Below are 53644 nucleotides of genomic sequence, written 5' to 3' on the forward strand. Positions count from 1 at the left end.
GTCAATGTCGGCGGCACCCTCACGGACCGCCGCCACGACGCGCCGTTCGCGGTCGAGCCGGTGGGCGATCAGCCGTCGGCAGGTGGCCTGCGGGTCGTCGATGATCGGGCCGTGACCCGGGAGCAGTCGCGAGGGGGTCCGGGCGTGGAGACGGCGCAACCCGATCAAGTATCCCCGGAGGTCGCCTTCGGGTGCCGCGACCGCGACACTGCCCGCTGCGACCGCCACGTCGCCGCAGACCGTCCCACCCTCGGCCTCGAATGCGACGTGATCGGGGGCGTGCCCTTGGGTATCGATCACACGGATCCCGCCGTCGACCGGGATCTCCGTTCCCTCGCTGAAGATTCGGTCCGGTTCGATGCCCGCCGCGGCCGCAAAGCGGGACTCGAACCCGCGGCGACACCAGACGGTCGCATCCGTCTCGGCCGCGTACGCGTCAACCGCTCCGACGTGGTCCGGGTGGGCGTGCGTGACCGCGACGTGTTCGATTCCGGCGGCGTCAACCGCGGCGTCGAGATCGTCGGTACGGCCGGCCGGATCGATCAGAAGTTCATCAGCGAGGAGATACGCGTTGGTTGCACCGGTCGGCACGCGTTCTGTGACCGGGACGGGAACACGGATGATTCCCCGTGCGACGTTCGACAGTTCACTCGAAGCGTTCGACGATCCGCTCACGAGCGTAACTACCACTGATCCGCCAAAAACGGTGTCGGCGTCGGACCGAGGCGGTGCCCCGGGTCCGATAGCGAGGGCCGCAGCTACGTGTTGAGGTAGTAGACCCGCTTTCGGGCGTCCTGGAAGCTGTACCGGGAGCCGACGAGTCCGGCTTCCTCCAGCCGGTTGAGTGCGTATCTGACGGTGCGGTCCGGGAGCAGCGACTCCTCGGCGAGTTGCCCCTGCGAGAGCGGGGCGTCGCCTTCGAGGACTTTGGCGACGAGTTTCGCGCTCGGCGGCAGTTCACGGAGTCTGTCGCGGAACTCCGGCTCCGGAAGCGGATTTTCGCCTTCGAGGTCTGCGGTACTGGTGCTCATACCACGTGCCAGGCGTCTGTCTCGGGTAAAGGTTGCCTACAAGTGTGACGGTACAATACTTACACCTTATATTCGTATTACGGTGGCGACCACGGGAGAGCCGGATCGATTCCCCCGACGGAGGGCAATACAGCCGCTCTACACCAGCGTTTGCAACTGATTGCTCAGCAGATCGCACGGCTGCGTGCGATCAAGTGATACTGCCGGCTATAGTCGCGTGACGTATTTCGACACCCCGGGGTGTCGAAAATCTTCACGTAATTATAGCCGACAGTATGAGTACACACTTGCAGACCCTCCTATAGCCGACTTCGGAGTCGACAGCCGCCCCGCTGACGCACGCCCGACAGTATCCAGTACGGTTTTAATCCGCGAGTGAGGACGAACTGGTAGCGTGAAAGGAAAAGAGTGGTACCAGGCCGACGACGTCGCCCAGGAGTACGACTCGAAGCGGTTCTCGCGAGGCGGGAGACTCATCGACAGCCGGGAGAAGCGTGCGGTCGTCGACGCCATCGGGCCCGTTGAAGGTGAGAACATCCTCGAGATCGCCTGCGGAACCGGCCGGTTCACCGTCATGCTGGCCGAGCGGGGAGCGGACATCGTCGGGATCGACATCTCCGATGCGATGCTGTCACAAGGGCGTGCGAAGGCCCGCAGCGCCGGCGTCGCCGACCATATCGAGTTTCTCCGTGGCGACGCGGCCCGGCTGCCGTTCCCCGACGACCATTTCGACGCGGTCTTCGCGATGCGGTTTTTCCACCTCGCGGACACCCCGACCAAGTTCCTGACCGAGATGGCACGCGTTTCGAAGGATCTGGTCTTTTTCGACACGTTCAACCGCCGGAGCACCCGGGTCGCGTACAACTGGCTCCTCCCGATGGGGTCGCACCTCTACTCGCGGTCACAGGTCGACCGGCTGCTCGACGCTGCCGGTGTGCGGTTGGTGGGTGCCGAACACGACTTCGGCCTCCCGTATGGGTTCTACCGGAAGCTCCCCAACGGGCTGGCACAGCAGTTCCGCGACGTCGACACCGCTGTCGGCGAGACGGCCGTCGGCGACGCGCTGGCGTCGGTTTCCTACTGGACGACGTCCGTCGCGTGACCCGGACGCCGTGGCGCCGGCCCGGGGCCGAGGTGTAGTGTTTAAGTTCGCGGGTCGCCTCCGGGCGGTATGCAGCTTTCGGTCGTGGTTCCGACGCTCAACGCGCGGGACCGCCTCGCGGCCACCCTCGACGACCTGGCGTCGCACGCACCCGACGCCGAAGTGGTGGTGGTCAACGGGCCGTCGGCCGACGGCACCACCGGGATGGTGCGTAACCGAGAGGATGTCGACGTGCTGGTGGAAGTCTCCGACCGGACCCTGAATATCTCCCGGAACGCCGGGGTGCGAGCGGCGTCCGGGGACACTGTCGCGTTCCTTCGACAGGATCTCGGGGTCGAGAAATCGTGGGTGTCCGCGGTCGAATCGGGGGTCGAACGCGCGCCGGTTGTCACGGGGCCGGTTCACGAAACTCTCCCCGCCGGGATGACCACCACTGCCCCCGAGCGCCGCGAGATCCACGGCCGGGAGGTGGCCTACTTCAACGGCGGGAATGTCGCGTTCCGCGCGGCGACGCTCGACGAGTTGGATGGCTTCGACGAGTATTTACAGACCGGCGGGGCTCGCGACGCCGCCCACCGGCTCGCGGGGCTCGATTGTGACGTTGAGTGGCGCTCAGACATGTGTGTCCGAACCGAGTACGAGGCCGACGGGGGCGTCACCGACCGGGACTACGGGTGGAAATACCGCGCGCTCGCCTACCGGCTGGCCAAGAACTACGGGATCAGACCAACCGTGCTCCGCCGGGTCGTCTCCCACGCCGGGGCCGACGCGCTGTCGGCCGCCCGTGACGTCGTCGCCGGCGGTACCACCCCGACGAACTGGTTTGGGACCGGTCGCGACGTCGTCACGGGGATGGCCACCGGCTACTCCGACGGGTTGGTGGCGCGCGCTCGGGACCGGAGTCCAGCGCGGAACCCCCACGGCTGCTCGAAGCGGGCGGACCGAGCGGTCGCGACGTACGACCGGCGGTAGCGGGCGCCGAACCCGGAAGCGGTCCGGACGACGACCGAGGAGACTGTTTCGTTGGGAGTGAAACCGGTGGAGTAGTGTCGAAACGGCCGTGGAAGCCCCCGCGGTCTCGACTCGACGGCTTCGCTTCGGTCCTCGTCGCTCACAGGTTCGCCCCTGCGGTCGCTGCTCACGGGCGCTTCGCGCTCGTTCGCACGGCCTGCGGCGGCTTCGGCTTTGCCGCCGGGAGAGCCGGGTGCTCCGAGCTCACGGTGGCGAGCCGCGGTGAACGACCCGCTGCGTGCGTCGCCCGTTACCACCAGAACGCGTCGCGTTCTGGGTGGCTGACGAGGGCTGGAGTTGTGCTCTCGTCACCGTCGTCGAAACCGCGGCCCCGTCCGGTCCCACCCAGCGGCGGGTTTCCGGTCGGTCGTCGCGTAACGAAACACCACCCGACCGAGGGCCCTGAGGTTTATTATAGTTCACGGAACCACCACCGGCGTGCGGTGAGAACTGCCCCGCGCCGGATTGCGGGTGTCCGGCACCACGGTGCGGGAACGACGGTGTGCCGGCTGTTCGCTATTTTTGCTGCGTCTCTTGGCGCCCTACGGTCACGACTCGCCAGGGCTCAACCCGGGCACGACCCGCGAGGGGTTCGCCGAAAACGCCCGTCGCATCGCGTCCTCGGAGACGTCGAGCGTCAGGATCTCACTCACGCCGACGTTGGGGTGGACCTCCGGGGCGCCGCTTCCGAAGAGCACCCGGTCGGGGTGTTCCAAGAGGGCGCGTTCGAGCGCGCTCCGGAACCGAACTCCCGCGGTGTCGAGGTAGAGCCGGTCGTACCGGTCAAGAAGGTCGATCGCGTCGGCCATAAGGTCGCGGTCGAGCGGGTGGCCGCCGAACCCCGCCAGGATCACGGGGATCTCACGGTTGAGGAGGGTCTCCGCCACCGTGTCCGGCGGGAACGACCGGCCGCCGTGTACCACCAGTGGCAACCCAACGTCTTCCAACACGGCGACGGTCTCACTGTCCGGCATTCCGTCGGCCCCGGGTGCGAGTGTGAAGCCGTGGAACCGGTCGTCGTAGGCGTACTGCTCAATGTCTTCGGGGCTTGTGTGTGACCTCTCGCGGGAGGACGCCAGGTTCCGCAGTCGGCTCAACACCGCCGACGCCGGCTCCCACGGCCCGTTGATCCGGGCGAACGCGAGAAACGGCCGGTCAACGCTCAGTCGGGCTACGGCGTTATTGGCCTGGAGGTACCCTTCCCCTGCGGGGCGTTCTCCCGGAGAAACGACCGCCCGGACGACCCCGGCCTGCCGGAGTTCGCGTTCGAGCACCTCCGGAGTCGTCTCGCGCCCGCGACTCGCAACCTCCGCCTCGTCGGTTGGGTCGAGCCGGGCGTGGACGTCGACCACCCTGAACCCGTGGTTCAACTCCAGCATCGTGAGACATTGTCGAACCGACGTAGATATAGGTTGGCGGAACGGCGTCGGGTCACTCGGCCGCCAACCGAACGTCGTCACCGGGCGCTAGCCCGAACGCGTCGTCCCCACGACCACGGTTGACATCACACTCCACGAACCCGTGGCTCCCCACTGTCACCAGGCGCTCGCCCGCGTCAACGTCGGCGAATGCGGTCACGACGGTCGCCGGCGTCCCGTCGACCGAGAGCGTCTCGCCGACCCGTCCGTCGAGAAACGACCCCGGAATGTTCGTGATCGCGTTCCCGAAGTCGTCAACGACCAGAACCTCACCGCGGGCGGACTCGGCGCTCACCTCGGGATCGGGAAACCGGCAGTCGACGACGATATCCGCGGGTGAGTCGGGGACGAACGACTCGATGGGTGCTGTGGCGTCGAGTGATTCGATCGCGTCAACGCCGGCCGCGTGGACCGCGGCGGCCGCGGGCGCGAACACGTCGCGGCCGTGAAACGTCGACGACGCGGGGTCGGCGTACTCGTACCGGAAGCAGTCGAGTTCGACCCCGCGTGCTCCGGCGATCCGACGGGCGGACGGGAGCAACACCCCGTTGTCGGGGCCCACGAGCGCGTGGTCGCCAGCGCGGACGATGAGCGCGTTCCGATCGGTACCCACGCCGGGGTCGACTACCACCAGGTGGACCGACGGAGGGAAGTACGGCACCGTCTCACGGCACCAAAACCCTGACGCGCGCACGTCCTGGCGGGGGAGGTCATGGGAGATGTCGACGAGTTTGGCGTCGGTCCGTTGGAGAATAACGCCCTTCATCGCGGCGGGATACGGCGACCCGAAGTCGGAAGCAAGGGTGAGCATCGTCGTCACGCGGGGTCGTCAGCCCCGTCGCCGGTGGCGTCGGTGTCGCTGACCCGCTCGATCCGCTCGATACCACCGACTTCCTCGATCACATCAACGACAGCCGTCGGCACGAGGCTCCGCCAGTCGCCACCCGCAATCATCCGCGCGCGGAGTTCCGCGCCTTCCAGAACGTCGCGGTTGAACATTGGTGACTGGCGTACCTCAACGGCTGCCTCGGAGAACAGCTGGATCACCAGGGGGTTGTTGGAGTAGGCGACATCGAAGGCTGGAGACATACTCTGGACGTGGCTCACCCACACCGAGTTCCGTTCGAGGTCCTCGATCGGGACCACGTAGGTCGTGAGATCGAGCTCCGCCACCGATTTGGTTACCATCATCACGCGCTCACCCGCGGTGAAGGGGTTCCGCGGCGTGTGGGAGTCGCCCGCGGATCCGATCCCGAGCACGAGTTCGTCGACGTCGTCTGCGATCTCCGTCACCATCCGGTGGTGGCCGTTGTGGTACGGCTGGAACCGACCGATGTAGAACCCCCGCATACCTCGCGTGAGGCCCGCGTCTCTTATAAATACCCCGAGATAGCACAATCCGGATACATACGGCGAAAAGCCGGTAAACGTCGGGTATAGCGGTTCACCCCGACACACACGGGGAGAAAGTATATGAGTCGTCCGACCGTCCATACAAATAGCGAATAATTCTATGAGTAACGACACGGAAGCCGACGAACACGCCCCCGAAGAGGGGGGTGGCGTCGCAGAAGACGCCCCCGAGTCGCCGCCGCCGGAGCGCGAAGACCGGCTCCCCGACGGGATCACCGACGAACCGGACGACGGCAGCCTCGGACCGGACCCCGGCGACCACCCGGGCAGCCGGAACGGCCACTCCGACGGCGAGACCGGCGGGACGATCGACGACCTCGGAAGCGACGTCGAGGTTGACGCCGAAGTCGCAGACGACATCGGCGAAGACGACCTGCTGGGCGGGCTGAAGATCGACTCCACCGAAGAGATCGACGTCCCCGACCGGCTCGTGGATCAAGTGATCGGACAGGAACACGCCCGCGACGTGGTTATGAAGGCCGCGAAGCAGCGGCGCCACGTGATGATGATCGGCTCGCCCGGAACGGGCAAGTCGATGCTGGCGAAGGCGATGTCCGAACTGTTGCCGCCGGAAGAGCTCCAAGACGTCCTCGTCTACCACAACCCCGACGACGGGAACAACCCCAAGGTACGGACCGTTCCCGCCGGGAAGGGCGACCAGATTGTCGAGGCACACAAAGAAGAGGCCCGGAAACGCAACCAGATGCGGTCGTTCCTGATGTGGATCATCATCGCGATCGTCATCGGGTACTCGTTCATCATCGCGGGCCAGATCCTGCTCGGGATCCTCGCTGCGGGCGTGATCTATCTCGCGTTCCGCTACGGCTCCCGCGGAAGCGACGCGATGGTGCCGAACCTCATCGTCAACAACGCCGACACGACGACCGCACCGTTCGAGGACGCGACGGGCGCCCACGCCGGTGCGCTGCTCGGCGACGTCCGCCACGACCCGTTCCAGTCCGGTGGGATGGAAACGCCGAGCCACGACCGCGTTGAGCCCGGGGCCATCCACAAGGGCAACAAGGGCGTGCTGTACGTCGACGAGATCAACACACTCGACATCCGCAGCCAGCAGCACCTCATGACCGCGATCCAAGAGGGCGAGTTCCACATCACGGGCCAGTCCGAGCGCTCCTCGGGCGCGATGGTCCAGACCGAGCCCGTTCCGACGGACTTCATCATGATCGCGGCGGGGAACCTCGACGCGATGGAGAACATGCACCCCGCGCTGCGCTCGCGGATCAAGGGGTACGGGTACGAGGTGTACATGGACGACACCATCGAGGACACGCCGGACATGCGCCGGAAGTACGCCCGGTTCGTGGCCCAAGAGGTCAGCAAGGACGGTCGGCTCCCGGAGTACTCCGCGGAGGCGATCGAGGAGGTCATCCTCGAAGCCCGCCGCCGTGCGGGCCGGAAGGGTCACCTGACGCTGAAGCTCCGGAACCTCGGCGGGTTAGTCCGTGTTTCGGGCGACATCGCCCGCTCGGAGGACGCCGATCGCGTCACCCGAGACCACGTGCTCCAAGCGAAGGGTCGGAGCCGCTCGATCGAACAACAGCTCGCCGACGACTACATCGAGCGCCGGAAAGACTACGAACTGCAGGTCTCGGCCGGCTACGAGGCCGGCCGGGTCAACGGCCTCGCCGTGATGGGCGAAGACTCGGGGATTATGCTCCCCGTGATGGCCGAGGTCACGCCGACCCAGGGCGGCGGCCAGGTGATCGCCACCGGGCAACTCAAAGAGATGGCAGAGGAGTCGGTCCAGAACGTCTCGGCGATCATCAAGAAGTTCTCCGATGAGAACATCTCCGAGAAGGATATCCACATCCAGTTCATCCAGACCGGCCAGCAGGGCGTTGACGGCGATTCCGCGTCGATCACGGTCGCGACCGCGGTGATCTCCGCGCTGGAGAACATGGGCGTCGATCAGTCACTCGCCATGACGGGCAGCCTCTCGGTCCGCGGGGACGTGCTCCCCGTCGGCGGGGTCACGCACAAGATCGAGGCCGCCGCGAAATCCGGGTGTGACCGGGTCATCATCCCTGCGGCGAATATGCAGGACGTGATGATCGAAGAAGAGTACGAGGAGATGGTCGAGATCATCCCGGTCAGCCACATCAGCGAGGTCCTCGACATCGCCCTTGAGGGCGAGCCCGAGAAGGACTCGCTTGTCGCCCGGCTGAAGAGCATCACCGGCTCGGCGCTCCCGAAGAGCGAGACGGTTTCGGGGCCCTCCAGCCCGAGCCCGCAGTAGCCGCCCGATGCCCGAGTGGGCGACGTTCGTCGGCTTCGCGTTCGTCGCCACCGCGGGGTTGCTGATTCTATCACACGCCTCACGCGGCGCCGTCGCCGACGGCAGTGGGGCTGTCAGCGGAACGGATCCGTCCCGAGAGCCCGGCAGTTCGACCGAAGCACCCGCTGCCGACGGGGTCGGATCCACCGGTGCCGACGAGTCCGACCCGGATCGGCAGAGGTCCCGCGCTGTCGACGACGGCTCGACTGCGCCCAGTGCCGCGCGGTCCGTTGATTCCGGCAGCGTGGACGCGTCGGCGTCGACGACCGTCGCCACCGACGCCGACGTCGGGGCCGACTCGGAGGGGTTCGTCCTCCCGAAGTCGGGCGTCGCCTACCGGCCGACGGAGCCGCGTTCTCGGCCGCACCGCCCTGGCGACGGCGCGGCGTCGCCGTCGACGACCTCGCTGCTTGCGAACGTGGCGGTCTCTCAGGGGGTGTTCGGCGCGCTGGTGCTCGTCGGTGCGTGGTACGCCGCGATCCCGGCGCGGGCGTTCGGCGTGGGCCCGGGAACAACCGGGGTTACGGCCGTCGCGGCCGGGGTCGGCCTGGGCGTGGGTCTCTACATCGCGAACGAGGCCGGCGCGGTCGTCGCCGCGCGGTTCGGGCTCAACGTCGGCGACGGACAGCGGCTCAGGAGCGCACTCGCGCCCGACACCCCGCTCGGGTGGGCGCTCTTGCTCCTGGTCGTGCTCCCGGTCATCGCGGGGTTCGAGGAGCTGCTCTTCCGCGGTGCCCTGGTGGGCGTCGTCGCGGCGGGGTACGACGTGTCGCCGTGGGTGCTGGCGGTCGTGGCCTCCGGGGCGTTCGCGCTCGGCCACGGCGCGCAGGGCCGGCTCGGGGTGGTCGTGACCGGCGCGTTGGGGTTCGTGCTCGCGGCGGCGTTCGTGGTCACCGGAAGCCTGCTTACAGTGATCGTCGCCCACTACCTGGTGAACGCCCTGGAGTTCGTCATCCACGAAGGAGTCGGCGTTGAGTGGTCACCCGACTCGGCGTGACCCGATCGAGTCCACACAACTACTTTGCCTGCCGGACCCACAGGGAGGTATGGACACCCGCTCGCAGACCGTCCTCCGGTCAGTACTCATCGGGTATATCGCGCTGATCGCCGCCTCGCTCCTGATCGACAGCCCGATCGTGGCGACGGCGGCCGACCTCGGGTTCGCCGCCGTCGCGGGGTTTTTTGCGTACGCGATCTACGCAGGCGCGTCGCCGTCCGACGACCGGCGGGTCGTCCTCGGGTCGGTCGGCGCCTTGGTCGGTGCGGCCGTCGCGCAGGTGATCGCGCTGTTCCCCGGGTTCGCGAGCTTTGAGGCCGTCTCGACGGTGCTTTTTGTCGGCGGGTTTCTCGGGTATTTCGTCATTCGACGCGGGTAGCGCCCACCCCGCGGTCGCCGGGCAGGGACACCGCACACGACCGTCCCCCGTTCGGTCTTATGCGGACTCGATCGCTCGAAGCCGTTCGGCGACCCCCGCGGGGGCTCCGCCGGGCGCGTCGCGGACGCGGTGATCCGGCACAAACAGGGGGGTCGGATTCCCCGCCAGCGCGGTTCGGGCGGTCTCGCGGGCGGCGTCGTCGTCGGGGTCCAGCCCCGCCATCCGAATCACGCGGTCGAGCGACACCGTCTTTCCGTGCGGTATGTTCCGCGTCGCCTCCAGAACCTGCCGGTGGTCGGTTGGGACCGTGAGCGCGACCTCCACATCGTCAAGGTGGTCGGAACGTCCGCCCAGATACGCGCCGATCCGGTCGAAAAGCGGGTGTTGACCGTCGGCAGCGTCGTCGAGGTCTGCGGGGAACGACACGCTGATCACGCTGTCGCTCGCGATCCCGATCTCGACTGCCCGTTCCAGCGATTCGAACTCGCGCGCGAAGACGCCGTCCATACCCGGCGGTCCGTCCGCGACGTGTCTAACGGTGACGGTAGCCGGATGGTCCCGGTGCGCACACCCGCCCGACACCGGCTGCAACGCGCAAGCCTTATGTGCAAAAGAGTCCGTTAATGAACATAGATGAACGCTAGTGGTGAGGAACTCGCTCCGGAAGTGCGGTCAATCCTCGACGCCGCGCGGGGGCGCTCCGGTGGTGAGAACCGGGTCGCGGTCGACCCCCAGTCGTTCCCCGACGCTGTCGATGCGGCGGCCGCAGACGGCCGTGTCCCGGTTGTCGCGGAGGTCAAACCCACCAGTCCGACCACCGACGGCGAGCGGGACGGCGACCCGGTTGAACTGGCCGAGGGGATGGTTGCGGGCGGCGCAACGGCGCTGTCGGTGCTGACCGAACCGGATTTCTTCGGCGGGTCGACCGCGCGGCTCGAACGGATCCGCGCGGCGGTCGACGTCCCGGTGCTCCGGAAGGACTTCGTCGTGCGAGAGGCCCAACTCGACGCGGTCGCCGCCGACCTGGTTCTTCTCATCGCACGGTTTCTCGACGCCGAGGATACCGACTCGTTAGCGGATCTCCACGACGCCGCCATCGGAAGGGGATTCCAGCCGCTCGTGGAGGTCCACACCCGCGCGGAACTGGAGCGGGCGCTCGACGTCGGAGCGGGGATCATCGGGATCAACAACCGTGATCTCGCGAAACTCGAGGTCGACCTCGGGACGTTCGAGCGGCTCGCGTCCGACGTTCCGGACGACGTGACGCTCGTGGCTGAGAGCGGCATCGCGACCGAAGCGAATGTCCGGCGGATGCGCGAGGCGGGTGCGGACGCGCTGTTGATCGGGACGGCTATAATGAACGGGGACGTGCAAACGAACACCGAGCGACTGACCACAGCTACCGACGTCAGACCGGCGGACCGACGCGCGGACACGACCACGGAATCTACAACACGATGACACAACGATACGCGGACGGGAAGTTCGGCGACTACGGCGGACAGTACGTGCCGGAAGTGCTCATGCCGGCGATCGAAGAGCTCACCGACGCCTACGAGCGGTACGTCCTCGGCAACGAGGACGGGTTCATGGACGAATTCCGGGCGCGGCTCCGTGATTTCGGCGGGCGGCCGACGCCGACGCAGTACGCCGAGCGGCTCTCGGACCGGTACGACCGCGAGGTCTACCTGAAGCGCGAGGACCTGCTTCACGGCGGCGCGCACAAACTCAACAACGCCCTGGGGCAGGTGCTGCTCGCGAAGTACATGGGCAAAGAACGGATCGTCGCAGAAACCGGCGCGGGCCAGCACGGCACCGCGACCGCGATGGCGGCGGCGCACCTGGGGATGCCGTGTGAGATCTACATGGGCGAACGCGACATCAACCGCCAGCGCCCCAACGTGTTCCGGATGCGGCTGAACGGCTCGGAGATCACGCCCGTGACGACCGGCCGCGGGACCCTGAAGGAGGCGATCTCCGAGACTATGCGGGACTGGGCGACCAACGTCGAGGACACCCACTACGTGATCGGGTCGATCGTCGGCCCGCACCCGTTCCCGTCGATGGTTCGGGACTTCCACAGCGTGATCTCGACGGAGACCCGTCGTCAGCTTCGCGAGCAGACCGGCGGCCTCCCCGACGCGGTGTTGGCGTGTGCTGGCGGCGGCTCCAACACGATGGGGATGTTCACCGACTTCGTCGACGACGAGGACGTGGAACTCTACGCCGTTGAAGCGGGTGGCTCCACGCTGGACGTCGACGAGGAAGCCGGCGTTGCGCCCAACTCAGCGTCGTTGTCAACCGGCGAGGAGGGCGTGCTCCACGGCGCCCGGACCAAGCTGCTCCAGGACACCGACGGCCAGATCATGGAAAGCCACAGCATTTCCTCCGGGCTCGACTACGCGGGCGTCGGCCCCGAACTCGCACACCTGGTCGACGAGGAGCGGGTCAACGCTGTCAACGTCGACGACGACTCGGCGCTCGAGGCGTTCCACCGGCTGTCCCAACTCGAGGGCGTGATCCCGGCGTTGGAGACGGCCCACGCGTTCGGCTACCTCGAAGAACACCACGAGGAGTTGGGCGAGACCATCGTGCTCAACGTCTCCGGCCGGGGAGATAAGGACCTCCAGGCCGCAATCGAGGAAACCGAGCAACGCGACATCGAAGCCGCCCCGTCGATGGCGGAGTTCTCGGGGGGCATCTGAGATGGCTGGAGACCGGGGTGGCGGCTCGGACCTGGAGGCCGCCTTCGCCGACGGGCCGGCGTTCGTGCCGTACCTCGCGGCGGGTGACCCCGACTACGACTCCGCGCTTGCGTACGTTGAGGCGCTGGCGCGCGGTGGCGCCGACGTGATCGAACTCGGGCTTCCGTTCTCCGAGCCCATCGCGGAGGGACCGACCATCCAGAGCGCGGTCGTCCGCGCGCTCAACGCCGGGATGACCCCGGATCGGTTCTTCGCGTTCGTGGAAGACCTCGACGTCGACGTGCCGCTTGTGTGCATGACGTACTACAACCTGATCTACCAGTACGGTTCGAGCGAGGCGCCGAGCGCCTCGGACAGTCGAGCGACGGAGCCGGGAGGCGGGCAGGGGCCCCGTCCCTTCGTCAAGCGCGCTGCGGCGGCCGGGCTCTCGGGGTTCGTGGTTCCGGACCTCCCGGCCGAGGAGGCCGAACCGTTGCGGGAGGCCTGCGACGAGTTCGGGGTGGACCTCGTCTTCATCGTCGCCCCCACAACCGAGGGCGACCGGCTCCGTCGGAACATGGAGCACGTCTCGGGGTACGTCTACGTCCAGGCGCGGACCGGCGTCACCGGCGCGCGCGACGACGTCTCCGACCAGACTGAGCGCAGCCTACAGCGCCTCGCCGACTACGACGTGCCGAAGGCGGTCGGGTTCGGAATCAAAACCGGCGAGCACGCGGCACGGATCGTTGCCGGCGGCGCCGATGGCGTCATCGTCGGGAGCGCCCTGGTCGACATCGTCGCGGAGGGTGTGGAAAACGACACACCGACCGAGGAGGTGGCGGCGCGGTTGGAGGCGATGGCCCGGGAACTGAAAACCGGGGCCGAGCGGGGATACGAACAGCGTGTGCCCCAAGCGGGAGGCAACTAACGTCACTCACAGGCCGCGACGGACCGGATATCGAGGTGCTCGACGGACCTCACTAGAGTTGGGACCGATAGCGTCCGGTCTCCCGGTAGCCGACGGTGCGCGAGGCGCGTCCGTCAGCCTCGGTCACCGCCGCCACTCACCGAACAACGATGACAGGAACAGGCGAGTTACGGAACACTCCCCGGGCGATGTTCCCGACGACCAGCCGATCGGCCAACGAGCCGCCGTGGCTTCCGATTACAACCACATCGAAGTCGTCTGCCCTGTTCACGATCGCCCGGGCCGGGTGTCCCAGTTGTACCTCGGTAGTGAGCTCGACATCGTACGCAGCGGCGACTTCCCGAGCGTCGTCGAACACCTCCTTCGCACGCTCCTCGGCGGCTTCTTCTACGTCTTCCTCGAGAGCGAGCGCCGTGGCTGCTCCCCCCCACACCGACGGTCCGGCTACGACGTGTAAGACGGTGATGCCCGCGTCGGGGTGATTCTCGAGGGCGTACGTAAGCGCTTTCTGGGCCATCTCCGAGTCGTCCATCGGAACGAGAACTCGTGAAATCATACAGAGATTACGGTCAGGGCGTGTATAAGTTGGTGGTGCACCCGTGTCACCGGCGGCTTCCGGTAGGTACTGTATCGGTTGCGCGAACCGTGTGAGCCGCAGCACGCGAGTGCAGCACGAGGACAGTGGTTCTCACCCACCTCGTAACCGTTTTAACCGACGGTTGCCACAGTCTCACACACGATGAACGCAGGGCTTGCGGCGCGGCTCGAACGGATCTCGACAGGGGGGCGATACCTCGTCGTCCCGATGGACCACGGCATCACACTCGGTCCGGTGAAAGGACTCGTCGACCTCGAATCGACCGTCGACGCGATCACCCGCGGCGGCGCCGACGCGGTCCTCACACAGAAGGGCGTCGCCCCGCGCGTCCACGGCGCCAAGAACGACAAGGGGTTCATCGTCCACCTCAACGGCTCTACGTCTATCGGCCCTGACTCCAACGACAAGCGCAAGACCGGCTCGGTCGAGGCGGCGCTGCGGGCGGGCGCAGACGCGGTGTCGTTTCACATCAACGTCGGCAGCGACTACGAACCCGACCAGCTGACGCGACTCAGCGACGTGATCGAGACCGCCCACCGGCTCGGCGTCCCCGTACTCGCAATGAGCTACGCCCGCGGGCCGGGCGTCGACGAACACGACGCTGACAGTTTAGCCCACGCGGTCCGGATCGCCGAGGAGTTGGGCGCTGACGTGGTCAAAACCGCCTACTCCGGAGACCCCGACACGTTCGACCGGGTGTGTGAGGCGACCCGGTTGCCGGTGGTCATCGCGGGCGGCAGCCGGGGGACCGACCGCGAGACCGCCGAGATGGTGCGCGGCGCGATGGACGCCGGCGCGGACGGCGTCTCGATGGGGCGGTCGATCTTTCAACACGACAACCCTGAGGCGATCACCCGCGCGGTGAGCGCCATCATCCACGACGACGCTGCCGTCGCCGACGCGGTCGACGCCGCGGGACTCTCAGTCGAGGCGTAGACCGACGCCGCGGGACTCTCAGTCGAGGCGTAGACCGACGCCGCGGGACTCTCAGTCGAGGCGTAGACCGACGCCGCGGGCCCGTGTCGCCGGTGGAAAGCCAACGTTGATTAGCCACACGATCGTAATCTATGGTATGCCTGCGACCAAGGAAATCAAATGTACGTCGGACGAGTGCGAACTGGACATGTTCGAGAACCACTACACGTACGACATCTCCGAGGACCACTCGGTCGCTGATCTTTCGTGTCCACTCTGCGGCGGAACCGCCTGCCTGGATGTGATCGAGCTATGAGCGGGTTCGGCGACGAGGTGCCTTCGGGGCCCGCGACCCGGCTGAAGGAGTTCGGCGAGTCAATCGCCGAATCCACCGTCGAGCGCGTCGGCCGCGGGGTCTCGCGGATTCAAGAAGAGCGGCCGCTGCCCTACGACGTCTTGGAGAGCAACGACGCGTACCTGATCGTCTTCGACGCGCCGGGTGTCCGCCGCCAGGACGTCCAGGTCCGATTTCTCGACAGCGAGGTCAAAGTCCGGATCGACCGGTTCCGGGACTTCCACGAGGGCTTCGAGATGCGGTTCCCCGGTCGCGGGCTGGCGCTCGACGGCTCGGCGCCGATCCCGCAGGACGTGGCAGTCGACCCCGGAGACGCGACCGCGACCGTCACCGACGACGGCACGCTCGAGGTCCACCTCCCCAAGCGTCACACCGACGAGTGAGCACGCGACGGGCGGGGCTCCGGGTCAGACCGGGAAGTCGGCGTCGGCGTCGACCACCCGGTCGGGCTCTTCGGGGGGGCACCACTCCGTGGTGAGTTCGAGCAGTTGGGTGAGCATCACCCCGGTGGCGCCCCACACCGTGTACGGTCCGACGTGGAAGTAGTGAATGCGGTGGGCGTCGTAGACGGGGTGATCGCGGCGCTCGGACTCGTAGTTCTCAGCGTCAGTCAGTTCGGAAACCGCGAGTGTGACCACCTCCGCGACCTCCCGGTCGTCGGGGTCGTACTCGCGGTCGGGGACCCGGCCGACGAACGGCCGGACCGAGTACCCCGTCACCGTCCGGATGTCGTCGAGCCGGCCCGCGACCGTGACTTCGGCCGCTCGCAGCCCGATCTCCTCGTCGGCTTCCCGGAGCGCGGTCGCTTCTAACCCACCGTCTTCGGGCTCGCGGGAGCCGCCGGGGAAGCTCATCTGCCCGGGGTGTTCACCGAGGTGGTCCGCGCGTTTGGTAAACAGGATGTACGCCTCGCCGTCCCGGGTGAGCACGGGCGCGAGCACCGCCGCCCGCTTGTCCGCATCGTCGACTGCGGTCGGCGTGTGCGCCGGCATCCGGGAGAGGTCCATCGGTCTCGACTTCAGATACGGGATGGGCAGGTTTATACTGTCGGTCACACGGCCGGACGCGCCCCGCCGGGACCGCCCGGTCGGCGTGGGCTACTCGCCGGCCAGGGCGGTGTCCAGCCGGTCGCGGATGTCGTCGACCGCAGCCGCGTCGGACCACACCTCGACGTCGTAGGTCACGTCGAGTAGCCGGCGGATCGCCGCCGTGTCCCCGGCGTCGATCGCGGTTGCGGCGTCGGCTCCGAGCCGGTCTGCGACCGCGGTCACGCCGGCGTTGTGGTCGATCTCGCGGTCGGGAACGTCGAGGATGTGGGGCAGGTCCTCCGCGTTAGGTGGGAGCGTCGGGAACGCCGCGGGGCCCGGGGCGAGCAGCGTCCGGTCGCCGTCCCGGTAGCGGACGACCGCGTACGACGCGACCGCGTCGTCGACCGCTGCCGTGACCGCGTCAGGGTCGACCGACTCGCCCCGTTTGAACGCGAGTTCTCCGAGCGCGGACTCGAGTTCTGTGGGGGTGAGCGCACCGAAGAGGTCGATCACCCCGGCAAGCTCGTCGGGGTCGAACGCGTCGCTCACTCGCCGGCCTCCGGCGGCGACGCCGCACCGGGGGCGTCAGACACCGCATCCGCGATGTCGGCCGCGGTGGCGTCGGCGACCGCGCCGGGGGCAAGCGGCGCGTGCTCCCACGCGGGCAACCGGTCGTCCGGGCCTCGTGGCGCCGCGACCGCCTCGGCGTATCGCGACACCTGGTCGCGTTCGTGTTCGCGGTCGAACCCGAACCCGTTAAACCCCGCGTCGAGTTCGTACTGGTCGATCAGACGCTCGGCGGTCGTCCGGTACCGCTGTGTGAGCGTGTCGAAGTCGACGTCGACGCCGTGATCCACGACGCTCCGTAGCAGCGTCTCCCCAACCGATCGGCTCATGGTGGAGAGGCCGCTCGACCCGCCGACTCCGCGGTGGTCGTGTTCGTACCGCCCCAGGTCCACCTGCGCAGTCCCGGCAAAGCCCACGACGTCGAACGTGTCGCCGAGGGTCCCGACCTCGAGCCCCCACGTCCGCGGCACCCGGATCCGGCGGGCGGTCGCGGCGGTGGCGGCGAACTCCCCCGCAAGGGCGTACCGGAAGGCGTCGAGGTACCGCAGGAACGGCTCCGGGTGGGCGTTGAGCAGCGTCCGCACCAACGGCGCGTAGAACAGGCGGAACAGCCGACCGTACAGCCGGTCGTCCTCGACGCGTGCGTAGTAGCCCTTCGAGAACTCGTAGCCCCGCCCCAACGGGAACAGCAGCCGGCGGACGAACGACTCGTCGTAGGTGGTGGTGTCGGCGTCGTGGACGACGACAAACTCCGAGGCAGCAGCGCGGCCGATCGCCAGCCACACGTCCCGGCCCTTCCCGCGGTCGCCGTCGAGGCCGGCGTCCGACAGGAGGTCGTTCAGCCGCGGGCCGTCACACCACACCAGTTCCGACCGGAAGTCGTACGTCGCGAGCCACTCGCGGACGGGACCGACGCGGCCGGCGGGGGCACGCAACGGGATCACAACCCGCTCGGGGTCGAGCCGCTCCAGCGTTCGGAGCACCCGGTCGGCGGCGTCGCCCAGGCAGTCGCGTTCCGCCATCGGGACGACGACCGCTGCGCGCTCGACCGGTGCGCCCGGCACCGGATCCGCGAGGTCGTGGAGGGTCGCGACCCGACCTTGCACGTACTCCATCTACCGCCCCTGGGGACGGGGCAATGAAAAGTTCGCGGGTTGCGGCGGCTATACGCCTGGAATATGAGGCTTGTGGCCGACGTCGTCGAAGAGCGCGACCGGAGCCCCGGAGCGCCCGGCGCCGGCCACGACTTGGTCGGCCGCATACTGTCGGCTATAACTACGTGAAGATGTTCCACGCCCCGGGGTGTCGAAATCCGTCGCGTGACTGTAGCCGACAGTATCACTCCCGGCGGCCTGCGCGCGCTACTCCGGCAGCGCCCCCCGCCGCTGGAGCACTGCCAGCCCGACCACGACGACCCCGAGTCCGAACCCGAGCCGGGTAAACACGACGTCGTAGGGGATCCCGACCTCCCTGAGTTGGCCGACCGCCGACGACCCAGTGGCCTGGACCGCCATCATCCCGGCGGAGTACCACGCGTACGCGCTCGCCCGCGAGTCGTCGGGGAGCGCGTCGAGGAGGTACGTGTCGATCGCGGGAAACAGGCTGTGGATGACGTAGCCGATTGCGGCGGTCACGAGGAGGATGGCGCCGAATCCATCGACCAGGGTGAGAAGCAGCAGACACCCCGCGAACGACCCGACGATCGAGAGCAGGTACGGCACCCGCGGGAGGCGGTCGGCCAGCCGTCCCGACACGAAGAAGGCGGGGACGCCCGCTCCGAAGACGACCGTCAGCAGGTTCCGCGCGGTCGCGGTGTCGAGCCCCTTGGTGCCCATGTATAGCTCGTAGAAGTTGAACAGCCCCTGCCACACGAACCCGGTGGTGCCCACGATGGTGACGCCGACGAGGGCGATCCGCCACTCCGAGCGCACCGCGCCCAGGATGTCGGTGTCGTCGCCCCCCGCGTCGGGGAGATCCGCCGCCCGCGCCGTGAGAAACAGCGTGAGCGTCGCGACCGCGGCGGCAACGGAGACGCAGACGAACACGACGCGCCAGTCCGAAACCAGCGTCAAGACTAGGGTGACGAGGGGCGCGGCCCCGACCGCGGCGACCTGACTCGACATCCCGTGGATGCCCATCGCCCGCCCGACCCGGTCGGGGTAGAGTTCACTCACCAGGGGGTTGGCGGCCACGAAGTACGTCCCCGACGACAGCCCCAACAGAAGTGCGCCGAGGCCGACCATCGCGACTGATGTCGCGCTCGCGATGAACGCCGCCGCCCCGGTGAGGATCCCCCCGGTCGCGAGAATCACGTGATGGCGCGGGAGCCGCGTGAGCACCCACCCGGTGGGGAGTCGGAGAGCGGCGCTGCCCAGCCACGCCAGGGTCGCAATCAGCCCTGCGGTCCCCTCACCGACCGAAAACACCGTCATAAACTCCTGGAGCAGCGGCGCGAAGATCACCCTCGCGAGGTTGACGAGGAAGACGACGGAGCACAGCGTTCCGAACAGGCGGCCGCGGGACACACCCCAGATTCGCCGTCGCCGCGTTCAACAGTTGCGATTCCGGTCTCGTCGGGTGGTGGGGTTTTTACTCCTCGGCCCCGACAGCAGAGGTATGAAAAGCGCACGCAAAGGCCTCCGGGAGGGTGAACTGGAGAAAGACACCTACGAGCGGCTGAACTGCGCCGAGTGTGGCGAGACGCTCGGAACGAAAAACGACCCCGACGAGGTGTTCAGCGTGAGGGCGTGTCCCGAGTGTGGGACCGAGTGGAAGAAGCTCCGGTGACACCCACCTCGGCCTGAACCGCGGGGTTTGGGTCTTGAAGCGTCGGTGGCCTGTTGACCGGTCGCGATTGACGGGAGGACCCGCCGGTCACCGTTTTCCGACCCCGCCCGATCCGGTCGTCTCACTCGAAAACGGCGTCGAACGCCCGTGCGCCGAGCGGCTCGAACGTCCCGCTTGCGACGTTTTCGGGGACGTGCGCCGGCGAGCCCGTCCCGGCCAACGCGACCGTCACCCCGGGGGCGCTCCGGGCGAAGTTGATCGCTCGCTGCGCCGGGGTGTCACCGCTCAGTTCCGCGTCGATGGCCGGCGGGAGCGACGCCGCCAGCGACCCCTGTGCGAGCGTCGCGCTGGCGACGATATCGAGGTCCACGGCCTGTGCGTACTCGAGTGCACTCACGTCCCGGTCGTCCGTGGGATGCCGGTGCGCGTCAACGGTCACCGCGTCGGCCATCGTGACGTTGAACGGGAGTTGGACCGCGAGCAGGCCGTGGTTGTCGGCGCCGACCGACTCGGCGGCGGCCTCGGCGCGGGCGAGCACTTCCGGAAGCGAGAGGTACGCGTCGTGGTCGCGGGGCACGCGGAACGCGTCCCAGGTAGCGACGCCGTAACCGCCGATGTCGCCGGCGACCCGCCGGCGCTCCAGCCGCTCGAAACCGGCCTGGAGTTGGTCGTACACCGCCTCCCGGCTCCTGGCTCGGAGCTGGGTCTCGGGGTTGTGGACGTAGTAGCAGTCCACCGAATCGAGCCCGAGGTTCGACAGCGAGCGCTCGAGCATCGCCTCGAGGAACGCCGGCGTCATCGCGTGGCTCCCGGCGGCGAGGTCGTCGGGGGCGACGAGTCCGGTGTCGACGTACTCCGATCGGAGGAACGCGCCGGGATCAGCGGGGGGTGCCCCCTCGAACGGGAGGAACCCGCCCTTCGTGGCGACGACGACCGCCTCGCGGTCGATGTCGGCGCGGTCGAGCGCCTCGCCGACGACCCGCTCGCTCCGCTGGCACCGGTAGTTGATCGCGGTGTCGACGAGGTTGACACCGCTCGACAGGGCCTCGGCGATCGACGTGCGGTACGCTCGGTCGCGCTCGTCGGTCGGATCGCCGAGGTAGGTCCCGACTCCGACGCTTGACACGACACCGGGACCGAACCGCCGGAAGTAGGTCCGCGCGAAGGCGTCGCCGAAGCGGTCGCGGTACCCCCACGTTCCCTCGCTTGTCGCCATACCGTGCGGTTGGCGGTCCGCGGATAAAACTCGTCGGGCGGCGGCTCCGACCGGGGCTGCGAACGTTCCCGGTCAGATATCGCCGGCCATCGCGTCGAAGAGCCGCTCTCGAAGACCGTCTCGGGGGACGATATCCCCCTCGGCGGTTTCGATCCCGCCGTCGCGGAGCGATAGTTGGCCGCCGCCCATCCGCGCGTGGCCGCCGGCCGACGCCTCCCGGAGCACCGACACCGCCGCGTCCAGTGTGTCACCCATGTGGACGCGGTCGTCGCGGGACCGACCCGAGAGGTGGATGGTGCCGTTACACTCTCCGAGGACGACGACCGCGGTGACGCCCTCGAGTTGGACGAGTTCGTCCGCCGCCTGCGGGATCGCGTCGACGTTCGAGAGCCGGCCCACATCGCTCACACCGAACGGTCCGCGAACGTCCCGGCCGGCGATCGCGCGGGCTTTCAGCTCCAACACCTCCGTCGAGACCTCGGGGTTCGCGATCCGGGTCAGGCGGTCCTCGTCGATCCCGGGGTAGACGTACCCGGCGGCGGCAAAGTCCGCCGCGGAGCACCCGGCGGTGAGTCGGTTGGTGTCGGTCAGGATGCCGTACAGTAGTCCAGTCGCGACCGTCGACGACACGGTGTAGTCGCTGCCGACCTCGCTCTCGTGTTTCGCCGGGGGCACCGGCTCGGCGCCCACGTCGTGGAAATACTCGCCGACGACGCTCGACGCGGCGCCGTAGTCGGTGCGGACGTCGGTGAACGCCTCTCCCGAACCCTCCCCGGGGTGGTGATCGACGACCGCAAACGGAAGCACGCTGTCGGCGCCCGCAAACCCCCGGGGTTCGTTGTGATCCACGAGCACCACGTGTTCGGCGGCAAGGCCGCTGACGTGGTCGATCGGCTCGATGTCGACGTCCAGCACCGTCCGGAACGCGCGGTTCTCCTGGTGGCGGATCTGACCGGGGTACTGGAGTCGCGCGTCGGTGTCGACCTGTCCGGCGAGGCTCGCAACCCCCATGCCGGTCGCCATCGCGTCGGGATCGGGGTTGGGGTGAAGCAGGATCGCAACCTCGTCGAGCCGCGAAAGCGCCTCGAGAAACCGCGTTCCCCGAGGCCGGGTGACCCGACGGACAACGTACAGCGCCACGACCACGAGAAGCGCTCCGGCGAGCACCGCGGCTACGACCGCCGGGTTCGCGAGGGCCGTCGAGACCAGACGGCCGAGCATGTCCGACCCGAGTTCTGGAAGCGCCGCGCCCATACCCCAGTCCTCAGAGTGCACCCCTAAGAAGATTCCTTCGGTTCACCGATGCCGGCGGGTTCCGTGCTCCGTTCTGACGGGCTTGCTACCGGAGAGAGCGCTCGAAACACACCGCTGGAACGGTACGTGCCCGGTGAATGTGTCGACGTGAGCCGACTCACACGTCGGCCGCGTCCGTCCCCGACAGGTACGCCTCGATCGCCGCCCGGTAGCCCTCCCGATGCGTCGGGTAGGCGAACGCATACCCCAGCGCGCGCAACCGGGTGTTCGAGCACCGCTTGGTCGTCTCGATCCGACGGCGCGCTGCCGCAGAGAGGTCCGGGTCGGCCAGGCGTTCCTCTGTCGTCCGCTTCGGCGGGGTGTCGACACCGCATTCGGCGGCCAGCCAGTCGGCGAACTCCCACTTGTCGACCGGCTCGTCGTCGACGACGAGCACGACCTCGCCGCGGGCACAGTCGGATTCGAGACAGAACGCGACCGCCCCCGCGGCGTCGTCGCGGTGGACCATGTTCAGATACCCCTCGGTGACCGGCCCGTCGAGATACCGATCCAGCCGGTAGCGGTTGGGGCCGTACAGCCCCGCAAACCGGGCGACCGTGCCGTCGATACCCGCGTCGGCGGCCTCCTCGGTCGCGACCCGCTCGGCGTCTGCGAGCACGCGCGTCTTGTCGGTCTGGGGGTCCAGCGGCGTCCCCTCGTCGACGAACGCGCCGTCGTGGTCGCCGTAGACACCAGTCGAGGAGGTGTACACGAGGCGATCCGGCGACGACACCCGGCTGGCGTACTCCGCGACGACGTTCCGGAGCCCCTCGACGTAGACCTCGCGGGCAGCCGCAGCGCCGCGGCCGCCGGAACTGGCGGCGAAGACGACCCACTCGGCGTCGGGGAGTTCCCCGAGGGACTCGGGGTCGGTGGCGTCGGCGCGGTGGGGCTCAAGCCCCGCGTCCGCGACCGCATCGAGCCCCGCGTCGGAGCGGCGGACGCCGACCACGTCGTGGCCGGCCCCCCGGAGTTGGCGGCCGAGTTCGAGGCCGACGTATCCACAGCCGACGATGACGACACGGGCCATCAGCCGTGGTTCCGTGCCGCGAGAAAGTGGTGGATCGCGGCGAGTTGTTCGAGCGTCATCTCGGTTCGACCTTCGAGCGCCTGTTGGACCTCTTGGCCCGAGAGGTCGAGGTCGACGTTGGCCGCAAGGGTGTCGACATCGACCACGCCGGTCGTCATCGCCATCAGGAGGTGGTCGCGGAGTTCCAAGACGATGGCCTCGGCGTCCGGACGCTCGGCGTCGACTGCGAGGATCGCCGCGGCGTGTTCGACCCGCAGATCGGGAACCGCCCCGTTCTCGATCGCCGAGATCCGGTCGGGGTCGACGCCGGAGTCGACGGCGGCGGTCTCCGCGCCGACCGCGTCGACCACGCCTCGAAGTTGCGCCTCGTACGCGTTGCGTACCGCCGCCGGTGACTGTTCGCCGGGGTCGTCGATCGCGTCGTAGAGCATACCTCACAGGTGGCCATCGACCGACATTACACGTTCGGTCGGCTGCGGTGGACTCCTCCGTCGGGGTGAGCCGGCTGTCACCGACCCGGCGGCGTGTTTCCCGGCGGGCGTCCATCCGGTCGACGACGCGGGATCGCCCCGCCGAAGCCGGGTGGGTGAGCTAGTGAGAACACATATGACTGTTGCGCCGAAGTGAGAGTGTGAGCGAAACAACTGACGACGCGACACCGGAGAAACAGACGAACCAACTCGATCCCAGCGGGATGGGGCCGGCTGGGCTGGCGGCTGTCGGCTCGGTCCTGCTCGCGCTGTACTACTACTACGTCCGCGGGGAAGAAAAGCGGGGGCAGTTCATCGGTCTGTGGCCCGCCACCATCCTCGGGCTCGCGGCGTACCTCAAACTGGGCGGCATCGAACGCCGACTCGGCGACAGCGAGTGAACTACCCCACCCTACTCCCTCGGCGCATACGCGCCTCGGTTCTTGAGGCTGGGGCTCTGATGTGGACTCCCGGCAATCAGTCACCAGCAATCTGCCGGTGACTCTTCCCGTTCAGCGTTCCACCACTTATTGATATCCCAACGCTCGGGATTCCTCCGAGTTTAGCCGGAGGAGGATGTCAACCGGACGCGGTCGCGGGCGGTAGCCGCACCCGGGCTACTGCTCGGCTGTCGGCGACGAGCACCGCAGGCACAACACGGTGTTTTCGACCCAGTTCACGTCGGTCGACCCGCAGGCCGGACACTGGTGGTGGTCGGTGTCGTACTCGGTCGTCCCCCGCGGCGCAGCGAGGTCGCCCTCGTCGGCGGCCCGCTCGACCAGCGACCGGAAGCGTTGTCGCTTGTACGACGCCCGCGCCGCGAGAAACGCCCCCGGATCGGCCGGGTCCGGGCCGTGGAGGTCGTCCCATTTGACCGCAATTTCGCCGTTCGCGAGGCCGCGTGCGACCTGCGTGAGTGGCGTGGCCGCGGCCTGAAACAGCGGTGTTGTCGCCCGTGTTTGCGGCTCCTCGACCGTGTCTCCGGCGGCTTGGTAGGCGTCGCCGGCGTCGTGGTACGCGTCGCTGGCGCCGTCGAGTCCCCCGGCCGCCCGGAAGTCGCCCACGAGCTCTAAGAAACACGCCCGCTGTGCCGGGTGGTCGGTGACCGATGCCAACTCCGTGGCGTCTGCGACCCCGGCGATCGCCCGTCGGGTCGCCCGCGCGTCGGCGCCGGCGACCCGGTAACAGACCGCGGCCACGACGAGGTGGGCGAGGCCCGCCCCGACCCACCCGCGGTCGCCGACGTCGAAGGTGTCGACCTCCGGGCGCGGATCGGCCAGCACCCGCCACCCGGCTCTGGTATACTCGTCGCCCGCGGTGACGAACTCGTCGACGGCGATCGCTTCCACGGCCGCCTCGAGGTGGCCCGCATCCTGCGTGTTCATACATAGGATACGATCCGTTCGCACACAAGGGTGTCGTATCGACGCCGGCGCGTTGCGCCAGCGGAAAGGCGACCGGGTGCCGGACGTCGCCCGATTACGCCCCGAGGAAATCGGGTTCGAGCCGTCGGTCATCGACCTCACTCTGGAGGTGGTCACGGAACGTCTCGATGTCGACGTCCCCGCGTTCGCGTTCCTTTCGATCGCGGACCGAGATGGTGCCCGCCTCGGCCTCGTCGCCGCCGACGATGAGCATGTACGGCACCCGCTCCTCCTGTGCCTCCCGGATCTTCCGGTTGAGCGTCCACGATCGGTCCTCGACGGAGACCCGGAAGTCGTCGAGTTCGTTCTTCACGCGGTGGGCGTACCCGAGTTGGTCGTCGCTGATCGGGAGGATCCGGACCTGTTCGGGCGCGAGCCACGTGGGGAACTTCCCGTCGAAATGCTCGATGAGCACCATGAAGAAGCGCTCGTAGGAGCCGTACAGCGCGCGGTGGATCATCACCGGGCGGTGGTCCTCGTTGTCCTCGCCGGTATAGGTCAACTCGAAGCGTTCGGGCATGTTGAAATCGAGTTGGACCGTCGGGCCGTCCCACTTCCGGCCGAGGGCGTCCTCGAACGCGAAGTCGATTTTCGGGCCGTAGAACGCGCCGTCGCCGGGTTCGAGGTCGTAGTCGATCCCCGCCGACTCCAGTACCGATCGGAGCTGGGACTCGGCCTGCTCCCAGATCTCGTCGCCGCCGACCGACTTCTCCGGTCGGGTCGCAAGCGCGACGTGGGCGTCGAGCCCAAACGTGTCGAGCACGTCTCGGATGGCGTCTATCACCTGGTTCACCTCCTGTTCGATCTGTTCGGGCCGGCAGAACAGGTGGCCGTCGTCGATGGTGAACGACCACACTCGGGAGAGCCCCGAGAGCTCGCCGCGCTGTTCTTTCCGGTACACCTTGCCGTCCTCGAAATACCGGACCGGGAGGTCGCGGTAGGACCACGACGTCTGATCGAAGATGGTGGCGTGCCCCGGGCAGTTCATCGGCTTTAATCCGTATTCCTCGTCGTTGACATCCTGGAGGAACATGTCGTCGACGTAGTTGTCGTAGTGGCCCGACCGCTTCCAGAGTTCCGTCCGAAAGAGGTGCGGGGTCTCGACGGGCTCGTAGCCAGCCTCGAGGTTGAGCGACCGGGCGTACGACGAGAGCTCGTTCAGGATCCGTTTACCGTTCGGATGGTACAACGGCAGCCCGGGGCCGGTAACGTCGGGGATCGAAAAGAGGTCGAGCTCCTGGCCGAGCTTCCGGTGGTCGCGCTCTTTGGCCTGTTCGCGCCGTTCGAGGTGGTGTTCGAGGTCGGCCGCCGACTCGAAGGCGGTGCCGTACACCCGCGTGAGCGCCTCGTTGTCCTCGTCGCCGCGCCAGTACGCCGAGGAAATGTTGAGAAGCGTCACCGCGCCGATGTCCCCGGTCGACTCGACGTGCGGACCCTGACACAGGTCCTCGAAATCGCCCTGGACGTAGACGGAGACGGGATCCTCGCCGGCGGCCTCCTCCGCGAGGATCTCGCGCTTGAAGCGGTTGTCAGGGTAGGTCTCGAAGGCGGCCTCCCGAGATCGGGTCTCGCGCTCGATCGGGAGGTTCTCGTCGAGGATCGATTCCATCTCGGCTTCGATCGCGTCCAGATCGTCGGCGTCGAGGTCGACCCCAGCGATGTCGTAGTAGAAGCCGTCGTCGGTCGGCGGCCCGATCGCGAGTTTCGCGCCCGGATACCGGCGCTGGAGCGCTTGCGCGAAGACGTGCGCCGCGGAGTGTCTGAGCACCTGCAGGTACTCATCGCTGTCCTCGGTGACGATGACGACCTCCGCGCCGTCGGAGACGGGGTCGGCCTTGTCGACGAGTTCCCCGTCGACGACCCCGGCGACGGTGTCGCGGCCGAGTCCGGGTCCGATCTCGTGGGCGACGTCCTCGACCGTCGCCCCCCTGTCGACGGTGAGTTCCGACCCGTCGGGGAGGCTGACAACGATTTCGCTCATATGATGTGGGAATGCTACCGCACGAATAAGTGTTTTCGAGTCGGCGGGACACCGGATCGGAGACGGGCCTGTCGTCGACGAGCGCGACTCAACAGATCGCGTAGTACGGGTACAGCGTCCCGTCTTCCAGCACCTCGACGTAGGCGCCGCCGTAACACCGGTTGGTCTCGATCGTGACGCTCTCGGTGGTGTTCCGGGCGGTCGCGGTCACCCGGAACGACTCGATCCCGTCGGGATCGGCGTCGGCGACGTTGTACACCTCGCGCTGTTCGCCGCGGTCGAGGGTGTAGGTTCCCTCGTGGACCGTCTCGTCGGTTGCCTCCCGGACGACGCGAATCCGGATGTCGACCGGCTGGTTCCACGCGTTTTCGAGCCGGACCGTCTTGTCGGGGTCGGGCTGGTTCGACGCGCCGCGGGTGGAGACCGCCTTCGTGTCGGTCCCGGCTCCACCCATCCCTGTTGTCGTGTCCGGTTCGGGTGTCGGCGCCGCGGTATCGGTAGGCGGTTCCGTCGTCGGTGTCGCCGACCCGCTCCCGGGTGATCCGGGACCGACACAACCGGCCACGAGCACGAGCACCGCAAGGGCGGCAGCCAGCGGCTTCGTGGCGAGCATCACGCCTGTACGACCGCCACTGGACACAAGGGTCTTGTGGAGGCACGAACGACTGCTGAGGCGACCGGTCACCCCGACCGCTACACGTATTCCTGTTTCACGTCGTCCGCATACGCGTCCGCACGGCGCGTCGGCTCCGGGAGTTTGTACCCCGCACACAGCCGTTCGACCAGATCGGTCGCGGTTCCGACACCGACGCGGTGGCCGGGACTGACGTAGAGAGGGTTGATTTTTCGAGTGGAGTCGTACTGCCGGGACTGCAGGGCGTGGCCGATGGCGGTGCCGGGATCGGCGTTCGTCACGTCGGCGTCGGCACGGATCGGCGTCCGCCACCCCTCCTCCCGGCCGTCGACACCCTCGTCTGGCGTTCCGCAGAGCAACCCCTTGGCGACGCCGACGCTCGGCACGTCGAGCGTCACGCCGATGTGGGTCGCGAGCCCCGCCTGCCGGAAGTGGATCCGGCCGCTGCCGTCGAAGACCGCGAGGTCGGGGTCGCAGCCGAGTTCCGCGAACGCCGAGAGGATCGGCCCGCCCTCGCGGAACGCGAGCAACCCCGGAATGTAGGGGATCGCGACGTCGGTCACCGCGTGGACCCGCTCAACGACCGTCCCGCCGCGGGAGACGACCACGACGCTCACCGCGCGGTCGTCGAGGAACGCCTGGTCGACGCCCGCGACCAGCGGCGGGTCGGAATCGGGTGTCGAGAGAGTCCGATCGACGGCGCCGACCGACTCCGGGACGAACTCGAACGCGTCGGTCCACGTCGCGGCCGCTGCGACGTCTGACTGCAGCGTCTCCATTCTCTCGCGAGTCGTGTCGGGGTCGGGGTCGGGGTCGGGCACGAACTCGGGGCGAACCGGGTGCATCGGGTCAGCGACGACGGCCGGGGCCGCCCGGACCGCCGGGACCGCCCATCCCGCCGCCGCCGCGACCGAACTCCAGGGAGTTGGGGACGCCGACCCGGCCCTTCACGCGGGCGCCGTACGCCAGCCCGATCACGAGTCCGGCGAGGTGCGCCAGGTGGGCGACGTTGCCGCCGGCGAGCCCGCCGCCGAGGGCGCCGAACCCGGCGACGATGCTGAACGCGGCGAATCCGAACGTCAGCACCCACAGCGGCATCGGGATGATGAAGTAGAGGTATACCCGAAGCCCGGGGTTCAACACGGTGAGAACGCCCAAGACGCCCATAATCGCGCCCGAAGCGCCGACGACACCCTGTCCGAACGGGCCGACAGTCAGAAGTGTCGAACCGACCTGCGCCAGCCCCGCGACGATACCGGCCCCGAAGAAGAGCGCGGTGAACCGTCGGGTGTCGAGGTAGCGCTCGACCACCGGGCCGAAAAAGTACAGCGCGATGCTGTTGAATGCGATGTGGGTGAACCCGCCGTGGGCGAAGACGGAGGTGACCCACGTCCACACGAACTCGACGTTGCCGGGTGTGAGCACGAACACGGCCTGCCAGAGGTCGCTCCCGATGGGGATTCCCAGCAGAAACGGGAACACCAGATACTGGAACCCGAACGTGATCCACATCACGCCCAAGAGGGTGTAGCTCATATTCCCCCGGAAGTAGCCGAGCGGGCCGCCCCGGTCGGTGAGCCGATCGAGGTATCCGCGGGTGCTCGACGTGCCGCGGCGCCGCTGTACGGAGTCGTCGAAGCCGCTGTCGAAGACGCCCGACGGGTCATCCCACCCGTTCAGCCCCGGGCAGTCGTGGTTCTCCGGCAGCCGGTGTTCACCACAGAACGTGTCCCCACACCGGTGACACTGGTACGGGAGGTTCTCGTGCTCCCCGCACTCGTCGCAGGTAGCCATCATTCCGTGTAGTCGCGGCGGGAGTAAAAGCGGTTCCCTTCCGCGCACGCCGGACACACGGAGACCGGATCACACCGGGCTGTCGTCGTCCCCCGACTCACGTCCCGTGTCGTCGTCATCATCGTGGTGCGGGTGGGTGGCGGGGACGACCGTGGGGTGGGCAACGCCGAACCGGGTGGTGGACTCGTTCATACCTGGTTTGAGGTACGCCTCGGGCGGAGAAAAGATTACCCATACGCATAACGCATCGGGAGGGGCGCGACCGATAACCGGCGGGGATACCGGTAGGCCCGGCTAGGTGTACGACGAGTACCGGGGAAGTGACCTCGCCGTCCGGTTACGCGAACTGTTCTTCATAGAGGTCCACCGCGTGTTCGATGGCGTCCTTGGCGGCGTCGGCGTTCTCCCACCCAAGGGTCTCGGTCTGCTTGCCCGCTTCGAGGTTCTTGTACGTCTCGAAGAACTCCGAGATCTCGGCTTTCCGCTGGTCGGTCAGGTCGTCGACGTCCGTGACGTGGTCGTACCGGGGGTCCTCCGCGGGGACGGCGATCACTTTGTCGTCCTTCTCGCCGTCGTCGTCCATCCGCATCATCGCGACGGGACGCGCCTCGACCACACACCCTGGGAACGTTTGATCTTCCACGAGCACGAGGATGTCGAACGGATCCCCATCGTCGTAGTAGGTCTGCGGCAGGAACCCGTAGTCCGAGGGGTAGTGGACGTTCGAGTGGAGCACGCGGTCGAGGACGACACCGGGCACATCCTTGTCGTACTCGTATTTGTTCCGCTCGCCTTTCAGACACTCCACAACGGCGTAGACCACGTCGGGCGTGTCGGGTCCGGTTTCGAGGTCCTCCCAGAGGTTCGTCATGGTTGATCCGACTCCGAACGTACAAAAAGTCCTTTCGCATCGCCTCGAACAACGGGACAGCCGGTCCGTTGTGGGCGGGCGGTGCAGACTGCGCGAACGGTGCTTCCGAAGAATGCCGACAGTATTCTCCGAATATTCTTTGCGTATGTAGAGAAGGTAGTCATACGGGTAGGTACCATCCGTGTTGGTATCAGACATATTTCTCGGCTCGCGTAACTGTCACACACCGCCCTCACACCGAATATGTACCGGCTCTTCCGGGCGATTTTGGGAAGTCTTAAATGTACCGACACCTCCGTCTGGGGTATGGCAGAAGTACAAAGTGCTGTCGAACAACACAGTGTTGTTCGCGATCTCACGGCGTTCCAACAGAATATCCTCGTGATCCTGGCCGAAGAGCCGATGTACGGGCTCGCAATCAAGAGCCACTTGGAAACGTACTACGGCACCGAGGTGAACCACGGCCGACTCTACCCCAATCTCGACGATCTCGTGGAGATGGGGCTGGTGGAAAAAAGCGAACTCGACAAGCGGACCAACCAGTACGAACTCACCGACGACGGCCACGCCGCTCTCCTCGATCAGTTCGACTGGATGTTCTCGAAGTTCGTCGCCGGTGACGGGCGTGCGGCCGAACTCGGCGACCTCATTGACGCCAACCGGTAGCTGTCGCGCCCGCGCTCGCTATACGCTGTCGGCGGCGTCCGTCGCCAGTTCGACGCTGTCTTCGACGACCGCTCGCTGTTCGGCCGACGGCCACGCGTTCCGCGGGTAATACTCCGTCAGAAACGCTTCTTTTTCGGTCTCGGTCGCGTCGCCGACGCGTTTCAGGTAGTGGTTCCCCATGAAGTCCGCGAACGCTCGGACGTTCGCGGCGTGGGTCGGCCCGTGCTCCTCGGCAACCGCCGTCACGATGGCCTCGTTGTCGGCCTCCACGGCCTCCCACTCGGCGCTGTGGTCGGGGCCGGAGAGCGACACCTCCACCGCTCGGTCGGTGTCCTCGATCCGGTCGAACTGCACGACGCCGTCGTCGACCCACTCCTCGGGGTAGAGAACGAGCGTGTCGTCCGCCTCGCGGACGCGCGGGACGAAGTCGTAGTCGCCGGCGACCTCCGCCCGACGGTCGCGGTACACCTCCGCCTCCGCCTCAACGGCGGCGTTGGCCGCGAGTCGGGTCAGCCGCTCGGCCTCGGACACCACGTCGTCAGGGATCTCACGGTTCGGGTCGCTCGCGTTGTCCGCCCGGCCGGCGTCAGTGTCACCGTCGGGGTCCTGGTCGTCCGGCCGCTGTCGGTCCTCACGCATTGTCGAATGCCTCGTTAGCTAGTGCGTCGGCGCGGTCGTTTACCTCCCTCGGTACGTGCTCGATCGTCCACCGGTCGAACCGAGCCAGAAGCTCCCGGGCCCGAACCCGCCGCTCCCGGAGTGCGGGGTTGTTGGTGTCGTACTCCCCGCGGACCTGCCTGACGATCAGTTCCGAGTCACCGCGGACGTCAACCTCGTCGAAGCCGTAGCCGTCGCCGGCCTCGAGCGCCCGGATCAACGCGGCGTACTCCGCGCGGTTGTTGGTGGTTTCGCCGATCCGGTCGCCGCCCTCGTCGACGATCCCCTCGTCGGTGACAAGGACCCACCCGATCGCGGCGGGGCCGGGATTCCCGCGGCTCGCCCCGTCGAAGTAGACGTGCGCCCGCCCGCCCGCCGCGGGCCGGAGCAGCGGGAGGAGGTCGGTCGGGTTCGCCCCCTGGACCACGACGTTGTCGTCGTACGCGACGGCGTTTGCGTGCCGACGAGAGGCGCGCCAGTGCTCGTGATCGACGTTCCCGGGTTCGATCTCGACCCCGGCCGCTTCCAGGCGCTTGCGGGCAACATCGGGATCGAGGTTCACGCTCGGCATACCCCAATAACTCGGAGGCAAGGAAAGAACCATTCGGTGTCGGAAGGGCGCGCGTTGTCCCGCGATTGTGGGTCGGTCGGAGAGAAAGAACTATCACTGGACATCGGGACCTCAATACGTGTCGGGGAGAGCTGCGGAAGACGATGAGAGAGTCGGAAAGTCCTTGCTCGCCGAGTTGAGCGATCGAACGGAGGTAGCAGACGGCGTCGCCCGCACGGCGACGATCACTACCCAAGGAACCGAGACCACTGAGGTGGCCACACACGACCGGCTTCGGGTCACAAACACGAGCCGTCAGGACGTCCTGCCGAAATCCGAGTACGAACGCAAGTCGGTCAGTCGCGTTCCACGGGCGGACCGCTGGCAGGAGGCTCCGGACGAGTTCGAAACGGAGACGGTCGAATACATCACCGACACAACACCGTCGGACTGCTCTCGGTGCCGCGGGTCCGGCCGGAAACCGTGTCCGACCTGTGACGGGTCGACGGTGGAACCCTGCTCCGAGTGTGGCGGGAGCGGCGACTCCGAGTGCGGCGGGTGCAACGGCACCGGAACGAACACCTGTTTGACCTGTAGCGGTAGCGGATCGATCACGCGGGCCAAGATGCGGCAGTGTCAACGCTGCGAGGGCAGCGGCAGCATCGAGTGTCCGGACTGTCTCGGAGCCAGCGACGACTGCTCGAACTGTGACGGAGAATCGCCCGTCTCGTGCCCTGATTGCGACACCACCGGCGTTGTCGAGCGAGACGTTTCCGAGACGTGCCCGGACTGCGATGGCTCGCGAACAACGGTCTGTGGGAGTTGCGGCGGGGACAAAACGACGCGGTGTGGCGCGTGTTCCGGTGATGGTGAGGTCACGTGTCAGGGGTGTGAGGGCGATGGCGACGTCGAGTGCGATCGCTGCGACGGCGAGGGCCGAGCCGCGAGTGTCACGCTCGGGGCGTTGTCGTTCGAGCGGACCACTCAGATCGACGTCGACCCGGAATCGGTCCCGGGAGCGGCTTTCCGGCGTGGGGACGGCACCGAAACCTCGACCACGCGGCCCGTTGATGCCGACATACCGGGCGGATCGACGTTCAGTGCCCACCTGTACCGCCACGAGGTCTCCCGAGCGCGTGCGGGGTGTGAGTTCGCGTTTTACACGTACGACAGCGAGCGTTACTGGGTTGCCCGCGTCGACGGTGAACTCCGGTTCGATGATTTCCCGAACGACCCGAAACACCTCGCGGAGTCGATCGCATCGGCGAAGCGAAACGGCGTCTTCGGGTTTCGATCGCGGGTCGGCACGGGTACTGCGCTTGCGACGAGCGCTCGGCGTCTCCTCACCGACCTCGCGAAGTTCATCGGCGCCGTGATCGTGCTGGCAGTCGTCTTCGCGGTTGCTGCGATCGTCGCGTCGATCGGCGGACTGTTCGGACAGACGGTGCAGAGCGCGTTGTTCTACGGAATCGGTACGGTCGCGAGTCTCGGGGTGGCCGCCGTGGTCTTCACCGTGTTCTGGGACGACCGCGATACCGCCGGGGGCTTGCAGAGTCAAAACGCATACTCCCGGTGGGACCTACTGCTGCCGGCCGGGGGTTGTCTCCTTGCGGGGGGCGCCTTCGCCGCCTCGATCGGCACCGAACTCGTGCGGTGGCAGGCATCGATGCTCGCGTTGGGGCTGTGGGCGGGGCGGGTCGGAACGTGGCTCGACTACGAGGGCAACCGTCTGGCGTACGTGGCCAATCAGCGGGATGCGCTCCTCAGCCGGTTGACCGTCAACGACGCCACGCTCGCAAAACACGGGCTTCGCAACGAACTCCCGCCGGCGGCGTGGACGCTCGGCCCGACGTTCTTCCGTCGTGCAGGTCTGTTGGTGTTTGTGGTCGGGTGGGGCGGCACCGCTGCGGTGTTGTGTCTCTTGTTGGCCGCCGGGGTGGTCTCGGTCGATATCAACGTCGTGACCGGCTGGGTTCAACCCTACAGCGCCGGCTTGCTGGCTCTCACCGGAGTCGGACTCGCGACGATGCTCGTCCCGCGGATTGTCGACTGAGCGCCATTTCCGCTCCGGAATCCGGGGTGCTGCTGGACGACGCCGACGAAATCACCCGTCCGGCTGGATCCATACGGCAGTGTTCAGACGGGGGCGGTGCGACTGGAGACACCTCGAAAGCCCCCGTCGCTCGCCGTCGCCGGCACTTTGCGCCGGCTGCCGGAGGGACCGCAGGTCCCTCCCCGCCTGCGACTCGCTGCGCTCCTCACTACGTTGCGGTGCTTACGTCGTCTCGGCTGACGAGCGACCGGCCCCGTTCAGTCCCGCCCACATCGGCTGGTTAACCGGCCGGCGGCGGGGACTTTCGAGGTGGTCACAGGGTCACCAGCTTATCTGAACACTACCATCCGTACGGGCAAAACACTTAATACTTACAAGACATCGAATATAAAAATGCGATGACACGGCCCACCCGCCAGCGGGAACAGGACGCCGACAAGACGCGATGGCAGGGCGACCGCGAGGAGGAATCCGAGGAGGAAACCGACGACATCGACGTCAACGACATGGACGAGGAAGACCTCGTTCGGACGGCTGACGGGGAGCTCATCCACGAGCCTACGGGGATTGTCGTGGAAGAAGAGCGGATTGATCCCGGGCCGGAGTGGCGGGCGTTCAACCACTCCGAGCGGCAGGAGAAGTCTCGCGTGGGCGCGCCCACGACGCAGACGATGCACGACAAGGGGTTGACGACGACGATCGACTGGAAGGACAAAGACGCCTACGGCCGGTCGATCTCGTCGCGGAAGCGCTCGCAGATGCACCGGCTCCGGAAGTGGCAAGAGCGGATCCGGACGAAGGACGCGGGCGAGCGCAACCTCCAGTTCGCGCTCTCGGAGATCGACCGAATGGCGTCGGCGCTGGGCGTCCCCCGGTCGGTCCGGGAGGTCGCCTCCGTGATCTACCGGCGCGCGCTCAACGAGGACCTCATCCGCGGCCGGTCGATCGAGGGCGTCGCCACCTCCGCGCTGTACGCGGCGTGTCGGAAGGAGGGGATCCCGCGGTCCTTGGAAGAGATTTCGGAGGTGTCTCGGGTCGATCGGAAGGAGATCGGCCGGACGTATCGGTACATCTCCCAGGAGTTGGGGCTGGAGATGAAGCCGGTGGACCCCAAAAAGTACGTCCCGCGCTTCTGCTCGGAGCTGGAGCTCTCGAAGGAGGTCCAATCGAAGGCCGACGAGATCATCGAGACGACCGCCGAGAAGGGGCTGCTCTCCGGGAAGTCCCCCACGGGGTTCGCGGCGGCGGCGATCTACGCGGCGTCGCTTCTGTGTAATCAAAAAAAGACCCAACGCGAGGTCGCCGACGTCGCCCAAGTCACGGAGGTCACCATCCGAAACCGGTATCAAGAGCAGATCGAGGCGATGGGGATCCACAGTTAGGGGGTCGCCCCGGACCGATAGCCCGCCGATTCCGAGGTGGACACACAGCCAAGTCGTGCGTAAGGCGTCGTCGGCTCCTGAAGTCGGCCGTCGACTTCGGCGCAACCCCCGGCGCCACGTTCTGCCCGAAACAGCAGATTCATACCAGCGACATCTCTGGGTACGAGTAGATCGCGCGAATCGCTATGCAGGACTGGTCGCCTCACTCCCGTCGTCGCAGTCGGTCGTCCGATCACGAGCGCGGTATCGACGGCGACGGCCTTAGACCGTCGCTCCAGACGTTACGGTCGATGGACGACTACCGCTTCGAGGAGTTCGTCGCGGACCTCTGGGCGGAGATGGGGTACCGCACGACCGTGCGCCAACAGTCGGGCGACGGCGGTATCGACGTGCTGGCGCGCAAACGCGGGCCGGGCGGGGCGACCGAGGCCATCCAGGCGAAGCGGTACGAGGAGTCGACCACCGTCGGCGGCCCGGACATCCAGCAGTATTTCGCCATGAAATACCAGGAGGGCGCCGACGAGGGGCTCATCGTCACCACCGGCAGGTTCACCAATCCGGCGGAGGACCGCGCAGCGGAGTTGGGCGTCGGGTTGGTCGACGGACACGACCTGGTCCGGCTGATCGACCGCTACGCGAGCGTGGAGTTCTGTCACCGGTATCGTGACGAACTCGACATCGACAACAACGCGATCGCGGCGCGGCTCGCCGACCGGGAGTCCCGAGGCCTCCGCGAGCGCGCCCGGCGGACGGTCACGGGCAGGCGAGCCACCGCGGAGGTCAGGCTGGGCACCGCGCTGCAGGCGACCGGGCGGAGACTTCGGAGCGCTCGGACGACGCTGCAACGGGCGGGGACGCGACTCCGGGGGTACGAACCGGTGTTACGGTCGACGCAGGACCACGACGAGGGGGCGTCGGACAGCACGCTGGGGGCGGCGCTCGAAGCCGAAGGCACCACCATGGTCGAACGCGGCTTCGCCCGGCGGGAGGCGCCGGTGGTCGGGTGGCGGCTCCCCGTGCGGTCGATCGTGCCGCTCACGGGCGTGTCGCCGTCGGTGCGTGCCGGTCGATCGGTCACAGACCGGGCCGCCGCGGTCGCGGTCGCGGTCGTGGGACTGGTCGCGCTGCTCGCCGCCGCCAACGGGGTGTGGGTCGACAGCGGGATCGCGTCGCTCGCGTCTCACGCATACCTCCCGAGCGCCGGAGCAGCCCTCGTTGGGATCGTGCTCGCGACCGGGCTGTACTCGTCGTCGCTCGTCGAAACCGCCCGGGTCGCGTACGCTGTGCCCGCGGCCGTCGCGGTCGCGGTGCAACCCGGTCCCGGTGTCGGATATCCGCAATCGATCGGGTGGGGACTTGTCGTCGGAGGGTGTCTCGGGTTCGTCGCACACACCGCGCTCGTCCGTCGGCGACGGTCGTCTCCGACCTGGGCGGTCGACTACGCCCCGGTTCGGTACACCCCCGTTTTCGAGCCCACGACCGTCTACGGGCTGACCGGAGGCGTTGTCGTGGCGGCGGTGCTCGCCGCCGACGGAGTCGGAGTCCCCGGTGCCAGTGGGGGGGTCGCCGCCGCGGCGGTGGCCTGCGGCGTCTGCGCCGTCGTCGTTGATACCGCCGTTCGCGTCGTTCGGGGTGGGATCGTCGGCACTGCCGCGGGCGGCATCCTACTCGGCTACGTGGTGCTGGGCGGACAGCTGGTTGGTGTCGTCCCGCCACGGACCGCCGTCGGTTCTGACGTGGTGGTACTGCTCGCGCTCGGAGCCGCCGTGGCGGTCACCGTCTCGATCACCGGAGCCCGGAACCGGGTGCTCCGGCGGTCGATGCTCCTCGTCGGCGGCGGGTCGGCCACCCTCGCCGCGACGGCGTACGTGGTCGCCCGCGTCACGGGGCTGCCGCAGACCCGGGCGGTGGTCTATCCAGAGGTCTTCGGCGCGCTCGCCGTCGCGGGGAGCATCGCGTTCTACCTCGCCGTGCTCGCGATCGAGCGCCGGGCGATCGCGGCGGTCGCCTCCCGGGACGCGGAGTAGCTGGCGGCGGTGGCCGGTAGCCGACGCTGACACCCCGTCTCCTAGCGGTGTTCATCTGGGCGTCTCACTGAGTTTCGGCACTCCCTCGCGTCTCTGCCGCGTGTCTCAGACACATTTCGCTTCGCTCAATCGTGTCTGAAATCGCGTGAGACTCACTCCGTTCATCTCACTGAGTTTCGGCACTCCCTCGCGTCTCTGCCGCGTGTCTCAGACACATTTCGCTTCGCTCAATCGTGTCTGAAATCGCGTGAGACTCACTCCGTTCGTCTCACTGATTTTCGGCACTCCCTCGCGTTGCTCAGTCGTGCCGAAAACACCGCCGGCCAGTGAACGCCATCGGGATCCCGTGATCGTCGCAGGCGGCGATCACGTCGTCGTCGTTTACCGACCCGCCAGGCTGGATCACCGCCCCGATCCCCGCGTCGATGGCGCGCTCGACCCCGTCGGGGAACGGGAAGAACGCGTCTGACGCCATCACGGTACCCGCGGCGTCCTTTCCTTCGGCGTGTTCGTCGGCCTTCATCGCAGCCAACTCCACGGCGTCGACCCGAGAGACCTGCCCCGCGCCGACGCCGACGGTCTCGGTCCCGTCGGCGAGGACGATCCCGTTGGATTTGACATGCTTCAGCACTTTCCACGCGAACACCATCGTCTCGACCTGGGCGTCGGTCGGGTCGGTCTCGGTCACGACCTCCAGATCCTCGCGGGTCGGTGCCCACAGGTCCCGTTCCTGGACCAGGCGGCCGCCCGCGAGCGAGGTTTCGGTCAGCCGCTCCGACCGGCTGTCGGCGTCGAACTCGCCCACGTCGAGCACCCGCAGGTCGTCCTCGTCGGTCAGCACGTCGACGGCGGCGTCGGTGTAGCCGGGTGCGACGACGACTTCCTTGAACGACTCCGCGATCCGATCCGCGGTGTCGGCGTCGCAGACGCGGTTGAGCGCGACGATCCCGCCGAACGCGCTCATCGCGTCGGTCGATAGGGCGTCGGCGTAGGCGTCCGCCGGGGTGTCTGCGGTCGCACACCCCGCCGGGTTGGTGTGTTTGATCACCGCCGCCGCGGGGGCGTCGAACTCGCGGATCACGTCGAGAGCGGCGTCGGCGTCGTTGTAGTTGTTGTACGACAGCGCCTTCGCGCCCGTGTTCAGTTGCGGGGCGTCGACAACCCCGGTCGCGTCGGCGCCGGCGCCGGCGTCGGCGTAGACCGCTGCCGCCTGGTGAGGGTTCTCGCCGTACCGGAGTGTCGACACCCTGTCGCCGGACACCGCGCGGCGCTCGGGGAAATCACCCGCCTCGTCACCCTCGACGGTGACCGACGGGTCTCCCGCGCCGACACCCGCGTCGACGTGCAGCCGACCTGCCGCGAACCACCGAACCGCGCGGGGATACGCCGCGAACTCGGCATCGCGGAGGACCCGCCGTTTCAGCGCGTCGGCGTCGTCGTCGTCGTAGACGGGAACGGCCTCCTGGGTGACGATCGGGCCGTCGTCAACGGGTTCGGTCACGGCGTGGACGGTGCACCCGGTCACCCTGACGCCGGCGTCGAGCACCTGTTCGTGGGCGTCGTCACCGGGGAACGCCGGGAGCAGCGAGGGGTGAACGTTGAGTGTCGTTGGGACTGCATCCAGAAATTCCGGGGTGAGGATCCGCATGTAGCCGTCGAGACAGACGAGGTCGATGTCGTGCCCGGCGAGGGCGTCGACGAGGCGACGGTCGTGGTCCCCGCGGGTCTCGCCGTCACGGTGTTCGACAGCCTCCGTGGGGATCCCGCGGTCGGCAGCAGCATCCAGAACTGGTGCGTCGGCGTGGTTCGAGACGAGAACCTCAAGCGCCGCGCCGCCGGGGCGCTCGTCGTCGATGTGCAGCAGGTTCCGCCCGCGGTTGCTCGCCAGGCCGGCGATCCGGGTCATACCTCCGACACCTCGCGCGGGTGGTAAGTCAGTTGTGATGGCGGCGGGGCGCCGTGAGGATACGGGCTGGATTTCGCGTTCGAGTATCTGCAGTGATAATCGGGACGAAGCGTATTTGCCCCTGTTCGGTCGCGTATAATCAATGGCGGAACTCGATCAGTACGGAACGGCCGACTTCGGGCGGGGGAAACTCAACGACCAACTCGACCTCGACGCGTTGGTGGACGAGATCGGACTCGACAGCGACGAGATCGCGTGGCGGAAGGAGTTCATCGGATTCGACGAGGAGGACGTCGAGCGTCTCAGTGCGTACGAACAGCGGTTCGCGGAGAACGCAGAACAGGTTGCAGACGACTTCTACGAAAATCTGAGCGGCCACGACGAGACCGTTGAGGTGATCGGTCGGTCTCCAAAGGGGCTCGACGCGCTCAAACGGACCCAGTCGGCGTACCTGACGACGCTTGTGAGAGGGTCCTACGGAACGGAGTACTTCCGGGAGCGCGCCCGCATCGGGAAGCTTCACGACATGCTCGACATGCCGATGAAACAGTACCTCGGACAGTACGGGGTGTACTACGACCTCATCCTGCCGCTGGTCGGCGACGCGCTCGTGGAGTCGCTGACCGACAGGGTCGAGTCGGAAGTCGCGGGCGCGGACGGACGCGGCGCCGACGGCGGGGATGACCCGTCGCGCGACGCCGTCGAAACGGTGGTGCGAGCGGAAGTCGACGACGCCATCGAGGACATCCTGTCGATTCTCCGGATCATCAATCTCGACATGCAGGTTGTCACTGACACGTACATCCACTCCTACAGCGAGCGACTCGAAGAGGAGATCCAGCGGAACCAGCGGTTGATGTCAGAGGTCCAATCAGACGTCGAGCAGCCGATCACCGAACTCCGCGACACGTCCGACGAGGTGACCGACAGCGCGGCGGAGATCACCGACACCGCAGCACGACAGTCCGAACGGGTCGACGAGGTGAGTTCGGAGGTCTCGAACCTCACCGCGACGGTCGAGGAGGTCGCCGCAACGGCCGAAAAGGTCGAGTCGGTCAGCGAACGGGCCACCGACCTGGCACAGGAGGGACAGCAGACAGCGGATGAGGCGGTCGGCGTGATGGACGAGATCAACGAGGAGGTGGACGTGGTGAGCGCGGACGTCGACGACCTCCGGCAGCGCATCGAGCAGATCGACGAGTTTGTCGAGACGATAAACGGGATCGCGAACCAGACCAACCTGCTGGCGCTGAACGCCTCGATCGAAGCGGCGCGGGCAGGGAAGGCCGGCGATGGGTTCAGCGTGGTCGCCGACGAGATCAAATCACTCGCTGAGGAGTCACAGTCGGAAGCCGCCGAGATCGAGGAGATGGTGTCGGAGATACAAGCTGACGCCGAGGAGGCCGTTGCGAGCCTCGAAGACATGACCGAGCAGGTGACCGAGGGCATCGGCGGCGTCGAAGAGAGCATGGGGAAGTTGTCCGACATCACGGCCGCGACAGAGGAGACCGCAGACGGGATCAGCGAGGTGTCCGAGGCCACCGACGACCAGGCGGCCGCCGCCGAGGAGATCTCCGCAACGGTCGATGAGGTGTCCGAGCAGGCAGACCGCGTGGCCACGGAGGTCGAAGAGCTGGCGGCTGCAAACGAGGAACAGTCCGCGATGGTCACCGAGGTCGAGCGGTCGGTCGCGCGACTGACCGAGCAGGAGGCGGCGGCCGACGGCGGTGTCGCTCACCCCGGCGGCGGCAACGAGGTGTCGATTCCGGCGGATCTCCCCGACGGGATGCCGGAGTTCGTCATCGAGTCGCTGTCCGACGAGCGGCTTCGGGCGATCGCCCGGGGCGAGGTGGACGCGCCCGACGTGGTGTAGCCGCGCTACGCCACCGACACGCTTTTTTAACCGACCCCGGCACCAGGAGTATGGACGATATTCCGCGCTCGGACCCGCTTGCGGCCGTCTCGCCGCTCGACGGACGGTACGCGGGCCGCACCGAACCGCTGGTCCCGTACGTGAGCGAGGCGGCGCTGATGCGCGCGCGACTCCGCGTCGAAGTCGAGTATCTGGTGGCGCTCGCGGATCTCGACGCGACGCCGCTGTTGCTCTCCGACGACGACCGCCGCGACCTCCGGGCGGTCGTCGAGGGGTTCGGCGCCGACGACGCCCGATTCATCAAGCGCCTCGAGACCGAGGGGGCGGACGGCTACGCCGCCACCAACCACGACGTGAAGGCGGTGGAGTACTTCCTCCGGACCGAGACACGGGCGGGGGTCCACCCCTGGATCCACTTCGGGTTGACCTCCGAGGACGTGAACAACCTCGCCCACCGGTTGCTGGTCGGCCCCGCGGTCGAGGAGGTCCTCCTGCCCGAACTCGCCGGTGTCCGCGACGAACTCGTCGATCTCGCCCACGAGTACCGCGACACGCCGATGCTGGCCCGGACGCACGGCCAACCCGCGACGCCGACAACGTTCGGCAAGGAGATGGCGGTCTACGCCGCGCGGCTCGGAACCGCAACGGGTCGGATCGCCGGGGCCGCCGACGGTCTCGCCGGGAAACTCGCCGGCGCTTCCGGCACGTACGCCGCCCACGTCGCCGCCTACCCCGACATCGACTGGCAGGCGTTCTCGCGGTCGTTCGTGACCGACCTGGGGCTCGGTCACACACCGCTGTCGACACAGGTGAATCCCTGCGACGACCTCGCCGCGCTGTTCGACGCGTTCCGCGGCGCCAACAACGTTCTCTTGGATCTGGATCGCGACGTCTGGCGCTACGTCTCCGACCGGTATCTCGGTCAGGAGGCGTCGGCGGGCGAGACCGGGTCGTCAACGATGCCGCACAAAGTGAACCCCATCGACTTCGAGAACTCCGAGGGAAACCTCTCGAAGGCCAACTCCGATCTTGAGTTCCTGGCGGACTACATCACCACCTCACGACTCCAGCGGGACCTCTCGGACTCGACGGTGAAACGCAACATCGGCGCGGCGTTCGCTCACTGTCTCGTCGGGTACGGCAAGACCGGGGCGGGCCTCCGAAAGGTCGTGCCCAACGAGGCCGTGATGCGCGAGGAACTTGACGCCCACCCGGAACTCATCGGGGAGGCCGTCCAGACCATCCTTCGTCGGGAGGGCGACACCGACGCCTACGAGCGGGTCAAACAACTCACGCGCGGGCAGGACGTGACGCTTGCGGATTTCCGGGCACTCTTCGACGACCTCGCGGTCGACGACGACGTCCGCGCGGAACTCCGGGCGCTGTCACCCGCCGAGTACGTCGGGATGGGCGACGAACTCGTTGCGGAACTGGACAGCTCGTAACGCCAGATAATTAACTCGCAACGAAATAAATCTTTTATTCGTGCGGGTGGTATGCGGGTGTATGCAAGCCATCGCGGTCGAACAGGGGCGGGGCAGGCCGGCGATCCGCGAACGGGAGCGACCGGACCCCGCTGCCGGCGAGGTGTTGGTCCGGACACTCCGGGTGGGTGTGGACGGAACCGACCACGAGGTCATCGCCGGCACTCACGGCGAGTTCCCCGCGCACGAGGAGTACCTCGTGTTGGGCCACGAGGCAGTCGGCGTGGTCGAAGACGGCGGCAGCACACGGTTCTCCGCGGGGGACGTCGTCGTGCCGACGGTTCGTCGGCCCCCGCCGGGGGAGGAGAACGGCTACTTCGAGCGCGGCGAACCGGACATGGCACCCGCTGGGCAGTATCTCGAACGCGGGATCGTGGGCGCTCACGGATACATGGCTGAATACTTCGTGACCGATGCGGCGTTCCTACTCGAGGTTCCGCCGTCGCTCGCGGACGTCGGCTTTCTTGTCGAGCCCCTCTCGATCGCGGTGAAGGCGGTCGAACTCGCCACCGCGTCGCGGTCGTCGTTCACCTGGCACCCCGAGTCCGCGGCGGTGCTTGGGAACGGGAGCTTGGGGCTGCTCACCCTCGCGTACCTGAAACGCGTCAAGGGGTACGACCGGCTTTACTGCGTGGGGCGTCGTGACCGGCCGGACCCGACGATCGATATCATCGAGGAGTTGGGGGCGACGTACGTCGACTCCCGGGAGACGCCAGTGTCGGAGATTCCGGACGCCCACGAGCCGGTCGACTTGGTGTTCGAGGCGACGGGCTACGCGAAACACGCCTTCGAGGCGATCGACGCGCTCGCGCCGAACGGGGTCGGCGCACTGCTGGGCGTCCCGGAGCCGTGGGAGTTCGAGGTCGACGGCGGGCGGCTCCACCGGGAGATGGTGTTACACAACAAAGCGCTCGTCGGCAGTGTTAATTCCCGGGCGCGGCACTTCGAGGCGTCCGCGGAGGCGTTGTCGGCGTTTCCGGGGTGGTTCTTCGACCGGCTTGTGACCGGAATCTGTGGCCTCGACGACCTCGCAGCGGCGTTCGACGACGACGATACCACTATAAAAACCGCCGTGCAATTCAGCGAGTATGAAGAACGTCGATGACCTGATCGCGAGTGCCGCCGAGCTCGCCGAGCGGGGGCTGTCGAAAGGCGAGATCGCGGACGAACTGAACGTCTCTCGGGAGACGGCGAGTTGGCTGGTCGAACGCGGCGGGTCGGGGGAGGCCACGGTGGCCCCCACGCCTGCGGAGCCGACCGGCGCCGAGAGCGGCCCGCACGACATCCACGTCGACTGGAGCGCGGTCGGGCGCGACTCCCGACGGCTCACGCAGGTGGGTCGGGCGATGGCGGACCTGCTGTCGAAGCAGGGCGAGGCGGTCGACCTGACGATCGGGATCGAGAAGGCGGGCGCGCCGCTGGCGACGGTGGTCTCTCAGGAACTCGACACCGACCTGGGGTCGTACGCCCCCGCAAAACACCAGTGGGATGACGGCGATATCGACGACCTCGGGGGGTCGTTCTCCCGGAACTTCGCGGGGATTCGTGGCCGGGAGTGCTACGTGGTCGACGACATTGTGACCTCGGGAACCACGATGCGGGAGACCATCGACGCGATCCGTGATGAGGGCGGCCACCCGGTTGCGTGCGTTGTCGTCGTCGACAAACAGGGCATCGAAGCCATTGAGGACGTCCCGGTGTACTCGCTGATCGACGTCGTCCGCGTCGGCGACAAGTGAGTCGCGAGCGGCGGGCGACACCCCAGGCCGCGGCCCCATCGTGACGCTCAGGGACACAACCCATTTTACTGCCGGCGTTCTATGGCGTGGTATGACGTTTCAGCCCGAGGCGGACCTGAGTGCGGATGAGGTACAGACAGCTGTCGACGACGCCATCGAATCGAACGACGTCGTGCTGTTCATGAAGGGCAACCGGCTGATGCCACAGTGTGGCTACTCCCAGCGCGCGGTGAACCTCATCTCCCAGTACGTCGAAGAGTTCGAGACCGTTGACGCCCTGCCGGCTCTCGGGGAGTACCGGGCGGCACTCGAAGAACACAGTGGGTGGGAGACCATCCCGCAGACGTTCGTTGACGGGGAGTTCGTCGGCGGCAGCGACATCCTGGCGGAGCTCGACGAGCGCGGCGAACTCGAAGAGACCCTAAACGCTTAACGGCCACGTCGCGGCCGGCAAAGAGTCCGGGAGTCCGGGAGTCCGGGAGTCCGGGAGTCCGGGAGTACCCCGGTCCTCGGGACCACTGACGGTCATCCGCCGGCACCCACGCGAGAGCGACGGCCGCAGCGACCGCTGGGCGGCGAAGGGCCACACACATCGATCGTAGAGGGGAAGTCATGTGGCATCCTCCTCGCCCTGGAGGGCAATGTTTTAGCCTCGCAACATCCATAAGTCCGGGGACCCTATTCCCACATAGGTACCGACGTCACGTCGCGTCCAATTCGTACGGGTACCACCCCACACAACTATGTCAGGCCGCGTATACCGACTACACTCGACACTGGAACTGCCCCTGGAAGATGTCGAAGAGTACCTGAACGGTGCCCCGGAGCTGCCCCCCGAGGTCGACGACGTGGAGGTGACCCGCCGCAACAACACGCTCATTCTCAAGGCCGTCGCCGCGGAGGACAACCTCAGCAAGTACACCCCGACTGCCCAGCTGAAGGCCAGTATTACCGAAAACCGTGTCTACGAGGAGGAACCCCCACGGGCCGGAGCGCCGCGGTGGGAAGAAGAAGAAGAGGAGATCCCCTCGGAACTCGTGGAGTTCGCGTGTTTCAAAGGCGACCGCGAGACCGTGTTGCAGAACACCGCGCTCCAGTACCCGATGTTTCTGGTGCTCCGGGAGATCGCGTTGCGCGCTGAGAAGGGGACGCTCACCGCGATCACCGAGGTCGACGACGAACTCGGAGCCCACCGGATCGTGGAAGGAGAAGAGCGCCCCGCGAGCATCGAGGTCGTCGAGAACCCCGCACAGAGCGAAAGCGGCTCTAACGGCGTGAACTGGCGGGACAACAAGTTCATCTCGGACTGAACCACAGTCGGTAGCGGGTCGGTCGCGTTCTGCTCGCTGACAGTATCTTGATCCCCGTTCCGTCCGCGACGCTCGAGTGTACGTGGGGACGCGCCGCCGCTGGGGCGTTCGAGACAGCCGCCGGTTCAGTTCGGAAGCGAGAGCTCCGAAGCGACCGACGCGTCGTCGGCCAGCGACTCAATGTCGGGGGGGCCACCGTCGGTGCGGGTGGCTTCGACCAGCGTCGCGAGCGTCCGGAGCGGAAGCTGCCCCGGCGCGTATTCGCTGTCGTCGTCTTGCAGCGGCGCGTACCCCAGCTTCGAGCCGTAGACGTGGCCGATCACGCGGGTGTGGCTCCCGACCTCGCCCATTGCGATCCCCGCGGCGTCGATCCCGGCCTGGGTGGCCTCGTGGAGCGCACGCAGGAGCGTGAGGGCGTCCGAGAGGTCTTCGGGGTGGGTCGCGACCTTTGCGACGTCGCCGTAGCTGTCGCACTGCTCGAGTATCGCGGTCAAGACCTCCCGTTCCGGCGTCGCGTCGAAATCGTGGTGCGAGACGATGAGGTCCACGTCGTTCCCGCGGAACTCCCCCACGAGCCACTCCTTGGCCCGGACGGTCTCGAGTTCGAGGTCGACGTACTCGACGGCGTCGAACCGGGAGGCGGCGAAGAGGATGTCCAGCCGACCGGTGTCGCGGGCCTTGCCGCCAAACCACCGGTTCCGGTTGGTGGCGACGACCGGAAGCTCGCCGTTGTAGGCCTCGAGCTGTGCGATCGGGTCCGTCGCCTTGTCCATCCGGAATTCGACGAGATCCGCCGCCCCACGGGCGTCCGGCTCCCGGGTGAGGTCGTTCGTCGTGGCGGCGAGGGCGAAGCCGTCGAGGGTCATGCCACTCGGTATCACCCAGTTGCACATAAATTTGCTTGTGGGGCCGAAGCGGCCACCGATCGCAGCGCCCGTCGCCCGTCAGCGGGGGAGGTGAGTGTGAACGGTGTCACCGGGAGCTGACGGTTTAATACGACACCGGAGGAATACACGGCTGTGATCGATCGGGAACGGATACGGACCACCGACCGGATGACGGTCGCACTCGATGCGGTCGAGGCGGGGATCGACGCCGCCAGCCCCGAAAACGTGCTCCGGGACAGCATCAGTGTCACGGACGGGATGCTCACGATCGGCGACTCGGCGTTCGACCTCTCGGGCTACAACGACGTGTTCGTCCTCGGCGGCGGCAACGCCGCGGGCCGGATCGCGAGCCACCTCGCGTCGGTGCTGGGTCCGACCCTCTCCGGCGGTGTCGTCGTGACCGACGATCCCGTACCCGCCGGACCGGTGGATGTCGTCGAAGGCACCCACCCCGTGCCGAGTGCGGCCAACCGGGACGGCGCGCGCCGGCTGCTCGAAGCCGCCCGGGCGGCCGGCAGCGACACCCTCGCGGTGGTCGCGGTGACCGGCGGGGGCAGCGCGCTGCTGGCCGCGCCCGTCGAGGAGGTGTCACTCGCTGACCTCGGAGGACTCACCGACGCTTTGGTCCGGTCGGGCGCACCGATCGACCGGATCAACGCCGTCCGAAAGCACGTCTCGGCGGTGAAAGGTGGTCGCCTCGCTTGTGAACTCGCGCCGGCGACGACGGTCGGCGTTGTCTTCAGTGACGTGACCTCCGACGACCCGTCGGTGATCGGGAGCGGCCCGCTGTCCCCGGATCCGACGAGCTACGACGACGCCCTGGCGGTCCTCTCGGCGTACGGCGTCGACGCACCCGAATCGGTGACCCGACACCTCCAGCGAGGGGCGGCCGGCGAGGTCGGCGAGACCCCCGGCCCCGGCGACTCCGCCTTCGACGACGTATCGATCCACATACTCGCGGACAACGCTACCGCGACCGCGGCCGCCCGGGAGGTCTGCGCGGCGGCGGGGTTCGAGCCGCTCGTGCTGTCGTCGTCGATCCGGGGGGAGTCCCAGGCCGCCGCGGTGACCCACGTCGCGGTCGCCGAGGAGATTCAACGGCGCGGTGACCCCGTGGAACCGCCGGCTGCGATCCTCTCGGGCGGGGAGACAACCGTCGCAGTCGGGGACGGGGACGGAACCGGCGGCCCGAACCAGGAGTTCGCGCTACGCGCCGGGGTCGACCTTCCGGCGCGGACGGTCTGCTGTGCCGTCGACACCGATGGGCTCGACGGCTCGACCGACGCCGCCGGCGCGATTGTCGACCCCGACACGGTCGACGACGCACGGCGCGCCCGGGCGGCGCTTGCGGCACACGATGTCCATGGCTACCTCGACGAACGCGACGCCGTGGTCCGGACCGGCGCGACCGGCACCAACGTCAGCGACCTCCGGGTGCTCTTGGTGCCGGAGTGACCAACCTCATTCGGTCCCGGCGTCGCCGAGCGCGGAGGTCGGGAGGTCGTCACCCTCGATCCCCGCCTCAACGTTCGCCGCCGTCATCTCGGCCATACGATCTCGCGTCCCGACGCTGGCGCTCCCGATGTGTGGCGTGACCACAAGGCGCTCGGGGGCGTGCCGAAGGATGGGGTGGTCGCCGGGGAGCGGCTCGGGGTCGGTGACGTCGAGCCCTGCACGACCGATCCACCCGCGCGCTAACGCGGTGTCCAGGGCGTCGGTGTCGACGACCCCACCGCGGCTGGTGTTGATCAGGATCGCGTCCTCCGGCATCCGCCGGAACTCCGCTTCGCCGAGGAACCCCGCCGTCTCCGCGGTCAGCGGGACGTGCAGCGAGACGAAGTCGCTCTCCGCGAGGAGTTCGTCGCGGCCGACGAAGGTGGCGTCGACCCCGACCTCGGCGAGTTCGGCCTCCCGATCGGGTTTGCGGGTCGGTCCGGTGTACAGCACGTCCACTCCGAACCCGGCACCGCGCCGCGCGACCGCGGTCCCGATTTTCCCGAGACCGACGATCCCGAGCGTCGCGTCGTGGACGTCCGCCCCGGTCAGGAGTCGCGGTCCCCACGTCTCCCACTCGTCGGCGTCGACGTACGCGTGCCCCTCGACGGTGCGGCGGGCACAGGTCAGAAGCAGCGCCCACGCGAGGTCCGCGGTCGTCTCGGTCAGGACCCCGGGCGTGTGGCCGACGGCGATGTCGCGCTCGGCCGCGGCGGCGAGGTTAAGATGGTCGTACCCCACCGAAAAGGTGCTAACGACCGAAAGGTTCGGGGACGCATCAAGCACGTCGGCGTCGATATCGTCCGAGAGGAGACAGACCAGGCCATCAGCGTCCAGCGACGCCAGTTGTGCTTCGATGTGCTCGGTGGCGGGCGGGAGTTTCCCGTCCCAGACCACGACCTCGTATCGCTCCCGGAGTCGATCGAGTCCAACCGCCGGAATCTGACGGGTAACGTAGACTGTCGGCGTTTCGGGCATCAGTTCCGTATCGCCGGCGGGCTTCTAAACGTCTTCGAACGGACCGGCGACAATCGGGGTCGCCAACCCGAGGGTAGTATAGTAGCGTTCGGAACGGGTTGCTCAGCAGATCGTGCGACCGCGTGTGACCAAATGAGTACAGACTCGCAAACGCTGCGATAGACAGCACCAACCCGAGTCACAAGACATTTATTACGTCTAATTAGATGTAATTACGCTATGACAGACGACTTCCCCGACTACCTCGAGGTCGACTACACCGACGGCGAGGGCGAGGCGCCGGGGGACTACCCCGCGGTCGAGAACAAGATCGAGAAGGCGATCGAAGTCACGAAGCGCGGCCTCGAACAGTACCACACCCCCGCAGTAATGTGGACCGGCGGCAAGGACTCCACGCTCACGCTGTACTTCATCAAGGAGGTTGCAGAACGGTTCGACCTCGACGTTCCGACCGCGGTGTTTATCGACCACTACCAGCATTTTGACGAGATCCACGACTTCGTTGATCGGTGGGCCGAGGCGTGGGACTTAGACGTTGTCTACGCCCGCAACGAGGACGTCGGCGCCTACGTCGACGACCACGGTCTCGACCCCGGCGACGACATCCCGGTTTCGGCGCTCTCGGAGCACAATCAACACCACATCCGCGACCTGCTGGAGTACGAAGACGATTCTTTCCCGTTCCTGCTCGACACCTACGTGGGCAACCACCTGCTGAAGACGGTCGCGCTGAACGACACGCTCGAGTCCCACGACATCGACGGCGTGATCTCCGGCGTCCGATGGGACGAACAGGAGGCTCGCGCCGACGAGACGTTCTTCTCGCCGCGGCACGACCCCGACATCTACCCGCCCCACGACCGCATCCAGCCCATTCTCCAGTTCGAGGAGGCCGCCGTGTGGGAGGCGTTCTGGAACTTCGTGGTGCCGGACACCGTCGAGGGCTTCCCCGAGGACGGGTACGTCCCGCAGAGCGCCGACGACCTCCCCGACGGCATCACGATGGACGACATCCCCATCTCGCCGAAATACTTCGCGGGCTTTCGGTCGCTCGGCAGCGAGGTCTCGACCGACAAGACCACCGAGGAGCCCGCGTGGCTCCAAGACATGGAGAACACGACCGAGCGCGCGGGCCGCGCCCAGGACAAGGAGGACCTGATGGAGCGGCTCCGCGACCTCGGCTACATGTGAGGACGGAGTGAACCGCCTCGGGGTCAAGCCCCGTGGGATTCGCCTCGACAGCGTGTAAATCACCTTCTGCCGGTCGCGTTCAGCCAGGAGCGTCGAGGCCGGGAGCGACCCGGAATCCCCCACCGGATCTCTCTGACGGGGCGGACGCCGACGACCAGGGTCGTGGGTGAGTGACGCCTCGACAGCGGGATCGAGCCGGCACGGTCCGCCACCCCTTTGTGAACCCGTCTCCAGGACCCGAGCGATGACGACGCCCACGATCCAGACCACCCACGTCGGGAGCCTGCCCCGGTCGACGCGGCTTCGCGACCTCCTGATCGACACGGCGGGGCACGACGAATCGGCGTTCGAAGAAGCGGTCGCGGAGTCGATCCGCGAGGTGGTGCGCCGACAGTCCGAGGTCGGTATCGACATCGCGAACGACGGCGAACAGAGCCGGATCGCCTACTCCGTCGACGTGACAAACCGACTGTCGGGGTTCGGCGAGGGCACCGTCGAACGGGCGTGGCCCTCGGATCTGGACGACTACCCCGAGTACGCCCGGGAACTTCTGGGCGGCACCGAGAACATCGGCGGCCCGGTCGCGACGGGGCCGATCGAGTACGTCGGCGGGGACGCGCTCCGTCGCGACCTCGCGCGGTTCGACGACGCAACCGACGCCGAGGGCGTCGAGTTCCCCGCGCGATTCCACACCGCGCCGTCGCCGGGGGCGGTCCTCCGGTTCACCGAGACCGCACACCACGGTTCTCTGGAGGCGTACCTCTTCGACCTCGCCGACGCGCTCAAACCCGAGTACGAGGCGATCGCGGAGACGGGTGCGATCCTCCAGATCGATGCGCCGGACCTGCTCGCGGGCTTTACGCTCACGTACAAGGACGACTCGGTCGCGGCGTTCCGCGAGCGGGTCGAAACCCACGTCGACGCGCTGAACCGCGCGCTCTCGGACATCCCTGACGAACGGATCCGGCTCCACGGCTGTTGGGGGAACTACGAGGGGCCGCACCACTGTGACGTCGCCCTGGAGGACGTGCTCCCGGCGTTCTACGAGGCCGACGTGGGTGGGCTGGTCGTGGAAGGCGCGAACCCCCGGCATCAGCACGAACACCGAACGTTCGCCGAGCACCCCTTACCCGACGGGTGGCGGCTGATCCCGGGTGTGATCGACGTGAAGACAAACGTGGTCGAACACCCCAAGGTCGTCGCCGAACGACTCGAGCGGTTCGCCGACGCCGTGGGCGGCCCCGACCGGATCGTCGCGGGCGCGGACTGCGGGTTCGAGACCGTCGTCGAAGGCGCGAACGCGGTCCACCCCGAGATCGCGTGGAAGAAACTGGAGGCGCTCGTCGAGGGCGCCGAGTTGGCGTCGGCGCGGCTGGCGTAGGGGCGGGTCGCGACGGACGGTGCGGGGAGTTTTGGGTTCGGATCCGCGTATCCGGGTATGGCGACAATCAGCGAGACGTTCATCGAAAACCGCGAACGGATCCAGCCCAATGACACCAACAACTACGGCAGCGCCCACGGCGGCAACATCATGCACTGGATGGACGAGGTCGGCGCGCTGTGTGCGATGCGGCACGCCGGCGAGACGTGTGTGACCGCCTACGTCAACAACCTGGATTTCAAGCGTCCGGTGCCGCAGGGCGACACCTGCGTCATCACGGGCTACGTCTACGCAACGGGCCGAACCAGCCTCCGCGTCCGGCTACAGGCGTTTCACGAGTCTCCGCGAACCGGCGAGCGCGAGCAGACCACCGACTCGTACTTCGTGTTCGTCGCCACCGACGAAAGCGGCGATCCGACGCCGGTCCCGGAGCTCGAAGTCGGGTCCGAGCGGTGTGAGACGCTCCGGGCGGCGGCGTTGGCGGGCGAAGGTCGGGAGTGAGCCCCCGGCCGGACGGAGGGAATCGCTTAAGTCCGTTAGTACCCACCCACACGGTATGAACGGAGCATCGTCCGCAAACCGGGTGGTGCGGGCGTGAGCGTCAGCCATCGGGTCGATTCCGACCACCAGCTCGCCCGTCTCCTCCAGATCGGGATCGTCCTGGAAGAGGTGGTTGAGGCCCGGTCGTACCACCACTACCAGTCGCTCGACGACGAGCCGCGGCTCGACCCGGCGATCGAGTCGCTGCTCGAAGACGCCGCCGATGAGTCCGCGAACCACCGCGAGCGCCTGGAGGATCTTGTCGACCAACTCGATGCCGAGAGCGTGCCGTTCGAGCAGATCGAGGCGCTCGTCGAGGCCCAGTACGGCGCGACGGAACCGGAAGATTTCGACGACATCCTTTATGACCAGCTCTGTAACGAGGAGACCGCGTACAAGTTCTACGACGACCTCGTCGGCGCGCTTCGGGCGTCGGAAGCGTCGTTCAGTATCAGCCGCGACCGCCTCATTGATCTCCTCGTGGAGATCCGCGAGGAGGAGGCGCAAGGCGTCGAAGAGGTCACGAAGCTCATGAACACCCGGCAATGAGACACACCACAACGCGCGACGGGGGGAAACGATGAACACGGCCGACCAGTATGTCAAGGCGATCTATCTGCTCCAACAGATGGAAGACGGGCCGGCGTCGACGGGCGCGCTCGCCGACCGGCTGGACGTGAGCCCCGCCAGCGCCAACGAGATGATCGGAAAACTCGAGTCCCGCGGGCTCGCGGAACACGAGAAATACAAGGGCGTCACGTTGACCGATGAGGGGATCGTCAGCGCCCGCGATGCGCTCCAGACGTACTGCATCATCGAGCGCTTCCTCGCGAACGTTCTCTCGGTCGACGAGTTCCGCTCTGAGGCCCGCGAACTCGAACCCGTCATCGACGACCTTGTGGCCGAGCGGTTGGACACGATCATCGACCGGAACCCCAACTGCCCGGACTGTTTCGACCCCGAGGCTGACGCGTGTTGCCACCTCGAGGTCGTTGCCGAGCACGTCGAAGCCGGGGAACAACGGGCGGACTGACAGGGGTATCGGGGGTTCGAGGCGAAGCCCACGGGGTTACACGGTGGGGTGAAACCCGCTATTGGAGTCGGGGACCGTACTGGTGTGGCGTGTCGCCGCCGACGGCGCGGCGACCCGATGGGTTTTCAAAGATCCCGGTGTGAGTCTCAAATGAAGTCCCGTGGTGTAGTGGCCAATCATGTGGGCCTTTGGAGCCTACGACGGCGGTTCGAATCCGCCCGGGACTATGCTGTCCGAGCGAAGCGAGGACTGCTCGTCAGACTGTGGATTC

Annotated in this window: 55 protein-coding genes, 1 tRNA gene and 1 pseudogene (1 of these 57 only partly in view); 30 read left to right on the top strand and 27 right to left on the bottom strand. The window is 67.4% G+C overall.

Features of this window, described 5'->3' with window-relative positions:
- Together IEX72_RS09585 and IEX72_RS09590 are read right to left on the bottom strand one after the other, a co-directional pair.
- Positions 1 to 675 carry the 5' portion of an MBL fold metallo-hydrolase gene (locus IEX72_RS09585; protein WP_394354604.1) on the bottom strand. It extends 144 nt beyond the left edge of the window, so 675 of the gene's 819 nt are visible here — the first part of the coding sequence; its start codon is at positions 673 to 675; the stop codon falls past the left edge of the window.
- Between the two features lie 83 nt (positions 676 to 758).
- On the bottom strand, positions 759 to 1031 hold the full coding sequence (locus IEX72_RS09590) for a helix-turn-helix domain-containing protein (protein WP_188787161.1): 273 nt from the start codon (positions 1029 to 1031) through the stop codon (positions 759 to 761).
- Positions 1032 to 1425: 394 nt separating this feature from the next.
- Between IEX72_RS09590 and IEX72_RS09595 the strand changes: the two genes are divergently transcribed.
- Positions 1426 to 2133: a class I SAM-dependent methyltransferase gene (locus IEX72_RS09595; RefSeq protein ID WP_188787162.1), complete on the top strand. Its 708-nt coding sequence runs from the start codon at positions 1426 to 1428 to the stop codon at positions 2131 to 2133.
- 69 nt (positions 2134 to 2202) lie between these two features.
- Positions 2203 to 3105, top strand: coding sequence for a glycosyltransferase family 2 protein (locus IEX72_RS09600; protein WP_188787163.1), 903 nt, complete (start codon positions 2203 to 2205; stop codon positions 3103 to 3105).
- 587 nt (positions 3106 to 3692) lie between these two features.
- Here IEX72_RS09600 and IEX72_RS09605 read toward each other — a convergent pair.
- The 3 genes from IEX72_RS09605 to IEX72_RS09615 are packed head-to-tail and all read right to left on the bottom strand — an operon-like array spanning position 3693 to position 5912.
- Positions 3693 to 4523 carry an amidohydrolase family protein gene (locus IEX72_RS09605; protein WP_188787164.1) on the bottom strand — a complete coding sequence of 277 codons (831 nt, stop codon included), beginning with the start codon at positions 4521 to 4523 and terminating at the stop codon, positions 3693 to 3695.
- A 52-nt stretch (positions 4524 to 4575) separates the two neighbouring features.
- The gene (locus IEX72_RS09610) at positions 4576 to 5373 is read right to left on the bottom strand and encodes an SAM hydrolase/SAM-dependent halogenase family protein (RefSeq protein WP_188787165.1); all 798 of its coding nucleotides are present in this window, start codon (positions 5371 to 5373) and stop codon (positions 4576 to 4578) included.
- 5 nt (positions 5374 to 5378) lie between these two features.
- Positions 5379 to 5912, bottom strand: coding sequence for a nicotinamide-nucleotide adenylyltransferase (locus tag IEX72_RS09615; protein ID WP_188787166.1), 534 nt, complete (start codon positions 5910 to 5912; stop codon positions 5379 to 5381).
- Between the two features lie 163 nt (positions 5913 to 6075).
- Between IEX72_RS09615 and lonB the strand changes: the two genes are divergently transcribed.
- The 3 genes from lonB to IEX72_RS09630 are packed head-to-tail and all read left to right on the top strand — an operon-like array spanning position 6076 to position 9647.
- The gene (gene lonB / locus IEX72_RS09620; RefSeq protein WP_229663810.1) at positions 6076 to 8232 is read left to right on the top strand and encodes an ATP-dependent protease LonB; all 2157 of its coding nucleotides are present in this window, start codon (positions 6076 to 6078) and stop codon (positions 8230 to 8232) included.
- 7 nt (positions 8233 to 8239) lie between these two features.
- The gene (locus IEX72_RS09625; RefSeq protein WP_188787167.1) at positions 8240 to 9268 is read left to right on the top strand and encodes a CPBP family intramembrane glutamic endopeptidase; all 1029 of its coding nucleotides are present in this window, start codon (positions 8240 to 8242) and stop codon (positions 9266 to 9268) included.
- 49 nt (positions 9269 to 9317) lie between these two features.
- Positions 9318 to 9647, top strand: coding sequence for a hypothetical protein (locus IEX72_RS09630; RefSeq protein ID WP_188787168.1), 330 nt, complete (start codon positions 9318 to 9320; stop codon positions 9645 to 9647).
- Between the two features lie 57 nt (positions 9648 to 9704).
- Here IEX72_RS09630 and IEX72_RS09635 read toward each other — a convergent pair whose 3' ends face one another.
- Positions 9705 to 10154 carry an MGMT family protein gene (locus tag IEX72_RS09635; protein WP_188787169.1) on the bottom strand — a complete coding sequence of 150 codons (450 nt, stop codon included), beginning with the start codon at positions 10152 to 10154 and terminating at the stop codon, positions 9705 to 9707.
- 126 nt (positions 10155 to 10280) lie between these two features.
- Here IEX72_RS09635 and trpC point away from each other — a divergent pair, with 126 nt between their 5' ends.
- From trpC to trpA, 3 genes are read left to right on the top strand one after another with little or no spacing between them, the layout of a single operon-like run.
- A complete protein-coding gene (gene trpC / locus IEX72_RS09640; protein WP_188787170.1) occupies positions 10281 to 11108 on the top strand; it encodes an indole-3-glycerol phosphate synthase in 828 nt (275 codons plus the stop codon).
- On the top strand, positions 11105 to 12352 hold the full coding sequence (trpB, locus tag IEX72_RS09645) for a tryptophan synthase subunit beta (protein WP_188787171.1): 1248 nt from the start codon (positions 11105 to 11107) through the stop codon (positions 12350 to 12352). Before trpC ends, trpB begins: the two co-directional genes overlap by 4 nt.
- 1 nt (position 12353) lies before the next feature.
- Positions 12354 to 13259, top strand: coding sequence for a tryptophan synthase subunit alpha (gene trpA, locus IEX72_RS09650; RefSeq protein ID WP_188787172.1), 906 nt, complete (start codon positions 12354 to 12356; stop codon positions 13257 to 13259).
- A gap of 136 nt (positions 13260 to 13395) precedes the next feature.
- Here the strand turns inward: trpA and IEX72_RS09655 are convergent, their stop codons facing one another.
- The gene (locus tag IEX72_RS09655; RefSeq protein WP_188787173.1) at positions 13396 to 13815 is read right to left on the bottom strand and encodes a universal stress protein; all 420 of its coding nucleotides are present in this window, start codon (positions 13813 to 13815) and stop codon (positions 13396 to 13398) included.
- Between the two features lie 183 nt (positions 13816 to 13998).
- Between IEX72_RS09655 and IEX72_RS09660 the strand changes: the two genes are divergently transcribed.
- The 3 genes and pseudogenes from IEX72_RS09660 to IEX72_RS09670 form a co-directional block, all read left to right on the top strand.
- Positions 13999 to 14793 carry a 2-amino-3,7-dideoxy-D-threo-hept-6-ulosonate synthase gene (locus IEX72_RS09660; RefSeq protein ID WP_188787174.1) on the top strand — a complete coding sequence of 265 codons (795 nt, stop codon included), beginning with the start codon at positions 13999 to 14001 and terminating at the stop codon, positions 14791 to 14793.
- Between the two features lie 136 nt (positions 14794 to 14929).
- Positions 14930 to 15088 (top strand): DUF7559 family protein, encoded by a 159-nt coding sequence (locus tag IEX72_RS09665; RefSeq protein WP_188787175.1) that lies wholly within the window; start codon positions 14930 to 14932, stop codon positions 15086 to 15088.
- Positions 15085 to 15492: pseudogene (locus tag IEX72_RS09670) on the top strand (Hsp20/alpha crystallin family protein); the annotation flags it as partial. The gene IEX72_RS09665 and the pseudogene IEX72_RS09670, both read left to right, overlap by 4 nt.
- A gap of 42 nt (positions 15493 to 15534) precedes the next feature.
- Here the strand turns inward: IEX72_RS09670 and IEX72_RS09675 are convergent.
- The 4 genes from IEX72_RS09675 to IEX72_RS09690 all read right to left on the bottom strand — a co-directional run bounded on the left by IEX72_RS09675 (position 15535) and on the right by IEX72_RS09690 (position 19247).
- Positions 15535 to 16134 (bottom strand): NUDIX hydrolase, encoded by a 600-nt coding sequence (locus IEX72_RS09675; protein ID WP_188787215.1) that lies wholly within the window; start codon positions 16132 to 16134, stop codon positions 15535 to 15537.
- A 90-nt stretch (positions 16135 to 16224) separates the two neighbouring features.
- Positions 16225 to 16704 (bottom strand): DUF7109 family protein, encoded by a 480-nt coding sequence (locus IEX72_RS09680; protein WP_188787177.1) that lies wholly within the window; start codon positions 16702 to 16704, stop codon positions 16225 to 16227.
- Positions 16701 to 17837, bottom strand: a complete 1137-nt coding sequence (locus tag IEX72_RS09685) for a glycosyltransferase family protein (protein ID WP_188787178.1) — start codon at positions 17835 to 17837, stop codon at positions 16701 to 16703. Before IEX72_RS09685 ends, IEX72_RS09680 begins: the two co-directional genes overlap by 4 nt.
- Positions 17838 to 18083: 246 nt before the next feature.
- Positions 18084 to 19247: an MFS transporter gene (locus IEX72_RS09690; protein ID WP_188787179.1), complete on the bottom strand. Its 1164-nt coding sequence runs from the start codon at positions 19245 to 19247 to the stop codon at positions 18084 to 18086.
- Positions 19248 to 19338: 91 nt separating this feature from the next.
- Between IEX72_RS09690 and IEX72_RS09695 the strand changes: the two genes are divergently transcribed.
- Positions 19339 to 19509 carry an HVO_0758 family zinc finger protein gene (locus IEX72_RS09695; protein WP_188787180.1) on the top strand — a complete coding sequence of 57 codons (171 nt, stop codon included), beginning with the start codon at positions 19339 to 19341 and terminating at the stop codon, positions 19507 to 19509.
- A gap of 121 nt (positions 19510 to 19630) precedes the next feature.
- Here IEX72_RS09695 and IEX72_RS09700 read toward each other — a convergent pair whose 3' ends face one another.
- The 4 genes from IEX72_RS09700 to IEX72_RS09715 all read right to left on the bottom strand — a co-directional run bounded on the left by IEX72_RS09700 (position 19631) and on the right by IEX72_RS09715 (position 23479).
- The gene (locus tag IEX72_RS09700) at positions 19631 to 20725 is read right to left on the bottom strand and encodes an aldo/keto reductase (RefSeq protein ID WP_188787181.1); all 1095 of its coding nucleotides are present in this window, start codon (positions 20723 to 20725) and stop codon (positions 19631 to 19633) included.
- A gap of 72 nt (positions 20726 to 20797) precedes the next feature.
- Positions 20798 to 21946 carry a DHH family phosphoesterase gene (locus IEX72_RS09705; protein ID WP_229663813.1) on the bottom strand — a complete coding sequence of 383 codons (1149 nt, stop codon included), beginning with the start codon at positions 21944 to 21946 and terminating at the stop codon, positions 20798 to 20800.
- A 190-nt stretch (positions 21947 to 22136) separates the two neighbouring features.
- Positions 22137 to 23048: an SDR family oxidoreductase gene (locus IEX72_RS09710; protein ID WP_188787183.1), complete on the bottom strand. Its 912-nt coding sequence runs from the start codon at positions 23046 to 23048 to the stop codon at positions 22137 to 22139.
- Positions 23048 to 23479, bottom strand: coding sequence for a DUF5791 family protein (locus IEX72_RS09715; protein ID WP_188787184.1), 432 nt, complete (start codon positions 23477 to 23479; stop codon positions 23048 to 23050). The genes IEX72_RS09710 and IEX72_RS09715 overlap by 1 nt, the downstream gene beginning before the upstream one ends.
- A 200-nt stretch (positions 23480 to 23679) precedes the next feature.
- Here IEX72_RS09715 and IEX72_RS09720 point away from each other — a divergent pair, with 200 nt between their 5' ends.
- Positions 23680 to 23919 (top strand): hypothetical protein, encoded by a 240-nt coding sequence (locus IEX72_RS09720; RefSeq protein ID WP_188787219.1) that lies wholly within the window; start codon positions 23680 to 23682, stop codon positions 23917 to 23919.
- A gap of 216 nt (positions 23920 to 24135) precedes the next feature.
- On the opposite strand, the gene IEX72_RS09725 is transcribed toward IEX72_RS09720, so the two are convergent.
- From IEX72_RS09725 to IEX72_RS09750, 7 genes are all read right to left on the bottom strand, one after another.
- The gene (locus IEX72_RS09725; protein WP_188787185.1) at positions 24136 to 24903 is read right to left on the bottom strand and encodes a hypothetical protein; all 768 of its coding nucleotides are present in this window, start codon (positions 24901 to 24903) and stop codon (positions 24136 to 24138) included.
- Between the two features lie 94 nt (positions 24904 to 24997).
- On the bottom strand, positions 24998 to 26923 hold the full coding sequence (thrS, locus tag IEX72_RS09730; protein ID WP_188787186.1) for a threonine--tRNA ligase: 1926 nt from the start codon (positions 26921 to 26923) through the stop codon (positions 24998 to 25000).
- A gap of 88 nt (positions 26924 to 27011) precedes the next feature.
- The gene (locus IEX72_RS09735; RefSeq protein WP_188787187.1) at positions 27012 to 27536 is read right to left on the bottom strand and encodes a hypothetical protein; all 525 of its coding nucleotides are present in this window, start codon (positions 27534 to 27536) and stop codon (positions 27012 to 27014) included.
- 80 nt (positions 27537 to 27616) lie between these two features.
- Positions 27617 to 28402, bottom strand: a complete 786-nt coding sequence (locus IEX72_RS09740) for an endonuclease V (RefSeq protein ID WP_188787188.1) — start codon at positions 28400 to 28402, stop codon at positions 27617 to 27619.
- A gap of 4 nt (positions 28403 to 28406) precedes the next feature.
- Positions 28407 to 29351 carry a rhomboid family intramembrane serine protease gene (locus IEX72_RS09745; protein WP_188787189.1) on the bottom strand — a complete coding sequence of 315 codons (945 nt, stop codon included), beginning with the start codon at positions 29349 to 29351 and terminating at the stop codon, positions 28407 to 28409.
- A gap of 69 nt (positions 29352 to 29420) precedes the next feature.
- The gene (locus IEX72_RS15365; protein ID WP_268238883.1) at positions 29421 to 29543 is read right to left on the bottom strand and encodes a hypothetical protein; all 123 of its coding nucleotides are present in this window, start codon (positions 29541 to 29543) and stop codon (positions 29421 to 29423) included.
- A 145-nt stretch (positions 29544 to 29688) separates the two neighbouring features.
- Entirely contained in the window at positions 29689 to 30222 is a 534-nt protein-coding gene (locus IEX72_RS09750) for an inorganic diphosphatase (RefSeq protein ID WP_188787190.1), read from the bottom strand.
- A 306-nt stretch (positions 30223 to 30528) separates the two neighbouring features.
- Between IEX72_RS09750 and IEX72_RS09755 the strand changes: the two genes are divergently transcribed.
- Positions 30529 to 30888: a PadR family transcriptional regulator gene (locus IEX72_RS09755; RefSeq protein WP_188787191.1), complete on the top strand. Its 360-nt coding sequence runs from the start codon at positions 30529 to 30531 to the stop codon at positions 30886 to 30888.
- An 18-nt stretch (positions 30889 to 30906) separates the two neighbouring features.
- Here the strand turns inward: IEX72_RS09755 and IEX72_RS09760 are convergent, their stop codons facing one another.
- A complete protein-coding gene (locus tag IEX72_RS09760) occupies positions 30907 to 31527 on the bottom strand; it encodes a DUF7108 family protein (protein WP_229663811.1) in 621 nt (206 codons plus the stop codon).
- Positions 31520 to 32116, bottom strand: a complete 597-nt coding sequence (gene rnhA / locus IEX72_RS09765) for a ribonuclease HI (protein ID WP_188787192.1) — start codon at positions 32114 to 32116, stop codon at positions 31520 to 31522. Before rnhA ends, IEX72_RS09760 begins: the two co-directional genes overlap by 8 nt.
- 175 nt (positions 32117 to 32291) lie before the next feature.
- Between rnhA and IEX72_RS09770 the strand changes: the two genes are divergently transcribed.
- The 3 genes from IEX72_RS09770 (at position 32292) to IEX72_RS09780 (ending at position 37557) form a co-directional block, all read left to right on the top strand.
- The gene (locus IEX72_RS09770) at positions 32292 to 34148 is read left to right on the top strand and encodes a hypothetical protein (RefSeq protein WP_188787193.1); all 1857 of its coding nucleotides are present in this window, start codon (positions 32292 to 32294) and stop codon (positions 34146 to 34148) included.
- 398 nt (positions 34149 to 34546) lie between these two features.
- On the top strand, positions 34547 to 35530 hold the full coding sequence (locus IEX72_RS09775; RefSeq protein WP_188787194.1) for a transcription initiation factor IIB: 984 nt from the start codon (positions 34547 to 34549) through the stop codon (positions 35528 to 35530).
- A 290-nt stretch (positions 35531 to 35820) separates the two neighbouring features.
- Positions 35821 to 37557: a restriction endonuclease gene (locus tag IEX72_RS09780; protein WP_188787195.1), complete on the top strand. Its 1737-nt coding sequence runs from the start codon at positions 35821 to 35823 to the stop codon at positions 37555 to 37557.
- Between the two features lie 298 nt (positions 37558 to 37855).
- Here IEX72_RS09780 and purN read toward each other — a convergent pair whose 3' ends face one another.
- Complete coding sequence (gene purN / locus IEX72_RS09785) at positions 37856 to 39463, bottom strand: phosphoribosylglycinamide formyltransferase (protein WP_188787196.1); 1608 nt, start codon at positions 39461 to 39463, stop codon at positions 37856 to 37858.
- Positions 39464 to 39605: 142 nt separating this feature from the next.
- On the opposite strand from purN, the gene IEX72_RS09790 reads away from it, so the two are divergent.
- The 6 genes from IEX72_RS09790 (at position 39606) to IEX72_RS09815 (ending at position 45869) form a co-directional block, all read left to right on the top strand.
- Positions 39606 to 41336, top strand: a complete 1731-nt coding sequence (locus tag IEX72_RS09790; RefSeq protein ID WP_188787197.1) for a globin-coupled sensor protein — start codon at positions 39606 to 39608, stop codon at positions 41334 to 41336.
- A gap of 50 nt (positions 41337 to 41386) precedes the next feature.
- Positions 41387 to 42781: an adenylosuccinate lyase gene (purB, locus tag IEX72_RS09795; RefSeq protein WP_188787198.1), complete on the top strand. Its 1395-nt coding sequence runs from the start codon at positions 41387 to 41389 to the stop codon at positions 42779 to 42781.
- A 61-nt stretch (positions 42782 to 42842) separates the two neighbouring features.
- Positions 42843 to 43925, top strand: coding sequence for a glucose 1-dehydrogenase (locus IEX72_RS09800; RefSeq protein WP_188787199.1), 1083 nt, complete (start codon positions 42843 to 42845; stop codon positions 43923 to 43925).
- The gene (gene gfcR / locus IEX72_RS09805; protein ID WP_188787200.1) at positions 43909 to 44559 is read left to right on the top strand and encodes a transcriptional regulator GfcR; all 651 of its coding nucleotides are present in this window, start codon (positions 43909 to 43911) and stop codon (positions 44557 to 44559) included. The genes IEX72_RS09800 and gfcR overlap by 17 nt, the downstream gene beginning before the upstream one ends.
- A 91-nt stretch (positions 44560 to 44650) precedes the next feature.
- A complete protein-coding gene (locus IEX72_RS09810; protein WP_188787201.1) occupies positions 44651 to 44992 on the top strand; it encodes a glutaredoxin family protein in 342 nt (113 codons plus the stop codon).
- A 310-nt stretch (positions 44993 to 45302) separates the two neighbouring features.
- A complete protein-coding gene (locus IEX72_RS09815; RefSeq protein ID WP_188787202.1) occupies positions 45303 to 45869 on the top strand; it encodes a DUF7110 family protein in 567 nt (188 codons plus the stop codon).
- A gap of 125 nt (positions 45870 to 45994) precedes the next feature.
- Here IEX72_RS09815 and IEX72_RS09820 read toward each other — a convergent pair whose 3' ends face one another.
- Positions 45995 to 46642, bottom strand: coding sequence for a type I 3-dehydroquinate dehydratase (locus tag IEX72_RS09820; RefSeq protein WP_229663814.1), 648 nt, complete (start codon positions 46640 to 46642; stop codon positions 45995 to 45997).
- 282 nt (positions 46643 to 46924) lie between these two features.
- On the opposite strand from IEX72_RS09820, the gene IEX72_RS09825 reads away from it, so the two are divergent.
- Entirely contained in the window at positions 46925 to 48211 is a 1287-nt protein-coding gene (locus IEX72_RS09825; RefSeq protein ID WP_188787217.1) for a DUF4147 domain-containing protein, read from the top strand.
- Between the two features lie 6 nt (positions 48212 to 48217).
- On the opposite strand, the gene IEX72_RS09830 is transcribed toward IEX72_RS09825, so the two are convergent.
- Positions 48218 to 49228 carry a 2-hydroxyacid dehydrogenase gene (locus IEX72_RS09830; RefSeq protein ID WP_188787204.1) on the bottom strand — a complete coding sequence of 337 codons (1011 nt, stop codon included), beginning with the start codon at positions 49226 to 49228 and terminating at the stop codon, positions 48218 to 48220.
- A gap of 219 nt (positions 49229 to 49447) precedes the next feature.
- On the opposite strand from IEX72_RS09830, the gene IEX72_RS09835 reads away from it, so the two are divergent.
- The 6 genes from IEX72_RS09835 to IEX72_RS09860 all read left to right on the top strand — a co-directional run bounded on the left by IEX72_RS09835 (position 49448) and on the right by IEX72_RS09860 (position 53600).
- Positions 49448 to 50419: a phosphoadenosine phosphosulfate reductase family protein gene (locus IEX72_RS09835; RefSeq protein WP_188787205.1), complete on the top strand. Its 972-nt coding sequence runs from the start codon at positions 49448 to 49450 to the stop codon at positions 50417 to 50419.
- Positions 50420 to 50663: 244 nt separating this feature from the next.
- Positions 50664 to 51800 carry a cobalamin-independent methionine synthase II family protein gene (locus tag IEX72_RS09840; protein ID WP_188787206.1) on the top strand — a complete coding sequence of 379 codons (1137 nt, stop codon included), beginning with the start codon at positions 50664 to 50666 and terminating at the stop codon, positions 51798 to 51800.
- Positions 51801 to 51857: 57 nt separating this feature from the next.
- Positions 51858 to 52301 (top strand): acyl-CoA thioesterase, encoded by a 444-nt coding sequence (locus IEX72_RS09845; protein ID WP_188787207.1) that lies wholly within the window; start codon positions 51858 to 51860, stop codon positions 52299 to 52301.
- Positions 52302 to 52394: 93 nt separating this feature from the next.
- The gene (locus IEX72_RS09850; protein WP_188787208.1) at positions 52395 to 52889 is read left to right on the top strand and encodes a ferritin-like domain-containing protein; all 495 of its coding nucleotides are present in this window, start codon (positions 52395 to 52397) and stop codon (positions 52887 to 52889) included.
- Between the two features lie 31 nt (positions 52890 to 52920).
- On the top strand, positions 52921 to 53373 hold the full coding sequence (locus IEX72_RS09855; RefSeq protein ID WP_188787209.1) for a metal-dependent transcriptional regulator: 453 nt from the start codon (positions 52921 to 52923) through the stop codon (positions 53371 to 53373).
- 154 nt (positions 53374 to 53527) lie between these two features.
- Positions 53528 to 53600: transfer RNA gene (locus tag IEX72_RS09860), tRNA-Gln, on the top strand.
- Positions 53601 to 53644 lie beyond the last annotated feature (44 nt).

It is taken from the genome of Halobellus salinus, assembly GCF_014646875.1.
Lineage (GTDB): Archaea > Halobacteriota > Halobacteria > Halobacteriales > Haloferacaceae > Haloquadratum > Haloquadratum salinum.

What these genes read in the sequence shown, in the direction of transcription:
- IEX72_RS09590 (WP_188787161.1), bottom strand. Translation starts at nt 1,031, where the DNA reads ATGAGCACCAGTACCGCAGACCTCGAAGGCGAAAATCCGCTTCCGGAG.
- IEX72_RS09600 (WP_188787163.1), top strand. Translation starts at nt 2,203, where the DNA reads ATGCAGCTTTCGGTCGTGGTTCCGACGCTCAACGCGCGGGACCGCCTC.
- IEX72_RS09605 (WP_188787164.1), bottom strand. Translation starts at nt 4,523, where the DNA reads ATGCTGGAGTTGAACCACGGGTTCAGGGTGGTCGACGTCCACGCCCGG.
- IEX72_RS09610 (WP_188787165.1), bottom strand. Translation starts at nt 5,373, where the DNA reads ATGCTCACCCTTGCTTCCGACTTCGGGTCGCCGTATCCCGCCGCGATG.
- IEX72_RS09615 (WP_188787166.1), bottom strand. Translation starts at nt 5,912, where the DNA reads ATGCGGGGGTTCTACATCGGTCGGTTCCAGCCGTACCACAACGGCCAC.
- lonB (WP_229663810.1), top strand. Translation starts at nt 6,076, where the DNA reads ATGAGTAACGACACGGAAGCCGACGAACACGCCCCCGAAGAGGGGGGT.
- IEX72_RS09625 (WP_188787167.1), top strand. Translation starts at nt 8,240, where the DNA reads ATGCCCGAGTGGGCGACGTTCGTCGGCTTCGCGTTCGTCGCCACCGCG.
- IEX72_RS09630 (WP_188787168.1), top strand. Translation starts at nt 9,318, where the DNA reads ATGGACACCCGCTCGCAGACCGTCCTCCGGTCAGTACTCATCGGGTAT.
- IEX72_RS09635 (WP_188787169.1), bottom strand. Translation starts at nt 10,154, where the DNA reads ATGGACGGCGTCTTCGCGCGCGAGTTCGAATCGCTGGAACGGGCAGTC.
- trpC (WP_188787170.1), top strand. Translation starts at nt 10,281, where the DNA reads ATGAACGCTAGTGGTGAGGAACTCGCTCCGGAAGTGCGGTCAATCCTC.
- trpB (WP_188787171.1), top strand. Translation starts at nt 11,105, where the DNA reads ATGACACAACGATACGCGGACGGGAAGTTCGGCGACTACGGCGGACAG.
- trpA (WP_188787172.1), top strand. Translation starts at nt 12,354, where the DNA reads ATGGCTGGAGACCGGGGTGGCGGCTCGGACCTGGAGGCCGCCTTCGCC.
- IEX72_RS09655 (WP_188787173.1), bottom strand. Translation starts at nt 13,815, where the DNA reads ATGATTTCACGAGTTCTCGTTCCGATGGACGACTCGGAGATGGCCCAG.
- IEX72_RS09660 (WP_188787174.1), top strand. Translation starts at nt 13,999, where the DNA reads ATGAACGCAGGGCTTGCGGCGCGGCTCGAACGGATCTCGACAGGGGGG.
- IEX72_RS09665 (WP_188787175.1), top strand. Translation starts at nt 14,930, where the DNA reads ATGCCTGCGACCAAGGAAATCAAATGTACGTCGGACGAGTGCGAACTG.
- IEX72_RS09675 (WP_188787215.1), bottom strand. Translation starts at nt 16,134, where the DNA reads ATGGACCTCTCCCGGATGCCGGCGCACACGCCGACCGCAGTCGACGAT.
- IEX72_RS09685 (WP_188787178.1), bottom strand. Translation starts at nt 17,837, where the DNA reads ATGGAGTACGTGCAAGGTCGGGTCGCGACCCTCCACGACCTCGCGGAT.
- IEX72_RS09695 (WP_188787180.1), top strand. Translation starts at nt 19,339, where the DNA reads ATGAAAAGCGCACGCAAAGGCCTCCGGGAGGGTGAACTGGAGAAAGAC.
- IEX72_RS09700 (WP_188787181.1), bottom strand. Translation starts at nt 20,725, where the DNA reads ATGGCGACAAGCGAGGGAACGTGGGGGTACCGCGACCGCTTCGGCGAC.
- IEX72_RS09705 (WP_229663813.1), bottom strand. Translation starts at nt 21,946, where the DNA reads ATGCTCGGCCGTCTGGTCTCGACGGCCCTCGCGAACCCGGCGGTCGTA.
- IEX72_RS09710 (WP_188787183.1), bottom strand. Translation starts at nt 23,048, where the DNA reads ATGGCCCGTGTCGTCATCGTCGGCTGTGGATACGTCGGCCTCGAACTC.
- IEX72_RS09715 (WP_188787184.1), bottom strand. Translation starts at nt 23,479, where the DNA reads ATGCTCTACGACGCGATCGACGACCCCGGCGAACAGTCACCGGCGGCG.
- IEX72_RS09725 (WP_188787185.1), bottom strand. Translation starts at nt 24,903, where the DNA reads ATGAACACGCAGGATGCGGGCCACCTCGAGGCGGCCGTGGAAGCGATC.
- thrS (WP_188787186.1), bottom strand. Translation starts at nt 26,923, where the DNA reads ATGAGCGAAATCGTTGTCAGCCTCCCCGACGGGTCGGAACTCACCGTC.
- IEX72_RS09735 (WP_188787187.1), bottom strand. Translation starts at nt 27,536, where the DNA reads ATGCTCGCCACGAAGCCGCTGGCTGCCGCCCTTGCGGTGCTCGTGCTC.
- IEX72_RS09740 (WP_188787188.1), bottom strand. Translation starts at nt 28,402, where the DNA reads ATGCACCCGGTTCGCCCCGAGTTCGTGCCCGACCCCGACCCCGACCCC.
- IEX72_RS09745 (WP_188787189.1), bottom strand. Translation starts at nt 29,351, where the DNA reads ATGGCTACCTGCGACGAGTGCGGGGAGCACGAGAACCTCCCGTACCAG.
- IEX72_RS15365 (WP_268238883.1), bottom strand. Translation starts at nt 29,543, where the DNA reads ATGAACGAGTCCACCACCCGGTTCGGCGTTGCCCACCCCACGGTCGTC.
- IEX72_RS09750 (WP_188787190.1), bottom strand. Translation starts at nt 30,222, where the DNA reads ATGACGAACCTCTGGGAGGACCTCGAAACCGGACCCGACACGCCCGAC.
- IEX72_RS09755 (WP_188787191.1), top strand. Translation starts at nt 30,529, where the DNA reads ATGGCAGAAGTACAAAGTGCTGTCGAACAACACAGTGTTGTTCGCGAT.
- IEX72_RS09760 (WP_229663811.1), bottom strand. Translation starts at nt 31,527, where the DNA reads ATGCGTGAGGACCGACAGCGGCCGGACGACCAGGACCCCGACGGTGAC.
- rnhA (WP_188787192.1), bottom strand. Translation starts at nt 32,116, where the DNA reads ATGCCGAGCGTGAACCTCGATCCCGATGTTGCCCGCAAGCGCCTGGAA.
- IEX72_RS09775 (WP_188787194.1), top strand. Translation starts at nt 34,547, where the DNA reads ATGACACGGCCCACCCGCCAGCGGGAACAGGACGCCGACAAGACGCGA.
- IEX72_RS09780 (WP_188787195.1), top strand. Translation starts at nt 35,821, where the DNA reads ATGGACGACTACCGCTTCGAGGAGTTCGTCGCGGACCTCTGGGCGGAG.
- purN (WP_188787196.1), bottom strand. Translation starts at nt 39,463, where the DNA reads ATGACCCGGATCGCCGGCCTGGCGAGCAACCGCGGGCGGAACCTGCTG.
- IEX72_RS09790 (WP_188787197.1), top strand. Translation starts at nt 39,606, where the DNA reads ATGGCGGAACTCGATCAGTACGGAACGGCCGACTTCGGGCGGGGGAAA.
- purB (WP_188787198.1), top strand. Translation starts at nt 41,387, where the DNA reads ATGGACGATATTCCGCGCTCGGACCCGCTTGCGGCCGTCTCGCCGCTC.
- IEX72_RS09800 (WP_188787199.1), top strand. Translation starts at nt 42,843, where the DNA reads ATGCAAGCCATCGCGGTCGAACAGGGGCGGGGCAGGCCGGCGATCCGC.
- gfcR (WP_188787200.1), top strand. Translation starts at nt 43,909, where the DNA reads ATGAAGAACGTCGATGACCTGATCGCGAGTGCCGCCGAGCTCGCCGAG.
- IEX72_RS09810 (WP_188787201.1), top strand. Translation starts at nt 44,651, where the DNA reads ATGACGTTTCAGCCCGAGGCGGACCTGAGTGCGGATGAGGTACAGACA.
- IEX72_RS09815 (WP_188787202.1), top strand. Translation starts at nt 45,303, where the DNA reads ATGTCAGGCCGCGTATACCGACTACACTCGACACTGGAACTGCCCCTG.
- IEX72_RS09820 (WP_229663814.1), bottom strand. Translation starts at nt 46,642, where the DNA reads ATGGACAAGGCGACGGACCCGATCGCACAGCTCGAGGCCTACAACGGC.
- IEX72_RS09825 (WP_188787217.1), top strand. Translation starts at nt 46,925, where the DNA reads ATGACGGTCGCACTCGATGCGGTCGAGGCGGGGATCGACGCCGCCAGC.
- IEX72_RS09830 (WP_188787204.1), bottom strand. Translation starts at nt 49,228, where the DNA reads ATGCCCGAAACGCCGACAGTCTACGTTACCCGTCAGATTCCGGCGGTT.
- IEX72_RS09835 (WP_188787205.1), top strand. Translation starts at nt 49,448, where the DNA reads ATGACAGACGACTTCCCCGACTACCTCGAGGTCGACTACACCGACGGC.
- IEX72_RS09840 (WP_188787206.1), top strand. Translation starts at nt 50,664, where the DNA reads ATGACGACGCCCACGATCCAGACCACCCACGTCGGGAGCCTGCCCCGG.
- IEX72_RS09845 (WP_188787207.1), top strand. Translation starts at nt 51,858, where the DNA reads ATGGCGACAATCAGCGAGACGTTCATCGAAAACCGCGAACGGATCCAG.
- IEX72_RS09855 (WP_188787209.1), top strand. Translation starts at nt 52,921, where the DNA reads ATGAACACGGCCGACCAGTATGTCAAGGCGATCTATCTGCTCCAACAG.